41 protein-coding genes and 1 pseudogene (1 of these 42 cut by a window edge) are annotated in these 57,671 nt (G+C 72.6%); 20 read left to right on the forward strand and 22 right to left on the reverse strand.

Translation table 11 applies throughout. The features are described 5' to 3' along the window. Positions 1 to 236: 236 nt before the first annotated feature. The 4 genes from ACF07V_RS22810 (at position 237) to ACF07V_RS22825 (ending at position 4,441) form a co-directional block, all read left to right on the forward strand. Complete coding sequence (locus ACF07V_RS22810) at positions 237 to 1,202, forward strand: tetratricopeptide repeat protein (RefSeq protein WP_392156660.1); 966 nt, start codon at positions 237 to 239, stop codon at positions 1,200 to 1,202. 593 nt (positions 1,203 to 1,795) lie between these two features. Further along, on the forward strand, positions 1,796 to 2,461 hold the full coding sequence (locus ACF07V_RS22815) for a DUF6230 family protein (RefSeq protein WP_392156662.1): 666 nt from the start codon (positions 1,796 to 1,798) through the stop codon (positions 2,459 to 2,461). A 116-nt stretch (positions 2,462 to 2,577) separates the two neighbouring features. After that, positions 2,578 to 3,162, forward strand: coding sequence for a DUF6114 domain-containing protein (locus ACF07V_RS22820; protein WP_392156664.1), 585 nt, complete (start codon positions 2,578 to 2,580; stop codon positions 3,160 to 3,162). Next, on the forward strand, positions 3,152 to 4,441 hold the full coding sequence (locus tag ACF07V_RS22825) for a hypothetical protein (RefSeq protein ID WP_392156665.1): 1,290 nt from the start codon (positions 3,152 to 3,154) through the stop codon (positions 4,439 to 4,441). Before ACF07V_RS22820 ends, ACF07V_RS22825 begins: the two co-directional genes overlap by 11 nt. A gap of 78 nt (positions 4,442 to 4,519) precedes the next feature. On the opposite strand, the gene pyk is transcribed toward ACF07V_RS22825, so the two are convergent. The 3 genes from pyk to pta all read right to left on the reverse strand — a co-directional run bounded on the left by pyk (position 4,520) and on the right by pta (position 9,340). Further along, entirely contained in the window at positions 4,520 to 5,950 is a 1,431-nt protein-coding gene (pyk, locus tag ACF07V_RS22830) for a pyruvate kinase (RefSeq protein WP_392156667.1), read from the reverse strand. A gap of 82 nt (positions 5,951 to 6,032) precedes the next feature. Continuing rightward, positions 6,033 to 7,262, reverse strand: a complete 1,230-nt coding sequence (locus ACF07V_RS22835; protein ID WP_392156669.1) for an acetate kinase — start codon at positions 7,260 to 7,262, stop codon at positions 6,033 to 6,035. After that, complete coding sequence (gene pta, locus ACF07V_RS22840; RefSeq protein ID WP_392156671.1) at positions 7,259 to 9,340, reverse strand: phosphate acetyltransferase; 2,082 nt, start codon at positions 9,338 to 9,340, stop codon at positions 7,259 to 7,261. The genes ACF07V_RS22835 and pta overlap by 4 nt, the downstream gene beginning before the upstream one ends. A 338-nt stretch (positions 9,341 to 9,678) precedes the next feature. On the opposite strand from pta, the gene ACF07V_RS22845 reads away from it, so the two are divergent. Together ACF07V_RS22845 and ACF07V_RS22850 are read left to right on the forward strand one after the other, a co-directional pair. Continuing rightward, entirely contained in the window at positions 9,679 to 10,704 is a 1,026-nt protein-coding gene (locus ACF07V_RS22845; RefSeq protein ID WP_392156672.1) for an ATP-dependent 6-phosphofructokinase, read from the forward strand. A 342-nt stretch (positions 10,705 to 11,046) separates the two neighbouring features. Beyond that, the gene (locus ACF07V_RS22850; protein WP_392156674.1) at positions 11,047 to 12,027 is read left to right on the forward strand and encodes a helix-turn-helix domain-containing protein; all 981 of its coding nucleotides are present in this window, start codon (positions 11,047 to 11,049) and stop codon (positions 12,025 to 12,027) included. 40 nt (positions 12,028 to 12,067) lie between these two features. Here the strand turns inward: ACF07V_RS22850 and ACF07V_RS22855 are convergent, their stop codons facing one another. The 4 genes and pseudogenes from ACF07V_RS22855 to ACF07V_RS22870 all read right to left on the reverse strand — a co-directional run. Continuing rightward, a complete protein-coding gene (locus tag ACF07V_RS22855; RefSeq protein WP_392156676.1) occupies positions 12,068 to 12,808 on the reverse strand; it encodes a tyrosine-protein phosphatase in 741 nt (246 codons plus the stop codon). Between the two features lie 267 nt (positions 12,809 to 13,075). Next, a complete protein-coding gene (locus tag ACF07V_RS22860; protein WP_392157053.1) occupies positions 13,076 to 13,684 on the reverse strand; it encodes a helix-turn-helix domain-containing protein in 609 nt (202 codons plus the stop codon). A 164-nt stretch (positions 13,685 to 13,848) separates the two neighbouring features. Beyond that, the gene (locus ACF07V_RS22865; protein ID WP_392156677.1) at positions 13,849 to 14,538 is read right to left on the reverse strand and encodes a response regulator; all 690 of its coding nucleotides are present in this window, start codon (positions 14,536 to 14,538) and stop codon (positions 13,849 to 13,851) included. A 545-nt stretch (positions 14,539 to 15,083) separates the two neighbouring features. Then, positions 15,084 to 16,667, reverse strand: a pseudogene (locus ACF07V_RS22870) (ATP-binding protein); the annotation flags it as partial. A gap of 187 nt (positions 16,668 to 16,854) precedes the next feature. On the opposite strand from ACF07V_RS22870, the gene ACF07V_RS22875 reads away from it, so the two are divergent. Next, entirely contained in the window at positions 16,855 to 18,207 is a 1,353-nt protein-coding gene (locus tag ACF07V_RS22875) for a cation:dicarboxylate symporter family transporter (protein WP_392156678.1), read from the forward strand. Between the two features lie 379 nt (positions 18,208 to 18,586). On the opposite strand, the gene ACF07V_RS22880 is transcribed toward ACF07V_RS22875, so the two are convergent. Beyond that, positions 18,587 to 19,465 (reverse strand): aldo/keto reductase, encoded by an 879-nt coding sequence (locus tag ACF07V_RS22880; protein WP_392156679.1) that lies wholly within the window; start codon positions 19,463 to 19,465, stop codon positions 18,587 to 18,589. Continuing rightward, entirely contained in the window at positions 19,465 to 20,385 is a 921-nt protein-coding gene (locus ACF07V_RS22885; RefSeq protein WP_392156680.1) for an NAD-dependent epimerase/dehydratase family protein, read from the reverse strand. Before ACF07V_RS22885 ends, ACF07V_RS22880 begins: the two co-directional genes overlap by 1 nt. Before the next feature lie 83 nt (positions 20,386 to 20,468). On the opposite strand from ACF07V_RS22885, the gene ACF07V_RS22890 reads away from it, so the two are divergent. The 4 genes from ACF07V_RS22890 to ACF07V_RS22905 all read left to right on the forward strand — a co-directional run bounded on the left by ACF07V_RS22890 (position 20,469) and on the right by ACF07V_RS22905 (position 24,212). After that, positions 20,469 to 20,993, forward strand: a complete 525-nt coding sequence (locus tag ACF07V_RS22890; protein ID WP_392156682.1) for an Lrp/AsnC family transcriptional regulator — start codon at positions 20,469 to 20,471, stop codon at positions 20,991 to 20,993. A gap of 42 nt (positions 20,994 to 21,035) precedes the next feature. Beyond that, on the forward strand, positions 21,036 to 21,452 hold the full coding sequence (locus ACF07V_RS22895) for a MerR family transcriptional regulator (RefSeq protein WP_392156684.1): 417 nt from the start codon (positions 21,036 to 21,038) through the stop codon (positions 21,450 to 21,452). Positions 21,453 to 21,457: 5 nt separating this feature from the next. After that, positions 21,458 to 21,796, forward strand: a complete 339-nt coding sequence (locus ACF07V_RS22900) for a thioredoxin family protein (RefSeq protein ID WP_392157055.1) — start codon at positions 21,458 to 21,460, stop codon at positions 21,794 to 21,796. Positions 21,797 to 21,977: 181 nt separating this feature from the next. Then, positions 21,978 to 24,212, forward strand: coding sequence for a HelD family protein (locus tag ACF07V_RS22905; protein WP_392156686.1), 2,235 nt, complete (start codon positions 21,978 to 21,980; stop codon positions 24,210 to 24,212). Here ACF07V_RS22905 and glgB read toward each other — a convergent pair. From glgB to ACF07V_RS22930, 5 genes are all read right to left on the reverse strand, one after another. After that, complete coding sequence (gene glgB, locus ACF07V_RS22910) at positions 24,199 to 26,430, reverse strand: 1,4-alpha-glucan branching enzyme (RefSeq protein ID WP_392156687.1); 2,232 nt, start codon at positions 26,428 to 26,430, stop codon at positions 24,199 to 24,201. The two genes, ACF07V_RS22905 and glgB, sit on opposite strands and share 14 nt — an antisense overlap. A gap of 467 nt (positions 26,431 to 26,897) precedes the next feature. Continuing rightward, on the reverse strand, positions 26,898 to 28,235 hold the full coding sequence (locus tag ACF07V_RS22915; protein WP_392156689.1) for a maltokinase: 1,338 nt from the start codon (positions 28,233 to 28,235) through the stop codon (positions 26,898 to 26,900). A 223-nt stretch (positions 28,236 to 28,458) separates the two neighbouring features. Continuing rightward, positions 28,459 to 30,153 (reverse strand): maltose alpha-D-glucosyltransferase, encoded by a 1,695-nt coding sequence (gene treS / locus ACF07V_RS22920; protein WP_392156690.1) that lies wholly within the window; start codon positions 30,151 to 30,153, stop codon positions 28,459 to 28,461. Beyond that, positions 30,150 to 32,135: an alpha-1,4-glucan--maltose-1-phosphate maltosyltransferase gene (locus tag ACF07V_RS22925; RefSeq protein WP_392156692.1), complete on the reverse strand. Its 1,986-nt coding sequence runs from the start codon at positions 32,133 to 32,135 to the stop codon at positions 30,150 to 30,152. Before ACF07V_RS22925 ends, treS begins: the two co-directional genes overlap by 4 nt. 328 nt (positions 32,136 to 32,463) lie before the next feature. Beyond that, the gene (locus ACF07V_RS22930) at positions 32,464 to 33,405 is read right to left on the reverse strand and encodes an SDR family oxidoreductase (RefSeq protein WP_392156694.1); all 942 of its coding nucleotides are present in this window, start codon (positions 33,403 to 33,405) and stop codon (positions 32,464 to 32,466) included. A gap of 118 nt (positions 33,406 to 33,523) precedes the next feature. Between ACF07V_RS22930 and ACF07V_RS22935 the strand changes: the two genes are divergently transcribed. From ACF07V_RS22935 to glgP, 6 genes are all read left to right on the forward strand, one after another. Next, a complete protein-coding gene (locus tag ACF07V_RS22935; protein ID WP_392156696.1) occupies positions 33,524 to 34,507 on the forward strand; it encodes an AraC family transcriptional regulator in 984 nt (327 codons plus the stop codon). A gap of 140 nt (positions 34,508 to 34,647) precedes the next feature. Beyond that, on the forward strand, positions 34,648 to 36,078 hold the full coding sequence (locus ACF07V_RS22940) for a 4-hydroxyphenylacetate 3-hydroxylase family protein (RefSeq protein WP_392156698.1): 1,431 nt from the start codon (positions 34,648 to 34,650) through the stop codon (positions 36,076 to 36,078). Next, a complete protein-coding gene (locus ACF07V_RS22945; RefSeq protein WP_392156700.1) occupies positions 36,075 to 37,559 on the forward strand; it encodes an MFS transporter in 1,485 nt (494 codons plus the stop codon). Before ACF07V_RS22940 ends, ACF07V_RS22945 begins: the two co-directional genes overlap by 4 nt. Before the next feature lie 25 nt (positions 37,560 to 37,584). Next, positions 37,585 to 38,721: a monodechloroaminopyrrolnitrin synthase PrnB family protein gene (locus tag ACF07V_RS22950; protein WP_392157057.1), complete on the forward strand. Its 1,137-nt coding sequence runs from the start codon at positions 37,585 to 37,587 to the stop codon at positions 38,719 to 38,721. Between the two features lie 33 nt (positions 38,722 to 38,754). Continuing rightward, a complete protein-coding gene (locus tag ACF07V_RS22955; protein ID WP_392156701.1) occupies positions 38,755 to 40,092 on the forward strand; it encodes an FAD-dependent monooxygenase in 1,338 nt (445 codons plus the stop codon). Positions 40,093 to 40,229: 137 nt separating this feature from the next. After that, positions 40,230 to 42,779 carry an alpha-glucan family phosphorylase gene (gene glgP, locus ACF07V_RS22960; RefSeq protein ID WP_392156703.1) on the forward strand — a complete coding sequence of 850 codons (2,550 nt, stop codon included), beginning with the start codon at positions 40,230 to 40,232 and terminating at the stop codon, positions 42,777 to 42,779. A 6-nt stretch (positions 42,780 to 42,785) separates the two neighbouring features. Here the strand turns inward: glgP and ACF07V_RS22965 are convergent, their stop codons facing one another. The 5 genes from ACF07V_RS22965 to ACF07V_RS22985 all read right to left on the reverse strand — a co-directional run bounded on the left by ACF07V_RS22965 (position 42,786) and on the right by ACF07V_RS22985 (position 48,188). Continuing rightward, positions 42,786 to 43,748 carry a sensor histidine kinase gene (locus ACF07V_RS22965; protein WP_392156704.1) on the reverse strand — a complete coding sequence of 321 codons (963 nt, stop codon included), beginning with the start codon at positions 43,746 to 43,748 and terminating at the stop codon, positions 42,786 to 42,788. Positions 43,749 to 43,811: 63 nt separating this feature from the next. Continuing rightward, positions 43,812 to 44,288, reverse strand: a complete 477-nt coding sequence (locus ACF07V_RS22970; protein WP_392156706.1) for a hypothetical protein — start codon at positions 44,286 to 44,288, stop codon at positions 43,812 to 43,814. Then, positions 44,281 to 44,937 carry a response regulator gene (locus tag ACF07V_RS22975; RefSeq protein WP_392156707.1) on the reverse strand — a complete coding sequence of 219 codons (657 nt, stop codon included), beginning with the start codon at positions 44,935 to 44,937 and terminating at the stop codon, positions 44,281 to 44,283. Before ACF07V_RS22975 ends, ACF07V_RS22970 begins: the two co-directional genes overlap by 8 nt. A 99-nt stretch (positions 44,938 to 45,036) precedes the next feature. Beyond that, the gene (locus tag ACF07V_RS22980) at positions 45,037 to 47,061 is read right to left on the reverse strand and encodes a M4 family metallopeptidase (protein WP_392156709.1); all 2,025 of its coding nucleotides are present in this window, start codon (positions 47,059 to 47,061) and stop codon (positions 45,037 to 45,039) included. Positions 47,062 to 47,285: 224 nt separating this feature from the next. Then, on the reverse strand, positions 47,286 to 48,188 hold the full coding sequence (locus tag ACF07V_RS22985) for a TetR/AcrR family transcriptional regulator C-terminal domain-containing protein (RefSeq protein ID WP_392156711.1): 903 nt from the start codon (positions 48,186 to 48,188) through the stop codon (positions 47,286 to 47,288). 124 nt (positions 48,189 to 48,312) lie between these two features. Between ACF07V_RS22985 and ACF07V_RS22990 the strand changes: the two genes are divergently transcribed. Beyond that, complete coding sequence (locus ACF07V_RS22990; RefSeq protein WP_392156712.1) at positions 48,313 to 49,800, forward strand: MFS transporter; 1,488 nt, start codon at positions 48,313 to 48,315, stop codon at positions 49,798 to 49,800. A 137-nt stretch (positions 49,801 to 49,937) separates the two neighbouring features. Here ACF07V_RS22990 and ACF07V_RS22995 read toward each other — a convergent pair whose 3' ends face one another. The 3 genes from ACF07V_RS22995 to glgX form a co-directional block, all read right to left on the reverse strand. After that, positions 49,938 to 51,737 carry an ABC transporter ATP-binding protein gene (locus tag ACF07V_RS22995; protein ID WP_392156714.1) on the reverse strand — a complete coding sequence of 600 codons (1,800 nt, stop codon included), beginning with the start codon at positions 51,735 to 51,737 and terminating at the stop codon, positions 49,938 to 49,940. Further along, positions 51,734 to 53,512, reverse strand: coding sequence for an ABC transporter ATP-binding protein (locus ACF07V_RS23000; RefSeq protein ID WP_392156716.1), 1,779 nt, complete (start codon positions 53,510 to 53,512; stop codon positions 51,734 to 51,736). Before ACF07V_RS23000 ends, ACF07V_RS22995 begins: the two co-directional genes overlap by 4 nt. An 87-nt stretch (positions 53,513 to 53,599) precedes the next feature. Further along, positions 53,600 to 55,801, reverse strand: a complete 2,202-nt coding sequence (gene glgX, locus ACF07V_RS23005; RefSeq protein ID WP_392156718.1) for a glycogen debranching protein GlgX — start codon at positions 55,799 to 55,801, stop codon at positions 53,600 to 53,602. Between the two features lie 164 nt (positions 55,802 to 55,965). Between glgX and ACF07V_RS23010 the strand changes: the two genes are divergently transcribed. Both ACF07V_RS23010 and ACF07V_RS23015 read left to right on the forward strand, forming a co-directional pair. Then, positions 55,966 to 57,183: an Ig-like domain-containing protein gene (locus tag ACF07V_RS23010; RefSeq protein ID WP_392156720.1), complete on the forward strand. Its 1,218-nt coding sequence runs from the start codon at positions 55,966 to 55,968 to the stop codon at positions 57,181 to 57,183. Between the two features lie 159 nt (positions 57,184 to 57,342). Next, on the forward strand, positions 57,343 to 57,671 hold the 5' portion of the coding sequence (locus ACF07V_RS23015) for an Ig-like domain-containing protein (protein ID WP_392156722.1). It continues 931 nt past the right edge of the window; 329 of the gene's 1,260 nt are visible here — the first part of the coding sequence; it begins with the start codon at positions 57,343 to 57,345; the stop codon falls past the right edge of the window.

The raw sequence follows: 57,671 nt of genomic DNA on the forward strand, positions 1-57,671 counted from the left end.
TCCTTCCCCGGAGTTACGCTACGACCTGTAGCGAAAGGCATTGAGCGGCCTGAGCGACAACCACAGAGTGCCGGGTGGGGACCCGGCGCGAAAGTAGGCACCGGGTGGGGACCCGGCGCCGTCGAAGACGAGGAACCGTGTCGTCCCCGCGTCTCGCACACCGGCGGGAGACGCCCGGACGGCACGGTTCAGCCATGGCTTACCGGTTACGCGCGCGGAAGGGGGAGGATGTATCCATGCAGCCCCGAAACATGTCCATGAGCGGCGTCGTCGACCTCGCCGCGGTGAAGGCGGCCGGAGAGGCCAAGGCGAAGGCGGAGCAGGTGCGCGCCGAAGCCGCCCGGCAGGGTGGTTCCGCCGCCGTGCCCCCGTCGGCCCTGGTGATCGACGTCGACGAGGCCGGCTTCGAGCGCGATGTGCTCCAGCGCTCGGCCGAGGTCCCGGTCGTCCTCGACTTCTGGGCCGAGTGGTGCGAGCCGTGCAAGCAGCTCGGCCCCCTCCTGGAGCGGCTGGCCGTCGAGTACAGCGGCCGCTTCCTGCTCGCGAAGATCGACGTCGACGCCAACCAGATGCTGATGCAGCAGTTCGGCATCCAGGGAATTCCGGCCGTTTTCGCGGTGGTAGCCGGTCAGGCCCTGCCGCTGTTCCAGGGTGCGGTGCCCGAGGCGCAGATCCGGGAGACCCTCGACCAGCTGATCCAGGTCGGCGAGGAGCGCTTCGGTCTCACCGGCATCGCCGTGGACGCGGACGCCGACGCCTCGGCCCCCGCCGCGCGGCAGGCCGGCCCGTACGACGCCCTCCTCGAAGCGGCCATGTCCGCGCTCGACGCGGGTGACCTGGCGGGTGCCGTCCAGGCGTACAAGAACGTGCTCGCCGACGACCCGGCCCACCCGGAGGCGAAGCTCGGCCTGGCGCAGGCCGAACTCCTCCAGCGGGTGCAGGACCTGGACCCCGGCGCCGTCCGCAGGAACGCGGCGGACGATCCGGCCGATGTCGCCGCGCAGATCGCCGCCGCCGACCTCGATCTGGTGGGCGGTCATGTGCAGGACGCCTTCGGGCGTCTCGTGGAGACCGTGCGCCGCACGGCGGGCGACGACCGGAACGCGGCGCGGCTGCGCCTTCTGGAGCTGTTCGAGGTGATCGGTGCCGACGACCCGCGCGTGACGGCGGCCCGGCAGGCCCTCGCCCGGGTGCTGTTCTAGCTCTCCGGAGGTGCCGGATCGTCTGACGATTTGGCAGCAGGGTGACAAATCGCGGCCGCGCTTTACCAAAACTTGGTAATCGCGGCCGCTGTTACTTGCAGTAAATCGAACCCGGCGTTCTGTCCGCATTCATCCGATGATCTCCTGACATTCCCTGTCGCTCGAACGTACCCAGCGTGCCCGTTCGGCCCCGCCCCGCCATGGCGTGGTTATCCACCCGTTACTAGCCAGTAACGAACCCCCTTGTGCGGGGGCCCGGAATGGACCACGATCGGCGACGCTCGGTCCGAACCGCACGACCCCGGCAACCAACCGGGATCACGGCGAGGGTCCCCACCGAGTGGACCGGTGTTCCGGCACCGGTCGTGGACAGGGGGGTTCCCGCTCTCACCGAACGGGGCCTGTCCAATCAGGCCGTGCCCGATGGCACGGCCCATGGTTGTCGCTCGGGGGTGATCGCCGGTGATTCGGACGCGCATCGCGCCGCCTGATGCCTCGGCGCTCTCCTTCCCGAGGACGTAGCTCTTCTCCCATCCCAGGGTGGCCCCCCGGGGGTCCCTCCGGAGATGTACGTCCGAGAAGGAGGAATTCTCATGAAGTCCCAGGTTCGTGGCGGGACCAGATGGAAGCGGTTCGCCGTCGTCATGGTCCCGAGCGTGGCCGCGACGGCCGCGATCGGTGTCGGCCTCGCCCAGGGCGCCCTCGCCGCGTCCTTCAGCATCTCCGGCCAGGAATTCAAGGTTAAGGCCAACAGCCTCGTCGGTACGGACTTCGTCCAGTACGGCAGCGTGGACGCGGGCAAGGACCTCGAGGGCAAGGACTTCGCCGCCCCGGTGGCCGTGTCCGGCTTCTCCGAGGCCTGGATCACCAACATGTGCCAGTCGGTCGTCACGCCGAAGGTGCCGTTCATCGGTGACGTCACCCTCCGCCTGGAGGCCGGCACCGAGGCCGCCAAGACCGGCAAGGACGAGGACAAGGTCTACGCGAAGGGCATCTACCTCGATGTCTCCGAGCTCAAGGCCGACGCCGAGTTCAGCAACATCGACATCGGCGTCGCGGCCGGTGCCCTTCCGAAGTCGCCGGGCAAGCCGGGCATCCAGCCCAACACCAAGGCCAACCCGTACGGCTTCGGCCAGCGCGCCGAGCAGGCCACGCTGAACAACGTGCAGCAGAAGGCCTGGGCCACCACGGCCGGCACCTTCAAGCTCCCCGACCTGCACCTGTCGCTGAGCCGGGGCACGGACGCCGAGTGCTACTAGGACCGGCCGGTCCCTGAGGACCGATCCGTCCGGAGGGTGGGGCCGTCGCGTGCGGTCCCACCCGCCAGGTTCCTTCTCTTCATCTTTCAGCAACACCGCTTCCAGGGAGCTGTTCCATGAGCGCCGAGATCCCCGCCTCCCGCGAAGTCCCCCAAAAGGAGAACCGGTTCAAGGTCTGGCGGCAGACCCGGCCCTTCTGGGCGGGACTGTTCACCATGATCGGCGGCGTACCGATCGCCTACCTCCCGTACGGGGACATGCGGCTCGGCAACGTCACGCTCGCCATGCAGACGACCGCCGGAGCCGGCGCGCTGATCATCGGCGTCCTGCTGATCACGCTCGGACTGACGATGTGGTTCCAGCCCGTCGTCCGGGTCTTCGCGGGCGTCGCGGCGATCGTCCTGGCACTCGTCTCCATCCCGGTGTCGAACTTCGGCGGCCTCGTCATCGGATTCCTCTGCGCCCTCATCGGAGGCGGCCTCTCCGCCGCCTGGGCGCCCGCGCCCCCGGTCGAGGAGATCGAGCGCGCAGCAGAGCACAACGGTCGGCCGGAGGCCTCGGAGGAGGCCGGTGCGGAGCCCGCCACGGACCCCGAGACGGAGGTCGTGCCGGCGGCCGCGGTCCCGGAGCAGCGCGAGGCGGAGCACCAGGCGACCGAAACGACGATCGACGCCAACGGCGGGAGGAACAGTGCGGGGTGACGAGAATCAGTCGGCGCTCGCGAAGGAGGGCCCGCGGCACGCGGCCCCGCGCAAGTCGCTGCTGAACAGGATCCAGGGCCCCGCCGGGAAGGCGATGGCGCTCGCGGCCATGCCGACCGCGGTCTTCGTGGGCATGGGCCTGACGCCCAGACTCGCCCTCGCGGACGACAAGGACATCCCCTTCGCCCCCGGCCCCTGTGTGACGCGCTCCGACGAGCCGACCGAGGAGGCCTCGGACACGCCGAAGACCGGCGAGACCGCCAAGCCCACCGCCACCGCGACGGTCCGGCCGACGGACACCCCCTCGGCCACCGCCACGCCGTCCGCCACCGCGACGCCGTCCGCGACCCCGACGCCCACCGCGACGGCGACCGGACAGACCGCCGCGCCGCAGACGCAGACCCAGGCGACGAGCGCCCCCGCGCCCACCGCCACCCCCTCGCCGACGGCGTCCAAGAACCCGCTGGACCCGCTGGGCCTGGGCGACGCCCTGAAGGACCTCTTCGACGGCCCGGACAAGGCGACGGCCACGCCGACGCCCACGACGGCGCCGACCACGGCCGCGCCCACCCCGACGCAGGCGCCCGCCGACGACGCGCCGGCCACCGGCACGCCCTCCACGGCCCCCACCACGGCCCCGAAGCGGCAGGTGGACACGGCCACGGAGAAGACGAAGGCGGCGATCGAGGACGCCGCGCAGAAGGCCGGCGCCGAGGTCGAGGAGCTCCCGGAGAGCGCCAAGGGCCTCGACGCCAAGAAGGACACGGACATACCCGACGGGGCCAAGCCCCGCTTCCCGTGCCCCGAGTACGACGCACAGGCGCTCGCGGACGCCGACCTGGAGCCCGGCATCCCCCTCCTGCCGGACGAGCCGTGGCGCCTGGAGAGCTCGCTGCTCACCCTGAACGGGCTGAAGTACCACGGCATCGTCGAGGTGAAGACCGGCAGCGGCAAGATCAAGAAGGTGCTGAAGTTCACCGCGTCCTCGGTGGACATCAAGGACCTGCACCAGCTGACGGAGCACTCCGAGGGCCGCACCGGCCACGTCCGCTCCGACAAGGGCTCGACCTCGACCATCCGCAACGGCACGGTGACGATGTACACGGAGGAGCTGAAGGGCAACCTCTTCGGCCTCATCCCGATCACCTTCGGCCCCGAGTCCCCGCCCCCGCTGGACGTGCCCTTCGCCTTCTTCACCAGCGTGAAGCTCAAGCAGGCGGGCCAGTTCGGCGGCACCCTCAAGGTCCCGGGCCTCCGCAACACGATCGAGCCCAGCTGACCCCCGTACCGCTCCGGGAGCCGCACGACGACGAGGGCCCCCGTCCGATCATCCGGACGGGGGCCCTCGTCATGTGCGTCAGGCGCTCTCGGTGCCGCCCAGGTGGTGGACGCGGACCATGTTGGTCGTGCCCGGGACGCCGGGGGGCGAGCCGGCGGTGATCACCATGGTGTCGCCCGCGTTGTAGCGCTGGAGCTTGAGGAGCTCGGCGTCCACGATGTCGACCATCGCGTCGGTGTTGTCCACGAACGGGACGAGGAAGGACTCCACGCCCCAGCTCAGGGTGAGCTGGTTGCGGGTGCCCTCGTCGGTCGTGAAGGCGAGGATCGGCTGCTGCGTGCGGTAGCGGGAGAGACGGCGGGCCGTGTCGCCGGACTGCGTGAAGGCGATCAGCGCCTTGCCGTCCAGGAAGTCCGCGATCTCGCAGGCCGCGCGGGCGACCGAGCCGCCCTGGGTGCGCGGCTTCTTGCCCGGGACCAGCGGCTGCAGGCCCTTGGAGAGCAGCTCCTCCTCGGCCGCGGCGACGATCTTCGACATCGTCTTCACGGTCTCGATCGGGTAGGCGCCGACCGAGGACTCGGCCGACAGCATGACCGCGTCCGCACCGTCCAGGATCGCGTTGGCGACATCGCTCGCCTCGGCGCGGGTCGGCCGCGAGTTGGTGATCATCGACTCCATCATCTGGGTGGCGACGATGACCGGCTTCGCGTTGCGGCGGCACATCTCCACGAGGCGCTTCTGCACCATCGGGACCTTCTCCAGCGGGTACTCCACGGCGAGGTCGCCACGGGCCACCATGACCGCGTCGAAGGCGGCGACGACATCGGCCATGTTCTCCACGGCCTGCGGCTTCTCGACCTTGGCGATGACGGGGACCCGGCGGCCCTCCTCGTCCATCACCTTGTGGACGTCCTTGACGTCGTTGGCGTCGCGGACGAAGGACAGGGCGACCATGTCGCAGCCCATCCGCAGGGCGAAGCGGAGGTCGTCGACGTCCTTCTCCGACAGGGCGGGGACGTTGACCGCCGCGCCGGGCAGGTTGATGCCCTTGTGGTCGGAGATGACACCGCCCTCGACCACGATGGTCTTGACCCGGGGACCGTCGACCTCGACGACCCGCAGCTCGACGTTGCCGTCGTTGATGAGGACCTGGTCGCCCTTGGAGACGTCGCCGGGCAGACCCTTGTACGTGGTGCCGCAGATCGACTTGTCGCCCGGGACGTCCTCGGTGGTGATGGTGAACTCGTCACCGCGCACCAGCTCGACCGGTCCCTCGGCGAAGGTCTCCAGACGGATCTTCGGGCCCTGGAGGTCGGCGAGGACGCCGACGGCGCGCCCGGTGTCCGCGGAGACCTGCCGGACGCGGTCGTACCGCTCCTGGTGCTCTGCCTGGGACCCGTGGCTGAAGTTGAATCGGGCCACGTTCATACCGGCCTCGATGAGAGCCTTCAGCTGCTCATACGAGTCGACGGCGGGGCCCAGCGTGCAGACGATTTTGGAACGGCGCATGAGGCGGATCCTATCGGTTTGTTTCACTGCGGAATATTCCGTCTGGCGGAAAGTACAAATGGGCGCGGGCCCGCTCAAGCGTTCACTCGTTCGAGCTCGCCCCGTCCAGAACGAGCGCGTAGCTCTGGCGTGCGATCTCCAGCTCCTCGTCCGTCGGCACCACCGCGACCGCCACCCGCGCGTACACCGGCGAGATGATCCGGGCCTCGTCCGAACGCACCGCGTTGAGGTCCGCGTCCACCGCGAGCCCCAGCTCCTCCAGGCCCGCGATCGCAGCCTCCCGCACCGGCGCCGCGTTCTCGCCGACCCCCGCCGTGAACGCCACCGCGTCCACCCGGCCGAGCACCGCGTAGTACGCCCCGATGTACTTCTTCAGGCGGTGGACGTAGATGTCGAAGGCGAGCGCCGCCCGCTCGTCGCCCTCGTCGATCCGCCGGCGGATCTCCCGCATGTCGTTGTCGCCGCAGAGCCCCACCAGACCGGACTTCTTGTTCAGCAGCACGTCGACGTCCTCCGCCGACATGTCCGCGTTCCGCATCAGATGGAAGGTCACCGCCGGGTCGATGTCGCCCGAGCGGGTGCCCATGACCAGCCCCTCCAGGGGCGTCAGACCCATCGAGGTGTCCACGCACCGGCCGCCCCGCACCGCGGAGGCCGAGGCGCCGTTCCCCAGGTGCAGCACGATCACGTTCACCTCCTCCGGCTCCTTCCCGAGCAGCCGCGCCGCCTCCCGCGAGACATAGGCGTGCGAGGTGCCGTGGAAGCCGTACCGGCGGATGCGGTGCGCGTCGGCGGTCTCCACGTCGATCGCGTACCGCGCCGCCGACTCCGGCATCGTCGTGTGGAAGGCGGTGTCGAAGACGGCCACCTGCGGCAGGTCGGGGCGCAGCGCCATCGCCGTACGGATGCCGACGAGGTTCGCCGGGTTGTGCAGCGGCGCCACCGGCACGAGCCGCTCGACCTCCGCGAGGACCTCCTCGTCGATGACCGTCGGCCGGGTGAACCGCAGCCCGCCGTGCACCACCCGGTGGCCGATCGCCGCGAGTTCGGGGGAGTCCAGGCCGAGACCGTCCGCCGCCAGCTCCTCGGCGACCGCCTTCAGCGCGGCCGCGTGGTCGGCGATCGGCCCGTTCTTCTCGCGCTTCCCGGCGCCCCCGCCCTGGAGCGGGGTGTGGACGACACGGGAGGTCTCCTCGCCGATCCGCTCCACGAGCCCCTGCGCCAGACGGCTGTCGTCACGCATGTCGAGGAGCTGGTACTTCACGGAGGAGGAACCGGAGTTGAGGACCAGTACGCGCGTGGGGTGGGTCATGCCGGGAGCTCCTGGGCCTGGGACTGGATCGCCGTGATGGCGACCGTGTTGACGATGTCGCTGACGAGCGCGCCGCGCGAGAGGTCGTTCACGGGCTTGCGCAGACCCTGGAGCACCGGGCCGACGGCCACGGCGCCGGCCGAACGCTGCACGGCCTTGTAGGTGTTGTTGCCGGTGTTGAGGTCCGGGAAGATCAGCACGGTCGCCTGGCCCGCCACCTCCGAACCCGGCAGCTTCGTCGCCGCGACGGAGGGCTCGACGGCCGCGTCGTACTGGATCGGGCCCTCGATCCGCAGCTCCGGATGCGCCTCGCGGACCAGCTTCGTCGCCTCCCGGACCTTGTCGACGTCCGCGCCCGAGCCCGAGGTGCCCGTGGAGTACGAGAGCATCGCGATCCGCGGCTCCACGCCGAAGCGGGCCGCGGTCGCCGCCGACTGGGCGGCGATGTCGGCGAGCTGCTCGGCGTTCGGGTCCGGGTTGACCGCGCAGTCGCCGTACACGAGGACCTTGTCGGCGAGGCACATGAAGAAGACCGACGAGACGATCGACGCGTCCGGCTTCGTCTTGATGATCTCGAACGCGGGCCGGATGGTCGCCGCCGTGGAGTGCACGGAACCCGAGACCATGCCGTCGGCCAGACCTTCCTGGACCATCAGGGTGCCGAAGTAGTTCACGTCCGAGACGACGTCGTACGCGAGCTCGACGGTGACGCCCTTGTGGGCCCGCAGCGCCGCGTACTGCTCGGCGAAGGCGTCGCGCAGCTCCGAGGTCTGCGGGTCGATCAGCTGCGTGTCGCCCAGGTTCACGCTCAGGTCGACGGCCTTCTTGCGGATGGCCTCGACGTCGCCGAGCAGCGTCAGGTCGCAGACGTCACGGCGGATCAGCACGTCGGCGGCGCGCAGCACCCGCTCCTCGACGCCCTCCGGGAGCACCACCCGGCGCCGGTCGGCCCTGGCCTGTTCGAGCAGCTCGTGCTCGAACATCATCGGGGTGACCCGTCCGCTGCGCGCGACCGAGACCCGCTTGAGGAGGTCGGCGGTGTCCACGTGCCGCTCGAAGAGACCGAGGGCGGTCTCGGCCTTGCGCGGGGTGGCGGCGTTCAGCTTGCCTTCGAGCGCGAACAGCTCGGCGGCGGTCGGGAAGCTGTTGCCGGGCACGGAGATGACCGGGGTGCCGGGCGCGAGGCGGGCCGCCAGGGTGAGGATCGCCGCGGGCGGCCGCTCGTCGAGGGTCAGCAGCACGCCCGCGATCGGCGGGGTGCCGGCCGAGTGCGCGGCGAGCGCGCCGATGACCAGATCGGCCCGGTCCCCGGGGGTGACGACCAGACAGCCCGGGGTCAGCGCGTTCAGGAAGTTCGGCAGCATCGCGCCGCCGAAGACGAAGTCCAGCGCGTCCCGCGCGAGGCCCGCGTCGTCACCGAGGACGACGGAGGCGCCGAGCGCGTGGGTGATCTGCGCGACGGTCGGCGCGGCGAGCGCCGGCTCGTCGGGCAGGACGTAGCAGGGCACGGGGAGCCGGGCCGCGAGCCGCTCGGCGATGGCCTCCCGGTCCTCGCCGGCCACCCGGTTGACGACCATCGCGAGCACGTCGCAGCCGAGCCCGTCGTACGCCCGGAAGGCGTTGCGGGCCTCGGCCCGTACGGACTCGGCGGGCTGGCCCTTGCCGCCGACCACCGGGATGACGGAGGCGCCGAACTCGTTGGCCAGGCGCGCGTTCAGCGCGAGCTCGTCGGGGAGCTGGGTGGCGGCGAAGTCGGTGCCGAGGACGAGGACGACCTCGTAGTCGCGGGCCACGGCGTGGAAGCGGTCGACGAGCCGGGACACCAGCTCGTCGGTGCCGCGCTCGGCCTGGAGCGCGGAGGCCTCGTGATAGTCCATGCCGTAGACCGTCGACGGGTCCTGGGTGAGCCGGTAGCGGGCGCGCAGCAGATCGAAGAGCCGGTCGGGACGGTGATGCACGAGTGGCCGGAACACCCCCACCCGGTCCACCTGGCGGGTGAGGAGCTCCATGACTCCCAGCTCGACGACCTGGCGGCCGTCACCGCGGTCGATCCCGGTCACGTACACGCTGCGCGTCACGCCGTGGTCTCCTGTCCAGTCCTGCGGAAGGGGCCGAGCGGTGCCCTCGCGGCACCTTTGCGCGGCCCGTGCGTCAATCGACAGTGCTCAGAAAGCCCCGATAGGGCGGCATTACCCCCTTGACAATACCCCCGCCAGTGGTTAGGTCGCCCGCCGGACGAAGGGCCCCGGGAACCGGGACGAAAGGCCTCCGCCGGGCCTCCGCCGGGCCTCCGCCGGGCCTCCGCCGGGCCTCCGGCAGGGACGCGCTGACGGGCGACGAGCGCGCCCGTCAGGCGGAGCGTGTGAGAATTGCGGTGGCTCATAACGGACCGCGACCGAGCAGGAGACACAGCACGATGCGCATCGGAGTTCTCACCGCAGGCGGCGACTGCCCCGGCCTGAACGCAGTGATCCGGTCGGTCGTGCACCGGGCGGTCACCCACTACGGCGACGAGGTCATCGGCTTCGAGGACGGCTACGCGGGCCTGCTCGACGGCCGCTACCGCGCCCTCGACCTCAATGCCGTCAGCGGCATCCTCGCCCGCGGCGGCACCATCCTCGGCTCCTCCCGCCTGGAGCGCGACCGCTTCCGCGCGGCCTGCGACAACGCCAAGGAGCTCATCGAGAAGAGCGGCTTCGACGCGCTCGTCCCGATCGGCGGCGAGGGCACCCTCACCGCGGCCCGCATGCTCCACGAGGCCGGCGTGCCCGTCGTCGGCGTCCCCAAGACCATCGACAACGACATCTCCTCCACCGACCGCACCTTCGGCTTCGACACCGCCGTCGGCGTCGCCACCGAGGCCATGGACCGGCTCAAGACCACCGCCGAGTCCCACCAGCGCGTCATGGTCGTCGAGGTGATGGGCCGCCACGCCGGCTGGATCGCCCTGGAATCCGGCATGGCCGGCGGCGCCCACGGCATCTGCCTCCCCGAGCGCCCCTTCGACCCGGCCGACCTGGTCAAGATGGTCGAGGAGCGCTTCTCCCGCGGCAAGAAGTTCGCCGTCATCTGCGTCGCCGAGGGGGCGCACCCCGCCGAGGGCACGATGGACTACGGCAAGGGCGAGATCGACCAGTTCGGCCACGAGCGCTTCCAGGGCATCGGCACGGCCCTCGCGTACGAACTGGAGCGCCGCCTCGGCAAGGAGGCCCGCCCCGTCATCCTCGGCCACGTCCAGCGCGGTGGCACGCCGACCGCGTACGACCGGGTGCTCGCCACCCGCTTCGGCTGGCACGCGGTGGAGGCCGTGCACCGCGGCGACTTCGGCCGGATGACGGCGCTGCGCGGCACGAACGTCGAGATGGTGCCGCTGGCGGAGGCCGTGACCCAGCTGAAGACGGTCCCGGAGCACCGCATGCGCGAGGCGGAGTCGGTCTTCTAGGAGACGTGGCGGGGGCCGGGTCCTCCGGTCCCTCCCTCGGGACTTCCGGTCCCTCCCTCGGGACTTCCGGTCCCTCCCTCGGGACTTTCGGTCCCTCCCTCGGGACTTCCGGTCCCTCCCTCGGGACCTCCGCCCCGAACTTTCCCGGATCCCCTCCGGGACCCCGCACGGCCCGAGTGGCCCCGACCGTCCCCCCGTGGAACGGTCGGGGCCACTCCGCCGTGCCCGGCACCACCCCCGGAAATGCCGGATTCCACTCTTGAGCCCCGGCGCGCGATCAACAAGGCTTGGGGCCTGTCCCGGACATGTCCCAACCCTGTCCGGCCGAGGGGGGAGACGCGGATGAGGCCCGGGGAGCACGCTCCTGAACCACGGGAGGCACGGAGCCCCGCCGAGTTCCTCGGGCGCCTCCAGGCCCTCAAGGACTGGTCGGGACTGACCTACCGCGAGCTGTCGGCGCGCGCCGAGGCACACGGCGACGTCCTGCCCCGCTCCACGGTGGCGAACATGCTGTCCCGCCCGACCCTGCCCCGCGAGGAGCTCCTCGCGGCCTTCGTCCGTGCCTGCGGGCTCGCGCCGGAAGCGGCGGAGGACTGGCGGACGGTACGGAACGCACTCGCGGCCCGCGGGGTGTACGAGCCGGACCCCGGCGCCGTGGAAACGGCCGTGCCCGCCTGGCCGGGCGCCGCCGAGACCCCCGAAGGCCCCGACGGCGGCGAAGGCGGGGACCGGCCCGGACCCCGGTCCCGGATGCGACGCGGCCTCGTCGCGGCGGTCGCGCTCGCCGGGCTCGTGCTCGCCGGCGTCAGCGTCGTCGCCTTCCTGAAGGACGGTCACGCCGGGCACCCGCCCCGTACCCCCACCGCCCCCGCCGCCGGCGACGTCCGCATCCGGGTGACCGGCACCGAGTTCTGCCTCGGCGAGCGGCGCGGCACCCGGAGCGGCCAGGTCCACCAGCTGCCGTGCGCCGCCGCGGGTGTCCCCGGCTACGCGCTGAAGGAGCTGGGCGGCGGCCGCTGGAGGATCGTTTCGGACCACCCCGACTTCGGCCCCGGATGCTCCGGCATACCCTCCGGCGGCCGGATCCCCGACGCCGCGTACGAGGACTCCGAGTGCGGCGACCCGACCCGGGTCGAGTCCTTCACCCTGGAGGCGTACGGCACCCCCGTCGAGGGCTACCGGATCCTCCCGGTGGACTCCGCGACCCCCGGCAGCTGCGTCACCGTCGTCGGCGACCGCTCTGCGGCCTGGGCCCGGCTCGCCCAGGCGCCGTGCGCGCCGGACGCGGCGGGCCAGCTCTTCGACTTCGACCGGGCGGACTGAGCCGGGGGCGGCGGCTGGAGGAGGTGGCCGGGGGAGGCGGCTAGGGGATCTCCACCAGACGGGCCCTGAGCGCCGTCACCACCTCCGGGTCGAGACCGACATGGCCGGTGACGTACCCGTACACCGAGCCGTACCGCTCCCGCAGGTCCTCGAGGAACAGCCGGATGATGTCGGCGGGCGCCCGGCCGTAGCCCGGCCAGCGCGGTTCCCGGCCCGGATGCGCCGCCCGCCAGTCCTCGATCAGCCGCTCCGTGGCCAGTTCGGTCAGCGCGAAGTCCGCGAGGATCTCCTCGTCGGGGACGTCCAGGAGGCCGAGGACGACGGCCGCGAGCAGACCCGTACGGTCCTTCCCCGACGCGCAGTGGAAGACGAGCGGGCCCTCGGCGGCGGCGATCACCTCGAGCGCCGTGCGCAGCTCCGCCGCCCCGTCCTCGGCGACCTCGGCGAAGCGGTCGGCGAGATGGCGCCAGGGATCGAGCGCGGGATCGATCGCCTCCTGGTCGTAGGGGCGGTGCTCGATGGAGAGGTTGTGCCAGGAGACCTCCTCGGCCTCCGGCAGACGGCCCTTGCCGGCGATCTCCCACGGGTAGCGCAGGTCGATCACCGTGCCCACGCCCAGCGCGCGGAAGCGCTCCAGGTCGGCCGGGCCGGCGTCCGCGAGCTTGCCTAGGGAGTCGGAGCGGTAGAGGGTCTCCCACCGCACGGTCCCGCCGTCGGCGGTCCGATAGCCGCCCAGATCACGGAAGTTGTGGAGTCGGTCGAAGGATATGTGTCGTCTCACGGCGCCAATGTACGGGCCGGCTCCCGTCCACGGGCCGGCTCCCCGTCTACGGGCGGCTCTCGTCCACGGGCCGACTCCCCGTCCACGGGCCGGCTCCCGTCCACGGGCCGGCTCCCGTCCACGGGCCGGCTCCCCGTCCACGGGCCGGCTCCCCGTCTACGGGCGGCTCTCGTCCATGGGCCGACTCCCCGTCCACGGTCCGGCTCCCCGTCCACGGGCCGGCTCTCGTCCACGGGCCGACTCCCCGTCCACGGGCCGGCTCCCCGTCTACGGGCCGACCGCCGCCCAGAAGTGGCCGGTGATCTCGTCCAGGAAGGCGCGCCCCTCGTCGCCGGTCGCCCCGGAGGCGCCCCAGCTGCTGGTCGCCGCCATCCGCGCGTGGTACTCCGCGTGGAGCTCCCGGAGCGCCGACTCCACGACCGGCCTGGGCAGCGGCACCAGCTTCACCGCCGGCTTCACATACGCCTGCCAGCGGGTCGTCGCCGCGTCGCGCAACAGCTCGGCGAGGGGCTCGTCGCCGCCGGTCGCCGTGATCAGGGAGCGCGGGCCGAGACCGAGCGCCTCGGCGAGGGCGACCGTCTGGCGTTCGTTGCCGCGCCAGCGCCCCTCGTTCTCCATCCGCTGGTACGCGGCGGGCGCCACGCCGGTCCGCCGGGCGAGCTCCTCGACGGAGAGCCCACGCGCCACCCGGTGCTCGCGCAGGGTGGTGGGGGCGGCGATCAGCTCCGCGGGAGAGCACCACAGGACGCCCGCGAGGGCCGTGAGCTCCTGCTCGCCCGGGACCGCAAGGCCGCGCTCCCAGGCGACCACGGTGTCGGGGTCGACGAAGAGGCCGTACTGCGCCCGCAGGCCGTACGCGACATGACCGGGGGCCATGCCGAGGGCCTCGCGGAGCCGGCGCGCGGCGCGGGCGTCGAAGGGAGGGGAGGGTTGGTGCACCCCGTCACGGTAGATACCAAAAGTGACGGCTGGCTACGGTGCGTTCCCCCAACGTGCGTCGTCGTAGGAACGTGGGAACCGGTGGGTAACCGCGGGGTCGCTCAGCGCACCCGGCCGTCGAGCCAGCGGTACTGGAGCTCGGGCCGCCCGATCTGACCGTACTGCGGGGCGCGCACGGCCCGGCCCTCCGTGACCAGGTGCTCCAGATAGCGGCGCGCGGTGATCCGGGAGATCCCCACGGCCGCACCGGCCTCGGTGGCCGTGAGCCCCGCCGGGGTGGCGCGGAGGGTGCGGGTGACCGCTTCGAGCGTCGGGGCGCTCAGCCCCTTCGGGAGCGTGGCGGGGTGCGGGGCCCGGAGCGTGGCGAGGGCCCGGTCCACCTCGTCCTGCCCTGAGGCCTCCCCGGCGGCCGCCCGGAACTCGGCGTACCGGACGAGCCGGTCCCGGAGGGTCGCGAAGGCGAAGGGCTTCAGGACGTACTGGACGACGCCGAGGGACACGCCCTCGCGGACGATCGCCAGGTCGCGGGCGGAGGTCACGGCGATGACGTCGGCGGAGTGACCGGCGGCCCGCAGGGAACGGAGCAGCTGGAGGCCGTGGCCGTCGGGCAGGTAGAGGTCGAGCAGGATCAGATCGACGGGCGCCCGGTCGAGGATCCGCACGGCGGCGGCCCGCGAGTGCGCGACCCCGACGACCTGGAAGCCCTCGACGCGGCCGGCGTAGAGCGCGTGGGCGTCGGCCGCGACGGGATCGTCCTCGACGACGAGAACGCGGAGGTTCGTCGCACTCACGCGCCCACCTCCGTCCCGGAGGAACGGGGACGGGGGGCCGCACCGGGCCGCCCGGGCGCGCCGGGGCGACCGGCGTCGCTGGAGACACCCGGAGCGCCGGGCGTACTGCCCCCGCCGGGGCCGCCGGGGCCACCGAGGTCAACCGGGCTTCCCGGGCCTCCCGGGCCTTCGGCGTCGCGGGAGGCGCCGGGGCTGCCTTGTGCCGGGCCACCCGGGACGCTCGGGCGACCAAGGACACCCGGGCCGCCTGGGCCAACGGGGCCTCCCGGGCCACCGGCATGGCCGGGGGCCGCCGGGCGGCCCTGTGCCGGGACGCCCGGGCCGTCGACGTGGCCCGGACCGGGGCCGTTCGGGCCGTCGGCCGGGTCGGGTTCGCGGTCGTTCGGGTCGTCGGCGTGGCCAGGCCCGTGGTCGTCCGGGGCGGCGGTGTGGATCAGGTCGTGGTCGTCCGGGGCGGCGGTGTGGATCAGGTCGTGGTCGTCGTTCGGGTCCTCCGTGGCGTCACGCCCGCCGTCGGGCCGGACGGGTTCCCGTGGCAGTGGTGCCGGCAGGGGGAGTCGTACCGTGAACTCCGCTCCGCCCTCCGCCGCGTCCGTCAGGTGCAGCGTGCCCGAGGCCCGGGTGACCGCCTGGCCCACCAGGGCGAGGCCCAGGCCGCGGCCCGGGCCCCGGGTGGACCAGCCGCGTCCGAGGACCGCCTCCCGGTCGGCGGGGCGGACGCCCGGGCCGCTGTCGCCGACCCGGAGCAGCAGCTCCCCGTCGCCCGCGCGGGCCGCGACGGTGACCGTCACGCGCGCGTGCGGGGTACCGCCGGCCGCCTCCACCGCGTTGTCGATGAGGTTGCCGAGGATCGTCACCAGGTCCCGGGAGGGCAGGGCCGCCGGCACCCGGCCGTCGTCGATGCGGCTGTCCTCGGTGAGGACCAGCTCCACGCCCCGCTCGTTGGCCTGCGCCGCCTTGCCGAGCAGCAGCGCCGCGAGGACCGGTTCGCCGACGGCGTCGACCACCCGGTCGGTGAGCGCCTGGGCCAGCTCCAGCTCCGCCGTCGCGAACTCCACGGCCTCGGCCACCCGGCCCAGTTCGATGAGCGACACGACCGTGTGCAGCCGGTTCGCCGCCTCGTGGGCCTGCGAGCGGAGCGCCTCCGTGAAGCCCCGCTCGGAGTCCAGCTCTCCTGACAGCGCCTGGAGTTCGGTGCGGTCACGGAGCGTGACGACGGTGCCGCGCCGCTCCCCGCCCACCACCGGGCGCGTGTTGACCACGAGGACCCGGTCGGCCGTCAGGTGCGTCTCGTCGACGCGCGGCTCCGAGGAGAGCAGCGCGCCGGTCAGCGCGGCCGGCAGGCCGAGTTCCGTGGCGGGGAGGCCGACGACCCCTTCGTCCAGGCCGAGGAGTTCCCGGGCGCCGTCGTTGATGAGGGCGATCCGCCGCCGCCCGTCGAGCATCACGAGCCCCTCCCGCACCGCGTGCAGCGCGGCCTCGTGGTAGTCGTGCATCCGGCTCAGCTCGGTGGCGTTCATGCCGTGCGTGTGGCGGCGCAGGCGCGCGTTGACGACGTACGTCCCCGCGCCGCCGAGCGCGAGCGCCGCGCCCGCCATGCCGAGGAGGGCGGTCACCTGCTCCCGTACCTGCTCGCTGATCTTGTCGATCGTGATGCCCGCGCTGACCAGGGCGACGACCCGGCCGCCGTCGAAGACGGGCGCCACCGTCCGCACGGAGGGGCCGAGGACGCCGAGGTGGGTCTCCGAGTAGAGCCGGCCCTGCCGGGCCTCCGCTATGTGACCGAGGTACGTGCGGCCGATCTGCGCCGGGTCCGGGTGCGTCCAGCGGGTGCCGTCCGGGGCCATGATCACCACGAAGGCGACGCCCGCGTGGCGGCGCAGCGACTCCGCGTACGGCTGGAGGGTGGCCGACGGGTCGGCGGAGCGGGCGGCGCGGGCCACGGACGGGGAGTCGGCGACGGCGGCGGCGGTCGCCGTGGCCTGGCGCCGCGCGGTCTCCTCGGCCTGCGCCCGGTCCGTGACGTACGCGAAGACCGCGCACCCCGCCACGACGACGGCCACGAGGACGACCTGCATCGCGAAGAGCTGGCCGGCGAGGCTGCGGGGGCGGGGGAGGGGGAAACGCATGCGGGTAAGTGTGCACGTGGGAACGTGCGCGGGGGGTGCCGCGTTCCCGAATCGTGCCCTTCCGGAGAGGGGGTCCGTCGTTTCGGTCGTGAACGAAACGTACGCAACCGTGACCCGGGTCACAGGCTGATGGATAGTCGCGGAGGTCCACCGGGACGTGGACACCCATCAGCACGAGGAGGACCCCGTGGCCGCACGCCGGGACCGCACCCACTATCTGTATCTGGCCGTCATCGGCGCCGTACTGCTCGGCATCACGGTCGGGTTCCTGGCGCCGGGCGTCGCCGTCGAGCTCAAGCCGCTCGGCACCGGCTTCGTCAACCTGATCAAGATGATGATCTCGCCGATCATCTTCTGCACGATCGTGCTCGGCGTCGGATCCGTCCGGAAGGCCGCGAAGGTCGGCGCCGTCGGCGGCCTCGCCCTCGGCTACTTCCTCGTGATGTCGACCGTCGCACTCGCGATCGGTCTGCTCGTCGGCAACCTCCTGGAGCCCGGCTCCGGCCTCCACCTCACCAAGGAGATCGCCGAGGCGGGCGCCAAGCAGGCCGAGGGCGCGAGCGAGTCGACGCCGGACTTCCTGCTCGGGATCATCCCGAAGACCCTCGTCTCCGCCTTCACCGAGGGCGAGGTCCTCCAGACCCTGCTGGTCGCGCTGCTCGCGGGCTTCGCGCTCCAGGCGATGGGTACGGCCGGGGAGCCGGTCCTCCGAGGCATCGGACACATCCAGAAGCTCGTCTTCCGCATCCTCGGAATGATCATGTGGGCCGCTCCGGTCGGCGCGTTCGGCGCGATCGCGGCCGTCGTCGGCGCGACCGGCGCCGCCGCGCTCAAGTCCCTCGCCGTCATCATGATCGGCTTCTACGTGACCTGCGGGCTCTTCGTCTTCGTGGTCCTCGGCCTGCTGCTCCGCCTCATCGCGGGGATCAACATCTGGTCGCTCCTGAAGTACCTGGGCCGCGAGTTCCTGCTGATCCTCTCCACCTCCTCCTCGGAGTCCGCGCTGCCCCGGCTCATCGCGAAGATGGAGCACCTGGGGGTCAGCAAGCCGGTCGTCGGCATCACCGTGCCGACCGGGTACTCCTTCAACCTCGACGGCACCGCGATCTACCTGACGATGGCCTCGCTGTTCACCGCCGAGGCGATGGGGAACCCGCTCTCGATCGGCGAGCAGATCTCGCTCCTCGTCTTCATGATCATCGCCTCGAAGGGTGCGGCGGGCGTCACCGGCGCGGGCCTCGCCACCCTCGCGGGCGGCCTCCAGTCGCACCGGCCCGAGCTGGTCGACGGGGTGGGCCTGATCGTCGGCATCGACCGCTTCATGAGCGAGGCGCGCGCCCTCACGAACTTCGCGGGGAACGCGGTGGCGACGGTGCTCGTCGGCACGTGGACGAAGGAGATCGACAAGGCGCGGGCGGCGGAGGTCCTCGCGGGCCGGGTCCCGTTCGACGAGAAGACCCTGGTCGACGACCACGTGTCGGCCTCCGTCCCGGACCAGCGCGCGGAGGAGGGCGACGAAAAGGCCCGAGCGGGCGTCTGACCGCTCGGGGGGCTCGCGTCCTTCCGGTTCCCGGGCCTTGAGCCGGATCCGGGCCCGGAAGGACGCGACGCACCCCCCCCCACGGGCCCGAGGGGGACGCGACGCACCCCCCCCACGGGCCCGGGAGCATGTGACACGCCCCCGCTCCGTCGGCCCCCAGGCTCCGTCAGCCCCCCCGGCTCCGTCGGCCCCCCAGCTCCTTCAGCCCCCCGGCTCCACCACCCCAGGCTCCTTCAGCCCCCAGCTCCACCAGCCCCCCCGGCTCCACCAGCCCCCAGCCCCCAGGCTCCTTCAGCCCCCAGCTCCACCAGCCCCCCAGCTCCACCAGCCCCCAGCTCCACCAGCCCCCTAGCCTCCAGCCCCCAGCCCCCAGGCTCCTTCAGCCCCCCAGCCCCGCCAGTTCCTCCTCCGAGAGCTGCAGATCCGCCGCCCCCGCCGAGTCCCGGACCGTCTCCGGGCGACTCGCGCCCGGGATCGGGAGGACCGTTTCCGAGCGGGCCAGGAGCCAGGCGAGGGCCACCCGCTGCGGGCTGACCCCCCGCGCCCGCGCCACCCGGTGGAAGGCGCCGAACTCGGGGTCCTCCTCCAGGGCCGACGCCCCGTCGAGGGAGCTGCGCGAGATCCCGCCCAGCGGGCTCCACGGCAGGAAGGCGAGCCCGAGCTCCGCGCACAGCCGCAGCTCCGCCTCGCTGTCCCGCACCGCCGGCGAGTAGCGGTTCTGTACGGAGACCAGACGGTCGCCGAGGATCTCGCGGGCCAGCAGGATCTGCCCGGTGTCCACGTTGGAGATGCCCGCCAGCCTCACCGTGCCCGCGTCCAGCAACTCCCGTACCGCTCCGAGTGATTCGGCGTACGGGACCGCAGGGTCCGGCTTGTGCAGCTGGTACAGGCCGATCGCGTCGCCGCCGAGCCGCCGCGCCGAGCCCTCCGCCGCCCGCCGCAGGTGCTCGGGCCGGCCGTCCACGCTCCAGTCGCCGTCGGCCGTCCGCCCCCGGCCGCCCTTCGTCGCCACGAGCACGCCGTCCGTGCCGCCGCCGTACGAGGCGAGGGCCCGGGCCACGAGGAGTTCGCCCTCGCCCGGTGTGCCGTTCGGCGGGTGGTAGGAGTCGGCGGTGTCGAGGAGCGTCACCCCCGCGTCCAGTGCCGCGTGCACGGTGGCCACGGCCCGCGCCTCGTCCGGCCGGCCCTCGATGGAGAGCGGCATCGTGCCGAACCCGATCGCCCCGACCCGTACGTCCCCCAGCATCCGGTACCGCATCAGCGCTCCGCCCCCTTCGTCTCGACGTTCGTCCCGGCGATCGTCTCGGCCACCGCCTTCGTCAGCCACTCGCCGGAATCCCTGAACGCGTAACCCAGGGAGACCGCCCGGGAGTTGTCCATCCCGTACGAGCGGGCGAAGGAGAACGGCGAGACCTCGCCGACCTCCACCGCCTGGAACACCGTCCGGCCGCCCACCAGCTTCTCGATCTCCGCGCAGATGTCGGCCGTGGTGAGGGGACCGTGGGAGTGCGCGTTCACCGGTCCGGTGAACTCCGCCGCGACGGCCCAGGCGAGGAACGCGGCGATCTCCTCCACGTACACATAGGTCGCCGGGTGGTTCACCACCGGCACCGCGATCGGCTCGCCCGCGCGGATCCGCCGCGCGTAGTGGTCCAGCCGGCCCGTGAAGTCGTCCGCGCCGCCCAGGACGTGCCCCACCCGCACCGAGGCCCACGCGAAGGGCGTGCCCGCCGCGAAGACGGCCTCGGCCTGCCGCTTGCCCTCCCCGTAGTGCGCGCCGAGGAACTCGGGGTCCTCCCAGGGCAGGCCGGTGTCGACGGTCACCGTGGCCGGGTCGAGGGCGGACTCGGCCACGGGCACGGCCGAGTCCTCGTACTCGTACACCTCCACCGTCGAGGTCATGACGTAGCGCCGGGTGCGGGTCGCGAACACGCGCCGGGCGATCTCCGCCTGGCGCGGGGTGTAGCAGACCTGGTCCACGACGACGTCGAAGGAGCGGCCGGCGAGCACGGATTCGAGCGCGTTCTCGTCGTCGCGGTCGGCGACCAGCTGCTCGATTCCCTCCGGGGCGGCGGAAGAACCCCGGTTGAGCACCGTGATCCGGTGTCCGGATTCCCGGAGGAGCGCGATGAGCCGCTTTCCGAAATAGCGGTTCCCGCCGATGACCAGAACGTCCATGGCTCCCAACTCCCCCAACTTCCGACCCTCTTGCTTTCGAGGACAAGTGTTACGTTGTGCGCTCGCCGATTGAAGGGGGAAACATGGGAGTGCAGGCCGTCCCGCCGAAGGAACCACGGCATTCGCGCGCCGCCGCCGACGAAACCTCGGCGGCCGCTTTCGACCCCATCGACCGGCAGATCCTGGACCTCCTCCAGACCGACGGCCGCATCAAGCTGAGCGAGCTCGGCCGCCGGGTCCGGCTCAGCCCCGCGGCCGTCACCGAGCGCGTCCGCCGTCTGGAGGCGGCCGGGGCGGTCACCGGCTACGGCGCGCACGTGGCGCCGGCCGTGCTCGGCTACGGCATCCAGGCCTTCATCCGCGTGAACCCGCACGGCGGCTACAACCTGAAGCACCCCCGCACCCTGGAGCTGACCGCGCGCCCCGAGATCCTGGAGGTCCACCACGTGGTCGGCGAGGACTGCTGGATCCTGAAGGTCGCCGTCACCGACACCATCCACCTGGAAGAGATCCTGGAGCAGACCTCGGCGCTCGGCCGGACCACGACCTCGATCGTGCTGTCCTCCCCGGTGATCCGGAAACCGCTCCTGCCGCCGGCCGCCCACTGACTCCTTGCCCTGACGTCGGCGTCAAGGCCTACCGTCGGGGACATGCGCATCGGAGAGCTGGCCGAGCGGGCCGGGACGACCACGCGGACCCTGCGGTACTACGAGTCCCGCGGTCTGCTGACCGCCCGGCGTACGGAGCAGGGGTACCGCACGTACGACGAGGGCGATCTGAGGCTCCTCCAGCAGATCAGGACCCTGCAGGACTTCGGGTTCGAGCTGGAGGAGACGCGGCCGTTCGTCGACTGCCTGCGCGCGGGGCATCCGGCGGGGGACTCCTGTCCCGCGTCGATCGCCGTCTACCGGCGGAAGGTCGCCGAGCTGGACGGGCTCATCGCACAGTTGCGGGCGGTACGCGCCCAGGTGGGCGCCCAGCTGCTGCGGGCCGAGGCGGAGCTGCCGCACGGCCCGGAGCCCCGGTGCGAACTCGGAGCGTTGACGGAGACGGAGACGGAGGGGTGACGGAGATGACGACGTACGCGGAGGGCGTGGCCGAGGTCACGGACGCGGACTTCGGCACGGAGGTCCTGGGCGCGGGGCTGCCGGTCCTGGTGAAGTTCACGGCGGAGTGGTGCGGGCCGTGCCGGCAGCTGAAGCCGGTGCTCGGCGCGATCGCCGCGGAGCAGGCGGACCGGCTGCGGATCGTGGAGGTCGACGTGGACCGCAACCCGGAGACCGCCCGGAGGTACGGAGTCCTGGCGACCCCGACCCTCCTGGTCTTCCGGGGCGGTGAGCCGGTGAAGTCGATCGTCGGCGCCCGTCCGAAGCGCCGGCTCCTGGCCGACCTGGAGGACGTACTGGTCTAGCGGCGGCACCGGCGCCGATACCGGAAGCGACGACGAGGCATACAGAAATACCCCGACTAGAATTGACAGTCGGGGTATTGCCTCGCGTATATTGATGGATTCCGTGTCCGACGTGCCCATTCGGGCGCACCGAAGACGCGGAGAAGTTCAATAAACGCACTGTATCGCGCCGGGAGTCGAATTGTCAACCGAGGAATTTCGGAATGAGCAGCAATTCATCACCGATCTCTACGCACGACTCGACGACCTCAGGGACCAGGCCGAAGCCGCCGTCGAGCAGGCGCTCCGCACCCCCGGGGTCGGCAGCAGCCAGGGGCGACTCGAACGGGACGTGATGGTCGCCGAGCAGTCGGGGCTGCTCGCCGCGCTCAACGCCGGGGAGAGCGGACTCTGCTTCGGCCGGCTCGTCTTCAAGGACGGCCGCGACCACCACATCGGCCGGCTCGGCATCCGCGAGGACGACCCGAACCGCACGCCGCTCGTCGTCGACTGGCGCGCCGAGATCGCCCGCCCCTTCTACCTCGCCACCGGCTACGAGCCGATGGGCCTCTCCCGCCGCCGCCACATCACCACCCAGGGCCGCGAGGTCGTCTCCCTCCACGACGAGGTCCTCGACCTCGCCGACGCCACCCGCACCGGCCACGAGAGCCGGAACGCCGACGAAGTGCTGCTCGCCGCGCTCGACGCCGCGCGCACCGGCCGCATGCACGACATCGTGCAGACCATCCAGGCCGAACAGGACGCCATCATCCGGTCCCCGCACCGCGGGGTCCTCGTCGTCGAGGGCGGCCCCGGCACCGGCAAGACCGCCGTCGCCCTGCACCGGGCCGCCTACCTCCTGTACGCGCACCGCGAGCAGCTCGCCAAGCGGGCCGTCCTCATCGTCGGCCCCAACCCCGCCTTCCTCGGCTACATCGGCAACGTCCTGCCCTCCCTCGGCGAGACCGGCGTCCTCCTCGCCACCCCCGCCGAGCTCTTCCCCGGCGTCCGCGCCACCGGCACCGACACCCCGCGCGCCGCCGCCGTGAAGGGCGCCTCCGCCATGGCCGACGCCCTCGCCGCAGCCGTACGGGACCGGCAGCAGGTCCCCGAGCGGGGCGAGCCGCTGATCGTCCCGCACGAGGACGGCGACCTGGTCATCGACTGGGACATGGCCCTCGAAGCCCGCCACAAGGCCCGCGAGACCGTCCTCCCGCACAACCTGGCCCGCCCCTACTTCGTCTTCCGGATCCTCGACGCGCTCGCCGAACAGCTCGCCGACCGCATCGGCGCCGACCCCTACGGCGGCCCCAACTTCCTCGGCCCCGACGACATCGCCCTGCTCGCCAAGGGCGTCGCCGCCAACCCCGAGGTCCACGCCGCGATCGACACCCTCTGGCCGGCCCTCACCCCGCAGGCCTTCCTCGCGGACTACCTCGCCGAACCCACCCACCTCACCGAGGACGACGCCGCCGCGATCCGGCGCGACGGCGGACCCTGGACCCCCGCCGACGTACCGCTGCTCGACGAGGCCGCCGAACTCCTCGGCGAGGACGACTCCGCCCTCCGCGCCGCCGAGGAGGCCGAACGCCAGAAGCAGATCCAGTACGCGCAGGGCGTCCTCGACGTCTCCTTCGCCTCCCGCACCTACGAGTTCGAGGACAAGGAGGAACTCGACAAGGACGCCTCCGAGGTCCTCTCCGCCCACGACATCATCGACGCCGAACGCTTCGCCGAACGCCACGAGGAGGCCGACCACCGCACCGCCGCCGAGCGGGCCGCCGCCGACCGCACCTGGGCCTTCGGCCACATCATCGTCGACGAGGCCCAGGAACTCTCCGCCATGGCCTGGCGGCTCCTCATGCGCCGCAGCCCCAGCCGCTCCATGACCCTCGTCGGCGACCCCGCCCAGACCGGCGACCCGGCCGGAGTCGGCGCCTGGCGGAGCATCCTCGGCCCGTACGTCGAGGACCGCTGGGACCACGTCCGCCTCGGCGTCAACTACCGCACCCCCGCCGAGATCATGGCCGTCGCCGCCGAGACCCGGCGGGCCGCCGAACCCGGCTTCGAACCGCCCCGCTCGGTGCGCTCCACCGGCGTCGAGCCCTGGGACCGGACCGTCGACGACCCGGTCAAGGAGGCCGCCGACGCGGTCGCCGCCGCACTCCGCGAGGAGGGCCGGATCGCCGTCATCGCCCCGTCCGGGTTCCACCCCGGCCTGATCGCGGCGCTCCCCGAGGCCTCGTACGGACCGAAGCCCGACCTCACACGGCCGGTCGTCCTCCTCGACCCCCGGCAGGCGAAGGGCCTCGAATTCGACACGGTGCTCGTCGTCGACCCCGACGGCATCCGGGAGGGCGCCACGCACGGGATCAACGACCTGTACGTGGCGCTCACCCGGGCCACTCAGCGGATGGGCGTGATCAGGCCGGCCTGAGCCAGACAGTCGCGAGCGGCGGCAGGGTCATCCGTACGCTCGCCTCACGGCCGTGCCACGGCACCGACTCGGTCTTCACCGGGTCGGTGCCGACCACGTCCGAGCCCCCGTACCGGGAGGCGTCCGTGTTCAGGACCTCCGCCCAGGCCGCGAACGTGTCCGGCACCCCGAGCCGGTAGTCGTGCCGCACCACCGGCGAGAAGTTGCAGACCGCGAGCAGCGGCGAGCCGAAGCCGTCGAACCGCAGGAACGCGAAGACGTTGTCCTCGGCCGCGTCCCCCACCACCCACTGGAACCCCTCGGGGACGGTGTCCCGCTCCCAGAGCGCGGGCGTCCCCGCGTACACCGTGTTCAGGTCCCGGACGAGATCCCGCACCCCCCGGTGGTCCGCCTCCGCCCCGTACGCCGGATCGAGCAGCCACCAGTCCGGGCCGTGGTCCACCGACCACTCCGCCCCCTGCGCGAACTCCTGCCCCATGTACAGCAGCTGCTTGCCGGGGTGCGCCCACATGAAGCCGAGATAGGCGCGGTGGTTCGCCCGCTGCTGCCACCAGTCGCCCGGCATCTTCGACACCAGCGACCGCTTCCCGTGCACCACCTCGTCGTGCGAGATCGGCAGGATGTAGTTCTCGCTGTACGCGTACACCATCGAGAACGTCATCTCGTGGTGGTGGTACTTGCGGTGCACCGGCTCCTTCTGCACGTACTCCAGCGAGTCGTGCATCCAGCCCATGTTCCACTTCATGCCGAAGCCCAGACCGCCGAAGCCGCCCGGACCCACCTGGTCCGTCGCCCGCGTCACGCCGTCCCAGGCGGTCGACTCCTCGGCGAAGGTGACGACACCGGGGCAGCGACGGTAGACGGTGGCGTTCATCTCCTGGAGGAAGCGGACCGCGTCCAGGTTCTCCCGGCCCCCGAACTCGTTCGGCAGCCACTCGCCGTGCTCCCGCGAGTAGTCCAGGTAGAGCATCGACGCCACCGCGTCGACCCGCAGCCCGTCGATGTGGAACTCCTGGCACCAGTACACGGCGTTCGCGACGAGGAAGTTCCGCACCTCCTTGCGGCCGTAGTCGAACTCCAGGGTCCCCCAGTCGGGATGGTGCGAACGGCGCGGGTCCTCGTGCTCGTACAGCGGACGCCCGTCGAACTCCGCGAGCGCCCAGTCGTCCTTCGGGAAGTGCGCCGGTACCCAGTCCATCAGCACGCCGATCCCGGCCCGGTGCAGGGCGTCGACGAGGAGCCGGAAGTCGTCGGGGGTGCCCATGCGGGCCGTCGGCGCGTAGAACCCGGTGACCTGGTAGCCCCAGGAACCGCCGAAGGGGTGCTCGGTGACCGGCATCAACTCCACGTGCGTGAAGCCGAGATCACGGACGTAGGCGGGCAGCTGCTCGGCCAGCTGCCGGTACGTGAGCCCCGGCCGCCAGGACGGCAGATGCACCTCGTAGACGGAGATCGGCGCCTCGTGCGGCGGGCGGGACCCGCGCCGCTCCATCCACTCCGCGTCGTCCCACGCGTAGTGCGAGTCCGTGACGATCGACGCGGTGTTCGGCGGGCACTCCGTACGGCGGGCCATCGGGTCCGCGCGGACCGTGTGCGAACCGTCGGGCCGCGTGATGTCGTACTTGTAGACGGCGCCCTCGCCGATCCCCGGCACGAACAGCTCCCACACGCCCGTCGAACCGAGCGACCGCATCGGCAGCGCCGTGCCGTCCCAGTGCGTGAAGTCACCCGTCACCCGCACCCCGCGCGCGTTCGGCGCCCACACGGCGAAACGGGTGCCGGTGACGCCCTCGTGCGTCATGGGGTGCGCGCCGAGCGCCGTCCACAGCTCCTCGTGCCGGCCCTCGCCGATGAGATGCAGGTCGAGCTCGCCGAGGGAGGGGAGGAAGCGGTACGGGTCGTGGACGGGCAACTCGTCCCCGTCGTACCGGACCCGGAGCTCGTACGCCGGCACCTTCCGCAGCAGCGGGACGAACACCGAGAAGAGCCCGTCGCCGTCGTCGTCCATCGGGAGCCGCTTGCCCTTCGTCAGGACGGCGACCTCCTTGGCCCAGGGGCGGAGCGCCCTGATGACGACCCCGCCCTTGACCGGATGCGCACCGAGCACGCCGTGCGGGTCGTGGTGCTCCCCGGCGAGCAGCCGGGCCCGGTCGCCGGGATCGAGCGCCGGCGCCTTCCGCACGGAGCGGGACGTCTTGCCTGCGGGACGGGGGGTCACGGGGGTGCCTCCTGAGGCCAGGGGAAGGGGGTACGGGTACGGAACGGTGGTGCGGTGCGGCGGGACACTCGGCCGAACGGGGCGCGTCGGGCTTGCGCAGGCGGGACGCGGTGCGACCGCCCCCCGCGACTGCGCCGAACGGGTCGGCGCCCCCGCCGGGACGGTCGCCAGAGGCTTCCGTGCCCTGACCCGCACCACGATGGGCGCTGCCCTGGGGGTGCGGGTCGAGGCTCGGAACGCGGAGGCGCCGCTGAAGGGCGCCGTCCCGTGTGCCCACCCGTCCCGCCCCAGCGGGACGATTGCCCACACGGGGCGTGGGTGGGGTGCGGGGCGGTTGCCCACGCGGGGGTGGGTGGGGTGCGGACGGTTGTCCGCGCGGGGGTGGGGTGCGGGCGGTTGTCCGCGCGGGGGTGGGCGCGGGGCGTCGCCCCGGTCGGGCGCGGGCGCACACGGGCGGGGGTGCGGGCTCATGGCGCGGCGAGGCGTTCGATCGCGGACATCGGGACCGGGAGCCAGTCCGGCCGGTGCCGGGCCTCGTAGACGACCTCGTACACCGCCTTGTCCGTCTCGTAGGCACGGAGGAGCGCCGGGTCCGCCCGGGGATCGACCCCCGCCGCCTCCGCGTAGCCCGTGCAGTAGGCGGCCCGGCACCGCGCCGCCCAGTCCGCGTTCCAGGGCCGGTGCGTGCGGGCCGCGTAGTCGAAGGAGCGGAGCATGCCGGCGACGTCGCGGACGGTCGGCTGCGGGCTGCGCCGTTCGTCCAGCGGCTTCGCCGGTTCGCCTTCGAAGTCGATGACGGCCCAGCCGCCGTCGGAACCCCTCAGGGTCTGCCCGAGGTGCAGGTCGCCGTGGATGCGCTGGACCTGGCCGCCGCCGCTCGCCGCCGCGAAGACGGACCGGAGGCCGGGGACGTACGGCAGCAGGGCCGGTACCGCCTGGGCCGCCGCGTGGAGGCGGCGGTCCATCGCGGCGGCCAGCTGTTCGGTCTCCGCGCGGGCGAGGCGCCGGGTCGGCAGGGCCGCGGCGAGGGCCAGGTGCACTTCCGCCGTGGCCCGGCCGAGTGCCCGCGCCTCCGTCGTGAACTCCCGCCCGTCGGCCAGGGAGTCGAGGGCGAGCCGCCAGCCGTCCCGGGAGTCCCGCAGATAGGGCTGGAGGACGCCGAGGGTGGAGGCTCCGGATTCGAACCAGGCGACCGGGGCCGGTACGCGTGCGCAGCCGGCCCGGCTCAGGGCCAGCGGCAGTTCCAGGTCCGGGTTGGCGCCCGGGCTGACCCTCCGGAAGATCTTCAGGATGAACGAATCTCCGTAGACGAGGGACGAGTTGGACTGTTCCGCGTCCAGCATGCGGGGGGCCAGGGCCGGGGGCAGGGCCGTCGTGGCGTGGAAGCGCAGCGGGCCGGTCCGGCCCGGGGTGCGCAGCCGCTCGTACAGGAGCCCGGCGAGGCGCGGGTCGCGCAGGCCCTCGTACACCGCCCGTCCGGCGAGCGGGCCCTGCCGGATCCGGCCGATCAGGGCGGGGCCGAGGCGGGGCGGGAGCTGGGTCCGTACGCCCAGGAGGAGTTGGTAGCAGTCGGCGGGTGTTCCGGCCGGGCGGCCCGGCTGTTCGACCCGTACGAGGAGATGGAGGAGGCCGGGTCCCGCGCCGTCCAGGGGCAGCAGCTCGGTGGCCGCGTCCAGCGTGAATCCGGTGACCCGGCGGCCCTTGCCCGCGAACCAGCGCTGCCGTGGCAGCCAGTCGTGGAGCAGGGGGGCGAGGGACGGAAGGAGGGCGTCCGGGGCCCGGGTGGTGGATGCGGTCTCCGGCATGGCATCGCGTCCTTTCCCCGGGGCGCGCAAGTGGCTTTCGTATGCGTTCAAATGCGCAGAGTGTCCCGGATGGCGGCTGTGACTGTCCGGATGTGCGGGACGTGTCGGAAAGGGAAGATCCGTATGGGCCCGGCAAGAAGGCCCGGATGGACCTGAATCGTGTGTGGTTCACAGTGCCCAGGGTGGGACGGGGGAAACCGCCCCACCCGGAACTGGCGGCCGCTCAGGCCTTCTTGAGACGGAACCAGTAGAAGCCGTGTCCCGCAAGGGTCAGGAGGTAGGGCAGCTGTCCGATGGCCGGGAACTTCACCCCGCCGATCAGCTCCACCGGCTGGATGCCGTCGAAGCGCCGCAGGTCGAGCTCGGTCGGCTGCGCGAACCGCGAGAAGTTGTTCACGCAGAGCACGAGATCGTCGCCGTCCTCCCGCAGGAAGGCGAGCACCGCCGGGTTGGACGCCGGGAGTTCCGTGTACGTCCCGGTCCCGAAGGCCCGGTTCTGCTTACGGATCTCGATCATCCGCTTCGTCCAGTGGAGGAGCGAGGACGGCGAGGCCATGCCCGCCTCGACGTTGGTCACCTGGTAGCCGTGGACCGGGTCCATGATGGCCGGCAGGTAGAGCCGTCCCGGGTCGCAGGAGGAGAAGCCCGCGTTCCGGTCGGGGGTCCACTGCATCGGGGTCCTGACCCCGTCGCGGTCGCCGAGCCAGATGTTGTCGCCCATGCCGATCTCGTCGCCGTAGTACAGCACCGGCGAACCGGGCAGCGAGAACAGCAGGGCGGTGAACAGCTCCATCTGCTTGCGGTCGTTGTCGAGGAGCGGGGCGAGCCGGCGCCGGATGCCGATGTTGGCCCGCATCCGCGGGTCCTTGGCGTACTCGGCGTACATGTAGTCGCGCTCTTCGTCCGTGACCATTTCGAGGGTGAGCTCGTCGTGGTTGCGCAGGAAGATGCCCCACTGGCAGCCGGAGGGGATCTCCGGGGTCTTCGCGAGGATTTCCGAGACCGGGTAGCGGGACTCGCGCCGGACGGCCATGAAGATGCGCGGCATGACCGGGAAGTGGAAGGCCATGTGGCACTCGTCGCCGCCCGAGCGGAAGTCGCCGAAGTAGTCGACGACGTCCTCCGGCCACTGGTTGGCCTCGGCGAGCAGCACCGTGTCCGGGTAGTGGTCGTCGATCTCCTTGCGGACCTGCTTGAGGAAGCCGTGGGTGGCGGGGAGGTTCTCGCAGTTGGTGCCCTCCTGCTGGTACAGGTACGGCACCGCGTCGAGGCGGAAGCCGTCGATGCCCAGGTCCAGCCAGAACTTCAGCGCGGAGAGGATCTCCTCCTGCACCGCCGGGTTCTCGTAGTTGAGGTCCGGCTGGTGCGAGAAGAAGCGGTGCCAGTAGTACTGCTTGCGGACCGGGTCGAAGGTCCAGTTCGAGGACTCGGTGTCGACGAAGATGATCCGGGCGTCCGCGTACTGCTTGTCGTCGTCCGCCCAGACGTAGTAGTCCCCGTAGGGGCCGTCCGGGTCGCGCCGCGACTCCTGGAACCACGGGTGCTGGTCGCTGGTGTGGTTCATGACGAAGTCGATGACCACGCGCATGCCGCGCTGGTGGGCCGCGTCGACGAACTCCACGAAGTCGGCGAGGTCCCCGAACTCGGGGAGCACCGAGGTGTAGTCGGCGACGTCGTAGCCCCCGTCCCGCAGCGGGGACTTGAAGAACGGCGGCAGCCAGAGGCAGTCGACGCCCAGCCACTGGAGGTAGTCCAGCTTGGACGTGATGCCCTTCAGGTCGCCGACGCCGTCGCCGTTGCTGTCCTGGAAGGAGCGGACGAGGACCTCGTAGAACACCGCCCGCTTGAACCAGTCGGGATCGCGGTCCTTGGCGGGGGTGTCCTCGAAGGTGTCGGGGACGGGCTCGTTGACAGTCATGAGGTGGGTGACCCTCCGGTCTGCGGGGACGGTCGCAGGGCGAGTACGTGCGCGGGCGTGACGCCCGGTTCCAGGCGCACGTAAGCGGCCCTGCCCCAGTGATAGGTCTCGCCGGTGAGCTCGTCGCGCACCGGCACGGTCTCGTGCCAGTCGAGGCCGAGTTCCGGCATGTTCAACGAGAGTGAAGCCTCCTGGGTGTGGTGCGGGTCGAGGTTGACGACCACCAGAACGATGTTCGAACCCGAGCGCTTCGAGTACGCGATCACCTGCGGGTTGTCGGTGTCGTGGAAGGTCAGGTTCCGCAGCCGGCGGAGGGCCGGGTGACGGCGCCTGATCCGGTTCAGGGCGGTGATGAGCGGGCTGATCGTCGTCCCCGCCCGCTCCGCCGACTCCCAGTCGCGCGGCCTGAGTTCGTACTTCTCCGAGTCGAGGTACTCCTCACTGCCGTCCCGCAGCGGGGTGTTCTCGCACAGCTCGTACCCGGCGTACATGCCCCAGGACGGCGAGAGCGTGGCCGCGAGCACAGCCCGCGCCTCGAACGCGGGCCGGCCGCCCTCCTGGAGGTAGGCGTGCAGGATGTCGGGGGTGTTCACGAAGAAGTTCGGCCGCATCTGCGCGGCCGTCTCCCCGGACAGCTCGGTGAGGTACTCCGTCAGCTCCTCCTTGGTGTTCCGCCAGGTGAAGTACGTGTACGACTGCTGGAAGCCGATCGCGCCGAGCGTCCGCATCATCGCCGGCCGGGTGAACGCCTCGGCCAGGAAGATCACGTCCGGGTCGGCCCCGTTGATCTCGCCGATCACCCGCTCCCAGAACACCACCGGCTTGGTGTGCGGATTGTCGACGCGGAAGATCCGGATGCCGTGGTCCATCCAGAACCGCAGCACCCGCACGGTCTCCGCGACGATCCCGTCCATGTCCCGGTCGAACGCGATGGGGTAGATGTCCTGGTACTTCTTCGGCGGGTTCTCCGCGTACGCGATCGAACCGTCCGGCCGGTGGTGGAACCACTCCGGGTGCTTCTCCACCCACGGGTGGTCCGGGGAGCACTGCAGCGCGAAGTCCAGGGCGATCTCCAGGCGCAGCTCCCGGGCCCGCGCCACGAACGCGTCGAAGTCCTCGAAGGTCCCCAGGTCCGGGTGGAGCGCGTCGTGACCGCCCTCCGGCGAACCGATCGCCCACGGCACCCCGACGTCGCTCGGCGACGCCGACAGGGAGTTGTTGGGGCCCTTGCGGTGGGTCTCGCCGATCGGGTGCACCGGCGGCAGGTACACCACGTCGAAGCCCATCGCGGCGACCGCCGGGAGCCGTTCGGCCGCGGTGCGGAAGTTCCCCGGGACCGTACGCCCCTTCACCTTCCGCACGCCCTCCGAGCGCGGGAAGAACTCGTACCAGGAGCCGAACAGGGCCCGCTCCCGCTCCACCTGGAGCGGCAACGCGGGGGAGGCGGAGAGCAGTTCGCGCAGCGGGTGGCGGTCCAGGGCGTCGACGACCCGCGGGGCGAGCGCCGCCGCGAGCCGCACGGCCGCCGGACGGTTCCCGTCCCGCAGCGTGTCCGCCGCCGCGAGCACGGCCTCCCGGCCGCCGCCCTTCTTCGGGACGCCCTTCGCGGCCCGCTCGTGCAGCTCGGCGCCCTCGGCGAGGACCAGTTCGGAGTCGATCCCGGCCGGGATCTTGATCCTCGCCGTGTGGCGCCAGGTGGCGACCGGGTCGCTCCAGGCCTCCACGGTGTACGTCCAGAGGCCCTCGACGTCCGGGGTGACCTCGGCACCCCAACGATCGGTGCCCGGGGCCAGTTCACGCATCGGGGTCCAGGGGCCGGGGCGGCCCGACGGGCCGCGCAGCACGACATTGGCGGCGACCGCGTCGTGGCCCTCGCGGAAGACGGTCGCCGTCACCTCGAAGGACTCTCCGGCCACCGCCTTCGCGGGGCGCCGGCCGCATTCGACCAGCGGGCGGACGTCCAGTACGGGAATGCGTCCCATGAGCGGATTCACAGCATCACCTGACGGGTTACGGGGGTGCGGGTGGTGGTGCGCTCTTTCTAGCTCCGTCGACGGCCGGCGGGTTGCGGGCATGACGGCTCCTGTCCGCGTTCACTCGGATGGCGGGTCCACAGGGATGAAACAGGGGAGGAACGAAGGGCTCGGGGAGACGGGTTCGGGGGTGTACCGGAGGAGCCTTCCCACGGTTCTCGGGTGGGCAATCCGGCGCTTTGTTAACTACTCGGGCGTAGCCCCACTGGCAAGCACACGACCCGGACAACAAACGAGCCCCGCCTTTGTGGGGCGGGGCTCGATCCGTGGTCCGGCGTCAGGGGCGCGGCGAGGTGTCCGGGGTCTCCGCGTCCGTCGACCACACCTGCCAGGGCTGGCGGGCCACCCACTCCTCCACCGGGGCCGGTTCGAGACCGAGGACCTCCGACGACACCCCGTCGTCGTCCGTCATCAGCAGCGGATCCGCGCCGCTCGCCATGTAGTGGTAGATCCCCGCCACCCCGGCCGCCGTCCCCGGGCCGAGCAGCTGCGCCAGGCCCCGCTCGAACACGGCCGGATCCAGCTCCTCGTACCGCACCGTCCTGCCGAGCCCCCGGCCGAAGGCCGCCGCCAGCTCGCGGCCCGTCATCGCGCGGTCGCCGCCGATGTCGAAGGTCCGGCCCTCCAGGTCCTCCCGGGTGAGCGCCGCGAGCGCCGCCTCCGCCAGGCCCCGGTGCGACAGCCACGCCGTCCGCGCCGACTCCGGCAGGGGGTAGGCGAGGACGCCGTCGTCGACCAGCGCCGGCCCGTTCCACGGCGAGAACAGGTTGTCCAGGTACACCGGCGGCCGGACCACCACGAGCGGCACCCCGCTGTCCCGCAGCACCCGCTCCGCGAGCCGCCGCGTCTCGAAGGCGGCGACGTCCGTCGGGCCCAGCGGGAGCCGGGTGTTGGCGTTGAACACCAGACGCTCCGTGCCCGCCGCCAGGGCGGCCTCCGCGATGTTCCGCGCGTACGCCTCCACCCGCGTCTCGTCGTACACCAGCGGCATCGTGACGAACGCGTGCGTCGTCCCCGCGAACAGCCGCCGCACATCGCCCGGGACCCCCAGGTCCCCGGAGAGGAAGAAGGCCCCGGGGAGCGGCGGCCGGTCCGCCTCGGCGCGCCGGGTCAGGCTCCGCACCCGGTGGTGGCGCTCGGCGAGGAGGCGGGCCACCGCGCCGCCCTGGAAGCCGGTCGCGCCCACGACCGCCACCCGCATCGGAATCTCACTGTCCATGTGTGCCCAAGGCCCTTCGATAGGCTGTCGCCGCTGCCGTGTCGGCGTCCCTCCAGGCTCCCCGCGGCGGCTTCGGCCGTTCAATTAACAAACCGGGGCGGAAGTTGAAGGATCGTCCATGGAAACCGTGGGAACCGACCGTCACGACCAGCGCGACCCCCTCGATCCTCCCGGCGAGGGCGAGCACGAAGACCTGCTGAGCGAACTCCTCAAACCCCTCCGGCTCACCGGGGTCTTCGACAGCCGCTGGCACGTCCGCGCCCCCTGGGCCATCGAGGGCGACGCCGAACGCAGCTGCGCCGTCCTCCACTACGTCGTCGAGGGCGGCTGCTGGATCACCGCCGGCGACGAGACCCCCGTCGAACTCCACGCCGGCGACCTCGTCGTCTTCCCCACCGGCGCCGCCCACCGCCTCTCCGACCGGCCCGAACGCCAGGGCGTCCCGCTCAAGGCCGTCCTGCCCGAACGGCAGCCCGGCACCTCCGGCGAGATCGTCATCGAGGGCAGCGGCCCCGAGAGCCGCCTCCTGTGCGCCGGACTCCACTACGACGCCAGCGCCGCCACCGGCCTCTACACCTCCCTGCCCTGGGCCCTCGTCCTCGACGGCCGCCAGGTCGACCGCGAGCCCCTGCTCCGCGACACCCTCCGGCTGCTCGCCGCGCCCGACCGGCCCGTCGGCCCCGGCGACCGGCTCATCACCCTGCGCGCCTTCGAGATGGCGCTCGTCCTCGCGCTCCGCCCGCTGCTCCGCGAGCTCGCGGGGAACCCGGCCTCGCTGCCGCTGCTCCGCCACCCCGGCATCAGCCGGGCCGTCGTCATGATGGCGACCCGGTTCGCCGAACCGTGGACCATCGACTCCCTCGCCCGCGAGGTCGGCATGTCCCGCTCCTCGTTCACCGCCGCCTTCCGGGACCTCGTGGGCGACTCCCCGGCCCGGTACCTCGCCGGCCGCCGCATGCAGGAGGCGGGACGGCTCCTCACCGAGACCTCCCTGCCGCAGTCGGCGCTGCCCGCCCGCGTCGGCTACCGCAGCGCCGTCGGTTTCCACCTCGCCTTCCGCAAGTGGTTCGGGGTGACCCCGGGCGAGTACCGGGCGGCCTGACGAGCTCCGACCTGACATCTTCGGGAGTCCCTGGACGGTTCTTAAGGACCCCTGGACGGACGTTCATTGTCCGTCCGGGGCACCCCCGGACAGGCTCGGGACCGGCAGAGCCGTGACACCCGAGGAGAGGCGAGACACCGGTGACGAGGTCCGGGCAGGAGTATCTGGAGGGACTGCGCGACGGGCGCGAGATCTGGCTCGACGGGGAGCGGGTCAAGGACGTCACCGCCCACCCCGCCTTCCGGTCCACCGCCGCCTCCTTCGCCCGTCTCTACGACCTCGCCGACGACCCCGTGCACCACCCCGTCCTCGTCCAGGGCGGAGTCCGCCGCGCCTGCGCCGTGCCCCGCTCGTACGAGGACCTCGTCGCCCGCCGGCGCGCCTTCCGCACCACGGCCGAGGCGAGCTACGGCTTCCTCGGCCGCACCCCCGACCACATGGCCGCCGGCGCCGCCGGATTCGCCGCCGCGCCCGCCGTCTTCACCGGCGAGACCTTCGACGGCGCCGAGCACGCCCTCGCCTTCCACCGGCGGCTCGCCGAGGGCGACCTGCACACCGCGTTCACCCTCACCAACCCGGCCCCGGGCCCCGGCGCGGACGACCTCACCCTACGGGTCGTCGGGGAACGCGACGGCGGGATCGTCGTCCGCGGCGCCAAGACGATCGGCACCGGCGCCGTCTTCGCCGACGAGCTCCTCGTCGGCACCATCGAGCCGCTCGCCGCCGACGACACCGAGCACGCCGTCACCTTCTCCGTACCGCTCGACACCCCCGGCCTCAAGCTGATCTCCCGCACCTCCTACGAGGAACGCTCCCGGTCCGTCTTCGACCACCCGCTCTCCTCCCGGTACGACGAGAACGACGCCATGCTCGTCTGCGAGGACGTCCTCGTGCCCTGGGACCGCGTCCTCACCTACCGGGACCCGGCCACCACCGGCGCGATCTGGTGGCAGACCCCCGCCTACCTGAACTTCGTCCACCAGTCCGCCACCCGCTTCTGGACCAAGCTGGAGTTCCTCACCGGCCTCGCGATCCTGCTCACCCGCTCGAACGGCACCGAGAAACTGCCGCCCGTCACCCAGGCGATCGGCCGGCTCCTCGGCATGGTCGCCCAGGCCAAGGCCTTCGTCCTCGCCGCCGAGGCCTCGTACGAGGAGGTCGACGGCGGGCGCGGCGGCGTCCGCCCCGGGCAGGAGATCTCCTTCGCCCAGCGGATCATGGCCGGCGAGCTCTACCCGCGCGCCGTCCAGGACATCAAACTCCTCGCCGGCGGCGCCCTCGTCCAGCTCCCCGCCAGCGGCCGCGACCTCCTCCACCCCGAACTCGGCCCGCTGGTCCGCCGCTGCTTCGAGACGCCCGGCCACCCCGCCGAGGACCGCGTCAAACTCCTCAAACTCGCCTGGGACGCCCTCGGATCGGAGTTCGCCGGCCGCCACGAGCAGTACGAGCGCTTCTACCAGGGCGCCCCGCACGTCTACCTGACGATGCAGACCTGGGCCGGCGCGGCGGGGGAGTGCGAGGGCCTCGCCCAGGCCTGCCTCGACGGCTACGGCCTGGGGACCACCCGGTGACGACACCACCACCGGGCCCCCGGCGCGGGGCGCTCGCCCTGCTCGCCTCCACCCAGCTGCTGCTCATCATGGACACCGCGATCGTCAACGTCGCGCTGCCCTCCGTCGGCGAGGACCTCGGCTCCGGCTCCTCCGGCCTGTCCTGGGTCGCCAACGCCTACCTCATCACCTTCGGCGGACTCCTCCTCCTCGGCGGACGCGTCGCCGACCTCCTCGGCCACCGGCGGGTCTTCCTCGGCGGCCTCGGCCTGCTCGCCGTCGCCTCCGCCGCCGGTGGTCTCGCCCCCGGTGCCGACGCCCTCGTCGCGGCCCGCGCCGCCCAGGGCGTCGGCGCCGCCCTCGCCGCGGCCGCCGCCTTCGCCCTGCTGCTCCTGCTCTTCCCCGACGGGCCCGCCCGGCACAGGGCCCTCGGCGCGTTCGCCGCCATGGGCGGTCTCGGCGGCGTCCTCGGCACGGTCCTCGGCGGCGTCCTCACCGATCTGCTCGGCTGGCGCGCCACGTTCTGGCTGAACGTCCTCCTCGCCGCCGTCCTCGCCGCCGGCGCCGTCCGGATCCTCGCTCCGCGCACGGGAGCGGTCCTCCGCGGCGGCTTCGACCTCGCCGGGGCGCTCACCGCCACCGCCGGACTCGGCCTCGTCGCCCACGCCCTCGTCGGCGGCGCCGAAGCGGGATGGCTCTCCGCCCGCACCCTCGGCGCCGCAGGAGCCGGACTCGCGCTGCTGCTCGCCTTCGCCGCCGTCGAGACCCGGGCCGCCGCCCCGCTCGTGCCGCCCGCCGTCCTCGCCCGGCCCGCGCTCCGTCCGGCCAACGTCCTCGCGGCGCTCGCCCAGACCACGCTGTTCCCGATGTTCTTCCTGGTCAGCCTCTACCTCCAGAGCGTCCTCGGGTACGCGCCCCTCGGCGGCGGCCTCGGACTCCTGCCGCTCTCCCTCGTCGTCGTCGCGGTCGCCCCGCAGACCGGCCGGATCATCTTCCGCCTCGGCCTGCACCGGACCATGACCCTCGGCTTCGTCCTGCTGTGCGCCGGGACGGCGTGGCTGGCGCTCGCTCTCACCCCGGACGGCGACTTCGCGAGCACCGTCCTCGCCCCCAGCCTCCTCCTCGGCGCCGCCCTGCCGCTCGTCGTGGTCACCACCAACGTGGCCGCCACCGCCGAGGCCACGCCCGAGGAGACCGGACTCGCCTCCGGACTCGTCAACACCAGCCAGCAGTTCGGCTCCGTCCTCGGCCTCGCCGTCCTCGTCGCCGTCGCCACCACCCGTACGGGAGACACCGGTCGTACGGGAGACACCAGCGGTACGGGACACACCGCCCGCACCGGGGCCACCGACGCGGCCCGCGCCGCCGCCGAGACCGCCGGCTTCCGCGCCGCGCTGCTCACCGGCGCCGCCTTCGCCGCCCTCGCCGCCCTGCTCTCCGTACGCCTCCACCTCCCGCGGCGGGCCACGGCGGCCGAGGACCGGGTGCCGGACCCGTACTGACCGGACCACGACGCCCATGACGCCCATGACCCGCCCCTGGAAGAAGGAGCCCGTTTTGCTCGGCGACCCGCGTCACACCACCGAGGACATACGCGCCGCCGACCCGCTGGGCGCCGACGCCCTGCTCGCCGCGGTGCCCGGGATGAACGCACGGGCCGACACGGCCGCCCTGACCGTCGCCCTCCGCGCCCTGGTCCCCGACCTCGACGAGGCGGCGCAGTGGAGCGCCGGCGGCGCGCTCGCCGCGATGCGGGACCTCGGCATCCTCCTCGGCTCCCTCAAACGGCACGGCGTACAGCCGCTGGCCGCCGTGCCCGAGGCGCTGCCCGTACTCGAACTCCTCGGCCGCCGCACCGACATGATCCCCCGGGACACCGTCCACCACTACACGACCTGGAACCCGACGGGCGCCCGCCGCCGCACCTACACCGGCCACCCCACCGAGGCCCGCCTCCAGGACGCCGTACGGATGGTCTTCCCCGGACTCGTCGCGGCCCTCGACGACTGCGCCCGGCTCGCCCGCCTCGAACCGTACGACCCCGGATTCCCCGCCGCCCTCGACCGCATCGCCGGACTCGTCCGCACCATGGTGGAGTCCATCGACCTCACCGTCGCCCAGGTCCCGCCCGCGTACTTCGCGCTCACCCTCCGCCCGTACTTCGAGGAGGTCGAGATCGCCGGCCGCGACTACCTCGGCCCCGCCGCCGCACAGGTCCCGCTCTGGCTGGTCGACCTGACGCTGTGGCAGTGCGACCGCTCCGACGCCGCCTACGACGCCTTCCTCGCCGAGTCCCTGCCGTACGCCCTGCCGTCCTGGCGCGCCTTCCACGCCCGGCACCGGGGCGGCGTCTCCGCCGTCAGCAAACTCTCGGCGGCCGTCAGCTGGGAGGGCGCCGACCGGCTGCCGCCCGCGCTCACCGCCTCCGCGGAGGCACTCGGCCGCGTCCTGCGGATCCTGAAGACCTTCCGGGCCCGGCACATCGGCATCGCCCGCAAGGCGTACAGCGACGACATCCGCCTGTACGAGGAGGGCAGCGGCGGGGCCCCCGTCGCGCTGCTGCGCTCGATCCTGGACCTCACCAGGGAGAACGAGACCATGGTGCGCCGCGCGACCGTGCGGCGCAGTCCCGCCGGGGCCCCCGTCGGCCCGTCGGCCGCGTAGGACACGCCCCAACGGCGCGAAGGAGCAGTCGAGATGTCCCCCCACACCCCGTACTACGGGCCGCAGTACGGTCAGAGCCCCCACATCGTGATCGCCGGCGGCGGCATCGCCGGACTCACCACCGCCCTCGCCCTGCACAGCGCCGGCTTCGAGCGGGTCACGGTCGTCGAGGCCTCGGCGGCCATCCGCCCCGTCGGCGCCGGACTCAACCTGATGCCCAACGCCGTCCGCGAACTCGACGCGCTCGGCCTCCTCGACGCCCTGGAGCCCGGCGCCCTGCGCACCCGCGAACTGCGCTACTACCACCGCTCCGGCGGCCTCATATCCCGCGAACCGCGCGGCCTCCACGCCGGCTACCGCTGGCCCCAGCTGTCCGTCCACCGCGGCCACCTCCAGCAGGTCCTCGCCGGCGCCGTCCGCGCCCGGCTCGGCACCGCCGCCCTCGTCACGGGCGTCAAGGTGACCGGCGTCGAACTCCTCCCGGGCGGCCGGCCCCGGCTGCGCCTGGAGCACCGCGACGGACCCGTCAAGGGCCGGGCCTCCCTCGAACCGGACGTCCTCGTCGGCGCCGACGGCATCCGCTCCGCCGTCCGCGCGGCCCTCAACCCGGCCGAGGGCGGGCCCCCGTGGAACGGGATGCTCGTGTGGCGCGGGGTGTCCCGGATGCCCGCGCGGGCCGTCGGCTCCTTCATGTTCATCGCCGGCGACGACCGGCAGAAGGCCGTCGTCTACCCGATGAGCCGCCCGACCGGACCCGGCCGGGAGGTCCTCGTGAACTGGGCGCTCGCCCGACCCGCCGACGCCCCCGGCGAAGCAGGCGAGGAGCGCCTCCGCGGCGACTGGAACAGGCCCGTCCCCGTCGACGCCTTCCTCCCGTACTACGAGGGCTGGGAGTTCGACGGCGTCAGCGTCCCCGCCGTCCTGCGCGCCGCCGACACCGCCCACGTGTACCCGATGGTCGACCGCGACCCCCTCGACCGGTGGACCCACGGCCGCACCACCCTCATCGGCGACGCCGCCCACGCCATGTACCCCATCGGCTCCAACGGGGCGACCCAGTCGATCGTCGACGCCCGCGCCCTCGCCCACGCCCTCGCCCTCCACCCCGACCCCGCCGAAGGCCTCGCCGCCTACGAGCGCGAACGCCGCCCCGCCATGACCGCGCTCCAGCACGCCAACCGGGAACTCGGCCCCGAGGTCGTCATCAACCTCGCCCACGCGCGCGCCCCGCACGGCTTCACCGACATCCACCAGGTCATCCCGGCCGAGGAACTCGCCGCCATCGCGGCCCGGTACGCCACCACCGGAGCCTTCGACCCGGCCACCGTCAACCAGGGCTCCCCGTACGAGCCGGCGGTGCCCACCCCCTGACCCCGTGCGCCGTGGCGGGACGGGAACACACTCTCAGGGCCTGGCCGGCGGATCAGGCCCTACCCTCGGAGCGGTACGCCGGACGCACAGCGTGGTGCGCCCGCTCCGCTCCGTACTCGCCTGCGAAGGTGGACAACGTGAAGGCAATCCGTCGATTCACCGTGCGTCCCGTCCTCCCCGACACCCTTCGACCCCTCGCCGACCTCGCGCACAACCTGCGCTGGTCCTGGCACGAGCCCACCCGGGCGCTCTTCGCGTCCCTGGCCCCCGCGAGCCCGACCGGTGCCGACCCCGTCCGGGTCCTCGGCGCCCTCGAAGCACCCCGGCTCGCCGCGCTCGCCGCCGACCAGGAGTTCCTGGCCCGGCTGCGCGCCGCCGCCGAGGACCTCGACCGCTATCTGCACGCCCCCCGCTGGTACCAGGGCCGCCCCGGCGACGCCCCGGCCGCCGTGGCCTACTTCTCGCCCGAGTTCGGCGTCGCCGCCGCCCTGCCCCAGTACTCCGGCGGCCTCGGCATCCTCGCCGGCGACCACCTCAAGTCCGCCAGCGACCTCGGCGTCCCCCTGATCGGCGTCGGCCTCCTCTACCGGCACGGCTACTTCCGGCAGTCCCTCGGCCGCGACGGCTGGCAGCAGGAGCAGTACCCCGTCCTCGACCCCGACGAGCTGCCCGTCAGCCTGCTCCGCGAGGCCGACGGCGCCCCCGCCCGGATCACCCTCGCCCTGCCCGGCGGCCGCAGCCTCCACGCCCACCTGTGGATCGCCCGCGTCGGCCGCGTCCCGCTCCTCATGCTCGACTCCGACGTCGAGGAGAACGCCCCCGGCGAACGGAACGTCACCGACCGGCTGTACGGCGGCGGCAGCGAGCACCGGCTCCTCCAGGAGATGCTCCTCGGCATCGGCGGAGTCCGCGCCGTACGCACCTACACCCGGCTCACCGGCCACCCCGCACCCGAGGTCTTCCACACCAACGAAGGCCACGCCGGCTTCCTCGGACTCGAACGCGTCCGCGAACTCCAGGGCGAGGGCCTCGACTTCGACAGCGCCCTGCAGACCGTCCGGGCCGGCACCGTCTTCACCACCCACACCCCCGTCCCGGCCGGCATCGACCGCTTCGACCGGTCCCTCGTCGCCCGCCACCTCGGCGAGGACGGCGCCCTCCCCGGCGTCGACCTCGGCCGGATCCTCGCCCTCGGCGACGAGACCCCCCTCGGCGGCGAACCCGGCGTCTTCAACATGGCCGCCATGGGCCTGCGCCTCGCCCAGCGCGCCAACGGCGTCTCCACCCTGCACGGCGCCGTCAGCCGCTCCATGTTCGCCGGACTCTGGCCGGGCTTCGACGCCGACGAGGTGCCGATCACCTCCATCACCAACGGCGTCCACGCCCCCACCTGGGTCGCCCCCGAGGCCGCCCGGATCGGGCCGGACACGAGCGACCGCGCGCTGTGGGAGCTGCGCCGCACCCTCCGCGAACGGCTCGTCGCCGACGTGCGCGACCGGCTGCGGGCCTCCTGGCGGCAGCGCGGCGCCGCCGACGCCGAACTCGGCTGGACCGAGACCGTCCTCGACCCCGACGTCCTCACCATCGGCTTCGCCCGCCGCGTCCCCTCGTACAAGCGGCTCACCCTCATGCTCCGGGACAAGGACCGGCTCAGGTCGCTCCTGCTCCATCCCGAGCGGCCCGTGCAACTCGTCGTCGCCGGCAAGGCCCACCCCGCCGACGACGGCGGGAAGCGGCTCGTGCAGGAACTCGTCCGCTTCGCCGACGACCCCCGGGTCCGGCACCGCATCGTCTTCCTGCCCGACTACGGAATGGAGATGGCCCGCGGCCTCTACCCCGGCTGCGACGTCTGGCTCAACAACCCCCTGCGCCCCCTGGAGGCCTGCGGCACCAGCGGCATGAAGGCCGCCCTCAACGGCTGCCTCAACCTCTCCGTCCTCGACGGCTGGTGGGACGAGTGGTTCGAGCCCGACTTCGGCTGGGCCATCCCCACCGCCGACGGCGCGGCCGCCGCCGACGAGGACCGCCGCGACGACCTGGAGGCCGCCGCCCTCTACGAGCTCGTCGAGCGCCGGGTCGCCCCCCGCTTCTACGACCGCGGCCCCGACGGCGTGCCGGGCGGCTGGACCGCCATGGTCCGGCGCACCCTCGCCGACCTCGGTCCGAAGGTGCTCGCCGACCGGATGGTCCGCGAGTACGTCGAGAAGCTGTACGTGCCCGCCGCCGCCGCCCGCCGCGCCCTCACCCCCGACCGGGCGCGGGACCTCGCCGCCTGGAAGGCCCGGGTCCGGGAGGCCTGGCCGGCGGTGGCCGTGGACCACGTGGAGATCGGCGACGACCTCGCCGAGGCGGACGCGGAACTCGGCGCGACGCCCGTCGTCCGCGTCCGGGTCGCGCTCGGCGGGCTGGAGTCCGGCGACGTCGAGGTGCAGGCCGTCACCGGCCGCGTCGACGCCGACGACACCCTCACCGCCACCCGCACCGTCACCCTCAAGCCGGCGGGCGGCCCCGACCTGGAGGGACGGCTGCCCTACGCGGGTACCCTGGAGCTCGACCGGACCGGCTCCTTCGGCTGCACCGTCCGCGTCCTGCCCGCCCACCCGCTGCTCGCCCACCCGGCCGAACTCGGCCTCGCGGCCCTGCCGGAGGGGACGACGGGGGAGGGCGCCGGGGTGCTGCTCAGGTAGCCGGCCCTAAGGGACCCGTGCCTTGTCGGCGAGGTGCCCGTCGACGAAGCAGAGCCGGTACACCGGGATCGCGGCCAGCATCGCGGACCGGTAGTACCGGCACTCGTCCATGCCGCGCGGCTCCGCCGGGGCACGGGCCGGCGGGCCGTCCAGCGGACGGTCGGGCCACTCGGTGTGCTCGGCGATCTCCGTGAGCGACTGCCCGACCCGCAGCCGGGCGTAGTCGTCCGGCTCCAGGTACGACTGGGCCTGCGTCCACACCGCGACCCCGGCCATCAGCAGGCCGAGCGCGGCGAGGAGCGCGAGCGGGATCCAGATCACCCGCACGAGGCCCTTGCGGACCTCGCGGCGGGCCCGGTCCAGTTCCCTCGCCGAGGTCGGCGCCGCCGGCAGCGGCGCCGGGGGGTTCCGGGGCAGGACGGCCTCCAGGACGAACCCGCCGTCCCCGGTGACCCGGTGCGCGAGCGAACCGCCCGCAAGACGCACCCGCTCCCCGAGCCCGACGAGCCCGGTCCCGCCGGAGGGAAGCGTCGCCTCCGCCGCACCGGGGCCGGTGACCACCCGGACCGTCACGTGCGCCGGGTCCTGGGTGACCGCGACCGAGACCGACGCGCCCGGCGCGTGCTTCGCCGCGTTCGTCAGGCCCTCCTGGACGACCCGGTGCAGGGCGAGGCCCGACATGCCCGGCAGCGTCGGCACCGGCGTCGTGGTGAGGGCGACCGCGAGACCCGACGCGCCGGCCCGGGCCACGAGCTCCTCCACCGTCTCCCCGAGCGGGGTCGTCGGCGCCCCGGCGTCCTCCTCCCGCAGCACCCCGATGATGTCCCGCAGCCGGGCCGTCGCGTCCGCCGCCGCCCGCCGCAGCTCACCGGCCGCCTGCTGCTGCGCGGCCCCCAGACCCGGATCGACCTCGAGGGCGCCCGCCCGGACGGCGATCAGGGCCAGGTCGTGGCCCAGGGAGTCGTGCATGTCGCCCGCGATCCTGGACCGCTCCCGCAGCCGCTCCCGGTCGGCGACGGCGGCCTGCTCCCGCTACATCCGGTCGGCCAGCTCCCAGCCGCTGCGCACGAGCCGGTCGTACTGCCGCACGTAACGGCCGATCAGCCAGGGCGCCACGACCGCCAGGGCGAGCGTGAGCAGCAGCGTGAACCACTGGCCCGGCGAGGTGTGCGTGACCGTCGTCAGGAGCAGCCCCGCGGCCGCGACCGCGCCGAACAGCCACAGCGCCGCCCACGTCTGCTCCTCCCGCCGTCCGGCGAGATAGCCGAAGGCGATCAGGGCCAGGCTGTACGAGGCGGTGAACAGCTCCAGGGAGGAGGACAGGCTCACCGCGACCACGACCGCGATCGGCACCGGCGGCCACCGCCGGCTGACCGCCACGCAGCCGCCGAGGAGCGCCACGCCGACGACCACCTCGGGCCAGCTCCCGCCGTCGTTCGGGTCCGACTTGAGGAGGACGGGCACGCAGAGCAGGAGCCAGAGCCCCAGGTCGAACAGGCGCTCACGCATCGGGGAGCAGGCCCGCCTCGTACGCCAGGACCGCGAGCTGCACCCGGTTGCGCAGGCCGAGCCGGCCGAGGACGGCGCTCACATGCGCCTTGACGGTGCCCTCGACCACGTACATGCGGTCCGCGATCTCCTGGTTGGAGAGCCCGGCGCCGAGGAGCGCGACGACCTCCCGCTCCCGGCCCGTGAGCGGTTCCAGGCGGGTCCGTGCCTCGGCCGCGCGGGTGAACCGCTCCCCGCCGAGGGTGTCGATGACCCGCCGGGCGACCGTGGGGGAGAGCGCGGCGCCGCCCCCGGCCACGGCCCGGACCCCGGCGATCAGCTCGCGCGGATCCCCGGACTTCAGGAGGAAGCCGCTCACCCCGCTGCCGAGGGCCCGCGCGATGTAGGCGTCCTCGGAGAAGGTCGTGAGCATGACGACGGCCGCGCCCGGCACCGTCGTGCGCAGTTCCTCCGCCGCGCCGAGCCCGTCGAGCCGGGGCATCCGGATGTCCAGGAGGATCACGTCGGGGCGGTGTTCGCGGGCCAGTTCGACGGCCTCGTGCCCGTCGCCGGCCTCGGCCACCACCTCGATCCCGGGGTCGGTGGTGAGGATGGCCCGCACCCCGGCCCTGATCATCGTCTCGTCGTCGGCAAGGAGGACCCTGATCATGTGGTCCAGGGTATGCACGGGGCGCGGACGCGCGGACGCCCGGAGGGAGGTTCCCTCCGGGCGTCCGTCATGTCACTTCAGGCGGTGCGGCCGTCCCGCTTACGGGAAGGTCAGCTTGAAGCTGTTGATGTAGCCGGTGTCGATCGCAGCCTTGTCCTGGACGCGGAGCTTCCAGGCACCGTTGGCGACCTCGGAGGAGGCGTTCACGGTGTAGGTCTGCTGGATGTTGTCGGCGCTGCCGCCGGCCCGGTTGCTCAGGTTGTAGACCGAGCCGTCGGGGGCGATGAGGTCGACGACGAGGTCACCGATGTAGGTGTGGACGATGTCCACGCCGACGGCCAGGTTGCTCGGCGCGTTGCCGGTGACGCCGGTGACGTTCACCGTCGAGGTGACCGCGGCACCGGGGGAGTCCGGGATGGCGACGTCGGTGTCGTTGGTGAAGACCGTGCCACCGGGGGTGCCGCCGCCGGAGCGCGGACCCACGTTGATGGCGGCGAAGGAGTCCTCGACGGCCTTGACCTCGGGGCTGCCGGCACCGTAGAGCTCGGTGGCCGCCGCGACGGCGCCCGTGCGGGCCCCGGCGTAGTTGGTGTTCGAGCTGAACTTGGTGGTGAGCGCCTTGAACCAGATCAGGCGGGCCTTGTCGATGCCTATGCCGGTGACCGGCAGGCCGTCGGAGGTCGGCGAGTCGTAGCTCACGCCGTTGACGGTCTTGGCGCCGCTGCCCTCGGAGAGCAGGTAGAAGAAGTGGTTCGCCGGGCCCGAGGAGTAGTGGACGTCGATGGAGCCGATGCCCGAGTACCACGCGTCCTTGGACGAGCCGTCCTTGCTCGGCTTGTCCATGTAGCGCAGCGGGCTGCCGTCGCCGCGGATGTCGATCTTCTCGCCGACGAGGTAGTCGCCCTTGTCGTTGGCGTTGTTCGCGTAGAACTCGACCGCCGCCGCGAAGATGTCCGAGGTGGCCTCGTTGAGGCCGCCGGACTCGCCGCTGTAGACCAGGCCGGCGGTGTTCGAGGTGACGCCGTGCGTCATCTCGTGCGCGGCCACGTCGATGGAGGTGAGCGGCTTGGAGTTGCCCGAGCCGTCGCCGTAGGTCATGCAGAAGCAGGAGTCGGACCAGAACGCGTTCACGTAGGCGTTGCCGTAGTGGACGCGGGAGTACGCGCCGACGCCGTCACCGCGGATGCCCGAGCGGCCGTGCACGTTCTTGTAGTAGTCCCACGTGAGGGCGGCACCGTAGTGCGCGTCCGCGCCCGCGGTCTCCTTGTTGGACGGAAGGCCGTTGCCCCACGTGTCCGTGGTGTTGGTGAACAGCGTCCCGGTGCCCGACGTACCGCCGTTGAGGTTGTACGTCTTGTGGTTGCCGCGGCCGGTGTCGGTCAGCGTGTACGAGGGCGCGGTGCCGAGGGTCACCTGGCCGCTGTACTGCGTGTTGCCGATGCCGGTCTCGATGGCCTGCCACTCGTAGAGCTTCGCGCCGGTGTTCGCGTCCGTCACGACGTGCAGCTCGTTCGGGGTGCCGTCGTGCTGGAGGCCGCCGACGACGGTCTCGTACGCGAGGACGGGCGCGCCCTGGGCCATCCACACGACCTTGCGCGGGGCGCGGTCGGCGGCGGCCTTCTTCGAGCCCTCCGCGGCGGCGCGGCCGAGGGCCTGCTTCTCGGCGGCGGCCGGGGCGACGTCGGCGGCGAGGTCGACGTTCTTGAGCTCGGCGCGGTTCGACTTGATGACGCCGGTGGTGGCGCCGGCCTTCGTCTCGGCGACGATCAGGTCACCGCCGAGGACCGGGAGTCCGGCGTACGTGCGCTCGTAGCGCGTGTGCGTCGTGCCGTCGCGGTCCTGGACGACGTCCTTGACGACCAGCTTCTCCTGGGCGCCGAGGCCGAGGGACTTGGCCGTGGCGGCCTTGTCGGCGTCCGCGGCCTTGATGAGCGCGGTGCGCTCGGCGGGGGAGAGGTCGGCCGGGAGCTTGCCCGGGTTGACCTTGCCGAGGGACTGCGCCGCGGGGGCGGCACCGAAGGTGCCGGCCGAGGCGGTGCCGGCCTGCACGCCGATGGTGAGCATGGCGGCGGCAGCGATCAGAGCGCCGGTCGCGGTGGCGCGACGGCTGGGCGTGGATCTCACGCAGACTCCTTATGCGAGGGGGGTACCGGCGGGCTTGGGTGAGTCCGTCCGGGCGGAGCAAGGAGAGCTGTGGAGCAGGTACTTGTGACGCTTCACTTGTTCGGGTGAAGCGGTGAACCTTGGTGCGAACAACCGGGGAGAGAGTGGCAGGAATGACGGGGACCTGTCAGGACCGCGTCAGGAAGTTGGCCGGAAATCGTCCGCTGCTCGTACGGCCGTGTTCGTTAACCGGACGTTTCGTCGATCATGGCCGCGATGCCGTCCAACGTTCGGCGGAGCCCGAATTCGAAGAGCGCCTCCAGGTCCAGACCGAAGCTCCCGCCAAGGGTCAGCGACATCAGTTCCGGGTACGAGCCGGCTGCCTGGATCGCGTCGTAGCGTGGCTCGTTCTGTTCCATCCACTCGCCGTTGGAGATGCCCGAATCCTGGAGTGCCTGCTCCTCCAGATCGTCCGCCATCGACAGGCCCTGGACGTAGGCGAAGATCGCCAGGTGCGTGTGGAGCTTGTCGATGGGTGTCAGCGGTGTTCCTCGCAGCGCCCGCAGCACCCACTCCGTGTACGCCATCGCGTTCGGCGTCGCCACCGGCCGCGTGAACGACGCCATCGCGTGCGCCATCCACCGGTGCCGGGTGTACACCCCGCGCAGCCAGCGCGCCGCCCGCTCCAGGCCCGTCCGCCAGTCCGCCGGCACCGGGCCCAGCGGCACCTCGCCGCAGGCCGCGTCCGCGATCAGCCGCACCAGCTCCGCCTTGCCCGGGACATGCCGGTACAGCGCCATCGTCGAGGTGTTCAGCAGGGTCGCCACCCGGCGCATCGTCAGCGCGTTCAGGCCCTCGGCGTCCGCCAGTTCCAGCGCCGCCCGGACGATCCGCTCCCGCGTGAGCGTCGCCGCGCCCGACGTCCGCCGCGCCGCGTCCACGACCACCGTGCCCACTCCCGACTCCACCCGCACCAGGCCCTCCTGGCGCAGCGCCGCCAGCGCCTTCGTGGCCGTCGCCATCGCCACGCCCCACTCGCGCGTGATCGCCCGCGTCGACGGGACCCGGTCGCCCGGGGCCAACTCCCCGGCGCGGACGCGGCGTCGGATCTCGGCGGCGATCCTCAGGTAGGGCGGTTCCGTGGTCATGGAGGGGACTGTACTAGTGCACCTGTGCGGTGTACGCGTGACTGGCCTCGGGCTCCGCCGGAAGCGTCAAGGGTGCACTAGGGCGTGCGTGGCCTTGTACCCCGTGTGTTGCTTCGCTGCCCCCATGACACTCACCGCAGGGCCCTCCACGGCCGCAGAACCCGCCCGTGCCGGACGGCGTGAATGGACCGCCCTCGGCGTCCTCATGCTCCCGCTCCTCCTCGTCTCCATGGACGTCTCCGTCCTCTACTTCGCCATCCCCTCCATCGCCGCCGACCTCCGGCCCGGTGCCACCCAGCAGCTGTGGATCCTCGACATGTACGGCTTCGTGCTCGCCGGGCTCCTCGTCACCATGGGCGCCCTCGGTGACCGCGTCGGGCGCCGCAAGCTCCTCCTCCTCGGCGCCGGCCTCTTCGGCGCCGCGTCCGTCGCCGCCGCCTACGCCCACAGCCCCGGCGCCCTCATCGGCGCCCGCGCCCTCCTCGGCGTCGCCGGCGCCTGCCTCATGCCGTCCACCCTCGCCCTGATCCGCACCCTCTTCCAGGACCCGGCCCAGCGCACCAAGGCCGTCACCCTCTGGACCACCGTCATGGCCAGCGGCATCTCCCTCGGGCCCGTCGTCAGCGGCGCGCTCCTCGAACACTTCTGGTGGGGGTCCGTCTTCCTCATCAACCTGCCCGCGATGGCGCTGCTGCTGGTGCTTGCGCCGGTGCTCGTCTCCGAGTCCAAGGGGGTCGTGGGCGGTGCGCGGTTCGACGTCGCCAGCGCGTTGCTCTCGCTCGCCGCTCTGCTGCCCGTCATCTACGGGATCAAGGAGCTCGCCAAGGACGGGTGGGCGCCCCTGCCCGCGCTCGGGGTGACCTTCGGGGTTCTTGTCGGGCTCCTTTTCGTTCGCCGTCAGGCACGGCTCGCCGAGCCCATGATCGACCTGCGGCTCGTCCGGACCCCCGCGTACGGCGGATCCCTGCTCGTCAACCTGCTCGCCATGGCCGCGACCGTGGGGTTCGCCGTCTTCCTCACCCAGTACCTTCAGTCCGTGCTGGGTCAGAGCCCCCTTGAGGCGGCCCTCTGGAGCCTTGTCCCCACCGGGGGCGTCATGCTTGCCGCGCCCGTCGCCGCGGTGCTCGCTCAGCGGGTGGACCACGCGTACGTCATGGGTGGCGGGTTCCTCGTGTCCGCCTGCGGGTTCGGGTGGCTCGCCTTTGTCGACCGCGCCACGCCCTTCTGGGTCGTCCTCGTCGGCAGCGCCGTCTACGCCGCCGGGCTCGTCTCCGCGATGACCCTCGCCAACGAACTCGCCCTCGGCGCCGCGCCGCCCGAGCGCGCGGGTGCTGCTGCCGCCGTGCTCGAATCCGGATCCGAGTTGGGCGGAGCGCTGGGGATGGCCGTGCTGGGAGCGGTCGGTGCCGCGGTGTACAGCGGGGCCATGCCTTCTTCGGCGCCCGCTGCCGCTCGGGAGACGCTCGGGGGTGCGCGCGGCGGTGCGCCGGGTGTGGTCGAGGCCGCGCGGAGCGCCTTCGTCGAGGCCATGTCCGGTGCCGCTGTGGGGGCCGCGTTTTTGATGCTCTTGGCGGCCTTGATGTCGCTGGTGCTCCTGCGGCGGCGGGTCTGAGTCCGGTCGTCGGGGACGGGCAGGGGGTCGTGTTCGGGACTGCGTGATGTGTGGCGCCGGGGCGCCACACATCACGCTTTGCGTCCCGAACACGACCCCCTGCCCGTCCCCCGCTTCCGTCCGTCGGCCGCTTTCCCTCAGCCCACCAGGCTGTCCCGCCATGCCTGGTGCAGGCCCGCGTAGTGGCCGTCGCCCTTCACCAGGGTCGAGGGGTGGCCGTCCTCGACGATCCTGCCCTGCTCCATCACCAGGACCCGGTCCGCCACTTCGACTGTGGACAGGCGGTGGGCGATGACCACGGCTGTGCGGCCTGCCAGGACCGTGTCCATCGCCCGTTGCACCGCGCGTTCGCCCGGTACGTCCAGGGAGCTGGTGGCCTCGTCCAGGATCAGGACCGCCGGGTCCGCCAGGAGGGCTCTCGCGAAGGCCACCAGTTGGCGTTGGCCCGCGGAGATGCGGCCGCCTCTCTTGCGGACGTCCGTGTCGTAGCCGTCCGGGAGCGTCGTGATGAAGTCGTGCGCTCCGATGGACTTGGCCGCTTCTTCGATTTCCGCGCGGGTCGCCTCCGGGCGGCCGATCGCGATGTTGTCCGCGACCGTGCCCGAGAAGAGGAAGGCCTCCTGGGTGACCATCACGACGTTGCGGCGCAGGTCGGGGGTCGTCAGGTCGCGGAGGTCCACGCCGTCCAGCGTCACGTGGCCCTCGGTGGGGTCGTAGAAGCGGGCCAGGAGTTTCGCGAGGGTGGATTTGCCTGCGCCCGTCGCGCCCACCACCGCCACTGTCTGGCCGGGCGGGATCGTCAGGTTGAAGGCGGGGAGGACCTCGCCGCCCGTGCGGTAGGCGAAGTTGACCTGCTCGAAGGTGATCTCGCGGCCGCCCGATCTGGCCGGCAGCTCCCGGGGTGTCGTCGTCTCCGGGACTCCCGGTTCCTGGGCCAGGAGGCCGGCGATCTTGGTGAGGGACGCCGCCGCCGACTCGTACGAGTTCAGGAACATGCCCAGGCGGTCGATCGGGTCGTACAGGCGGCGCATGTAGAGCACCGCCGCGGCCAGCACACCCAGTTCGAGTGTTCCCGCCGCGACCCTGTACGCGCCCCAGAGGCACATGCCCGCCACCGCCGTGTTCGCCACCAGGCGCGAGCCGACCACGTAGCGGGCCATTTCCAGGAGGGCGTCGCCGTTGCTGCGTTCGTGGCGGTGGTTGAGCGTGTTGAATTCGGCGTCGTTCGCGCGTTCGCGGCGGAACGCGCGGACCGGGCGGATGCCGTTCATCGTCTCCGCGAACTTCACGATCACGCCCGCGATGGCCGTGGAGCGTTCCGCGTACACCCTGCCCGCCCGGGTCCGGTACAGGCGGATGAGGAGGTGGAGCGGTGCGAAGGAGGCCACCGCCACCGCTCCGATGCCCCAGTCCAGCCAGAGGAGGATCAGGGAGATCGAGACGAAGGAGAGCACGACGCCGATCAGTTCCTGGAGGCCCTCCGAGAGCAGTTCGCGCAGTGATTCGACGTCCGTCGTCGAGCGGGAGATGAGGCGCCCCGAGGTGTACCGCTCGTGGAAGTCGACGCTCAGCAGTTGTGCGTGCCGGAAGATGCGGCCGCGCAGGTCGAGCAGGACGTCCTGGTTGATCCTCGCCGCGCCCCGTACGAAGGTGTACTGGAGGACGCCCGCGAGGCTCGCGCAGAGCAAGTAGCCGAGCGCCACGGCGATGAGCGGGCCGTGGTCTCCCGCGCGGAAGGCCGGGACGCCCCGGTCGATGGCGTACGCGACGATCAGCGGGCCCGCCTGGAGCGTCGCCTCCCTGACCAGGAGGATCAGGGCCACCATCACGAGGCGGGCGCGGTGGGTGGCCAGGAGCCCCCGCAGGAGGGTCTTCGTCGCTCCCGCGGGGGCCGGGAGGTCGTCCTGGTCGAAGGGGTCGTCCGGGGTCGTCGTCATCGGTTCTCGGTCCCTTCCCCGGACATCAGCCAGGCGTACTCGGCGTTGCCGCGCAGCAACTCCTGATGGGTGCCCACGGCCGCGATCCTGCCCCGCGAGAGCAGCGCGACCCGGTCGGCGAGCATCACCGTCGACGGGCGGTGCGCCACGACCAGGGCCGTCGTCTCCCTGAGGACCTCCCGCAGGGCCGCCTCCACCCGGGCCTCCGTGTGGACGTCGAGCGCCGACAGCGGGTCGTCCAGGACCAGGAACCGGGGTTTGCCCACGACCGCGCGGGCCAGGGCCAGGCGCTGCCGCTGGCCGCCCGACAGGCTGAGGCCCTGCTCGCCGACCTGGGTCGCCGTGCCCTCCGGGAGCCGGTCGACGAAACCGTCCGCCTGGGCGATGCCCAGGGCGCGCCGCAGTTCCGGGTCGCCCGCTGCCTCCGCGCCCATCAGGACGTTCTCGCCGACGCTCGCCGAGAACAGCGTCGGCTCCTCGAACGCCATCGACACCAGGGAGCGGAGCTTCCGCCGTTCCATGAGGGCGATGTCCTCGCCGTCGAGCAGGATCCGGCCCGTCGTCGCCTCGTGCAGGCGCGGTACGAGGGCGGTGAGGGTCGTCTTGCCGGAGCCCGTGCCGCCCACCAGGGCCATCGTCTCGCCCGGGCGGATGTGGAGGTCGATGCCGTCCAGGACGGGCGGCACCTCGTCGGGAGCGTCCGGGTAGCGGAAGGTGACGTTCTCGAAGCGGACCCCGTCCGGGGTGCCCTTGGTGGTGGTGGCTCGGGTCGACTCCGGCTCTTCCGGTGCGTCCATCACCTCGAAGTACCGTTCCGTCGCGGTCGCCGCCTCCTTGGTCATCGCGAGCAGGAAGGCGATCGACTCCACCGGCCAGCGCAGCGCCAGGGCCGTCGACAGGAACGCGACCAGGGTGCCGGCGGACAGGTTCCCGTCCGCGACCTGCACCGTGCCCAGGACGAGGGCCGTCCCGATGGCCAGTTCGGGCAGGGTGGTGATGACCGCCCAGATCATGGCGAGCAGCCGCGCCTTGGCCAGTTCCGTGCCGCGGAGGTGTCCGGCGAGTTCGCGGAACGCCCTCGCCTGGCTGCGGTGCCGGCCGAAGCCCTTCACGATCCGGATGCCGAGGACGCTCTCCTCCACGACCGTCGTCAGGTCGCCGACCTGGTCCTGGGCCGTGCGCGCCACCGTTCCGTACCGGCGCTCGAAGAGGCTGGAGACCAGGACGAGGGGGAGTACGGGCGTCAGCAGCACCAGGCCGAGGGACCAGTCCTGGGTGAGGAGGAGGACGTAACCGGCCAGGATCGTCACGCCGTTGACCAGGAGGAAGGTCAGCGGGAAGGCCAGGAACATCCGGACCAGCATCAGGTCCGTCGTCCCGCGCGAGAGGAGCTGTCCCGAGGGCCAGCGGTCGTGGAAAGCGATCGGCAGGCGCTGGAGCCGGCCGTAGAGGTCGGCGCGCATGCGGGCCTCGACGTGGGACAGCGGGCGGGCCACCAGCCAGCGGCGGAAGCCGAACAGGACGGCCTCGGTGATGCCGAGGAGGAGCAGGTACAGCGCTCCCAGCCAGACACCCCCGGGGTCCCGGTCGGTGATGGGGCCGTCCACCAGCCACTTGAGGACGAGCGGGATGACGAGCGACAGACAGGACGCGACGACGGCGACGAACGCGGCCGTGAACAGCCGGCCCCGCACGGGCCTCACGTACGGCCAGAGGCGGAGCAGGACACGGACCGTCGAGCGGTCGGACGGCGGGGGCAGCGGTTTCTCGGGCATCAGGTCCGACCATACGGTTCACCACTGACACGGCTCATCCGGTTTTCGGTCGTACCCCGGCACCGGCCGATCGGCCGGTGCCGCCGCTCACTCGCGGACGCGGAGCAGGATCATCGAGCGGGCGGCCACCGTGATCGTCCCGCCGCCCGGATGCTCCGTGCCCGGTGACCCGGACTGGTCCTCCGCGGCCGTGTCCACGACCAGTTCGTACGTCGCCGCCCACGGCGGGCCCGGGAGCCGGAACTCCAGGGGGCGGGGCCCCGCGTGGAGGACGGCGAGGAAGCTGTCGTCGGTGATCTGCTCGCCCCGCGCGTCCCGGCCGGGGATGTCGCGGCCCGACAGGAAGAGCCCGAGCGTCGCCGTCGGCGCGTACCAGTCGCGTTCCGTCATCTCGGTGCCCTCGGCGGTGAACCAGGCCAGGTCCCGCAGCCCGTCCGCGCCCTGCGGCCGGCCGGAGAAGAAGGCCCGGCGGCGGAGGACCGGGTGACGGTGGCGCAGGGCGAGGAGCCGGCGGGTGAGGGTGAGGAGGCCTTCCCGGCCCGGGTCCTCCGGGAGGGTCCAGTCGAGCCAGCCGAGCGCGTTGTCCTGGCAGTAGGCGTTGTTGTTGCCGCCCTGGGTGCGGCCCATCTCGTCGCCGGCGACGAGCATCGGGACCCCGGTGGAGAGGAGGAGGGTGGTGAGCAGGTTGCGCTGCTGGCGCAGACGGAGGGCGTTGATCGGGGGGTCGTCCGTCTCCCCTTCCGTTCCGCAGTTCCACGAGCGGTTGTCGTGGGTGCCGTCCCGGTTGCCCTCGCCGTTCGCCTCGTTGTGCTTGCGTTCGTACGTCACCAGGTCGCGCAGCGTGAAGCCGTCGTGTGCCGTGACGAAGTTGACCGAGGCGTACGGGCGCCGGCCGCCCCAGGCGTACAGGTCGCTGGAGCCGGAGAGCCGGTAGCCGAGGTCCCGCACGTCGGGCAGCGCCCCGCGCCAGAAGTCCCGTACGGCGTCCCGGTAGCGGTCGTTCCACTCGGTCCACAGGGGCGGGAAGGCGCCGACCTGGTAGCCGCCGTTGCCGACGTCCCAGGGTTCGGCGATGAGCTTGACCCGGCGCAGGACCGGGTCCTGGGCGATGACCGCCAGGAAGGGGGAGAGCATGTCGACGTCGTGCATCGAGCGGGCCAGCGCCGCCGCCAGGTCGAAGCGGAAGCCGTCGACGCCCATCTCCGTCACCCAGTACCGCAGGGAGTCGGTGATGAGGCGCAGGACCTGCGGCTGCACGACGTGCAGGGTGTTGCCGCAGCCCGTGTAGTCGGCGTACCGGCGGGCGTCGGACTGGAGGCGGTAGTAGCCGCGGTTGTCGATGCCCTTGAGGGAGAGGGTGGGGCCGAGCTCGCCGGCCTCCGCGGTGTGGTTGTAGACGACGTCGAGGATGACCTCGATCCCGGCGGCGTGCAGGGCCCGCACCATCCGTTTGAACTCGCCGACCTGCTGCCCGGTCGTCCCCGAGGAGGAGTAGCCGGCGTGCGGGGCGAAGTAGCCGATCGAGTTGTAGCCCCAGTAGTTGCGCAGGCCGCGGCGCAGCAGGTGGTCCTCGTGCGCGAACTGGTGCACCGGGAGCAGTTCGACCGCCGTCACGCCCAGGCGGACCAGGTGGTCGATCGCGGCCGGGTGCGCGAGGCCCGCGTACGTGCCCCGCAGGTGTTCCGGGATGCCGGGGTGCTGTTTCGTGAAGCCCTTGACGTGCAGTTCGTAGATGACCGAGTCCTGCCAGGGCGTCTTGGGCCTGCGGTCGTCGGACCAGTCGTCGTCGTCATGGACGACGACGCCCTTGGGGACGTACGGGGCGGAGTCCCGCTCGTCGCGGACGGTGTCGGCCACGTGCTGCTGCGGCCAGTCACGGACGTGTCCGTAGACCTCGGGCGGCAGGTCGAAGTCCCCGTCGACGGCCCGCGCGTACGGGTCGAGGAGCAGCTTCGCCGGGTTCCAGCGGGCGCCCGTCCAGGGGTCCCAGCGGCCGTGCACCCGGTAGCCGTACCGCCGGCCCGGTCCGACGCCGGGCACGAAGCCGTGCCAGATCTCGTGGGTCAGCTCGGTCAGCGGGAGCCGTGTCTCGGTCCCGTCGGTGTCGAAGAGGCACAGTTCCACGGCCTCCGCCCCGCCCGCCCACAGGGCGAAGTTGGTGCCCGTCACCCCGTCGGGGCCGACCCGGCAGCGGGCCCCCAGCGGGGTCGGTGCCCCGGGCCACACCGGTGGTCCGGGGCGTTCCGGGGCATGGTTGTGTACCGCCTCCTGCTCGGCTGCGCTCGCCACTGTCCCGGCCTCCCGCGGCTCGTCGGGCCCGCACGCGGGGGAGCGGCGGCGTCCCGGCCGCCGCTCCCGCGCTTTGTTCTCCCCCTGTTCTGCCCGCACGGCCGTGCTCCCAACATGCCCCGCACGCACGTTTCCCCTGGAGGGTGGCTGTCGTTGGGCCGGGCGTGACATTCGTATGGAAGCGGGCGAGGCACGCCCTCGTGGTGGCGGGACTGATGGCGGGGCTTGCGGGCTGCACCGGAGCGGACGGCGGTGGCGGCATCGACATCAGTCTGCCGGGCAAGGCGCGGGCCCCCGGCGATGTCATCCGGGTGAGTCCGGAGGACGGCAGCCGGGCGGTGCCGGCCGACGGGCCCGTGGAGGTGAAGGTGGACAGCGGGCGGCTCGAACGGGTGACGGTCGTCCAGGTCGAGGACGGCCGGCGGGCCGCGGTCGCCGGGGAGATCTCGGCGGACGGGCTGCGCTGGCGGCCCCGGCAGGACGCCCGGCTCGCGCTGGCCGCCAAGTACACCGTGGACGCGGTCGCGCTCGACGGGCACGGGCGGCGCTCGGCCCGGCACACCACCTTCACCACCGTGGTCCCCGAGTCCCGTTTCATCGGCTACTTCAAGCCGGAGAACCGTTCCACGGTCGGCACCGGCATGATCGTCTCCTTCGGCTTCAACCGGCCGATCGAGAACCGGGCCGAGGTCGAGCGGGCCATCCGGGTCACCTCGGAGCCGCCGGTGGAGGTCGTCGGCCACTGGTTCGGCAAGGAGCGGCTCGACTTCCGGCCCGCCGCGTACTGGCGGCCCGGGACGAAGGTCACCGTCGAGCTGGGGCTGCGGGACGTCGAGGGGGCGCCCGGGGTGTACGGCATCCAGCGCAAGACGGTCGGCTTCACGGTGGGCCGCTCCCAGGTCTCCCTGGTCGACGCGGCGGAGCACACCATGGAGGTGCGGCGGAACGGCGAACTCCTCGCCACGGTGCCGGTCACGGCGGGCGCGCCGAAGACCACCACGTACAACGGGAAGATGGTCGTCACCGAGCTGTACGACGTGACGCGGATGGACGGCAGGACGGTCGGCTTCGGCGGCGAGTACGACATCAAGGACGTGCCGCACGCCATGCGCCTCACCGACTCGGGGACCTTCCTGCACGGCAACTACTGGGCCGCCGCGTCCACCTTCGGCTCCGCCAACGTCAGCCACGGCTGTGTCGGCCTCCGGGACGAGAAGGGCGGCAGCGCGGACTCGCCCGCGGGCTGGTTCTTCGACCGGACGCTCGTCGGGGACGTGGTGGAGGTGGTGAACTCCAAGGACAAGGAGGTCGACCCCGACAACGGTCTCGGCGGGTGGAACCTGGAGTGGGGCGAGTGGAAGGCCGGTTCGGCCCTGTCGTGACCGCCGATCCCCCGTACCACGCCGACTGGGACTGAACGGTGACATTCGCGAGGAACTTTCGTGTCCTGCGGTGTGATTATCTAGCGCTGTGTGCGCGAGTGGATGCGCACGGGGGTGGGGCCGTGGCATTGCCAGGCCGTGCGAGGGGAGACGACCACAGTGAACGGGCAGCCGATATCGGGGGCATCGGTAGGGGCGCGGGGACGCCGGCGCGGGGGCGTCAGGCTCCAGGCCCTGGCGGCGGGGGCGCTGCTCCTGGTCCTGACCGCCTGCGGCGGCGGTGAGACCGCCACCGGTGGCGGTGCGGGAGGACAGGGACCGGCCGCCCAGGGCGGCGGCAATCAGGAGAACGCGGCCTCCCAGGCGGTCGTGACGATCCTTCCGAAGGACGGCGCCGACTCGGTCGCCACCAGCGGGGTCCTCAAGGTCACCGCGGCGCAGGGCAAGCTGACCACGGTCACGGTCGCCGACTCCAAGGGCACCGAGGT

Origin of the sequence: Streptomyces sp. NPDC015661, assembly GCF_043077765.1 — a bacterium.
In the GTDB taxonomy this organism is placed as follows: Bacteria; Actinomycetota; Actinomycetes; order Streptomycetales; family Streptomycetaceae; genus Streptomyces.

Bases quoted from the DNA above. Each gene is read 5' to 3' on its own strand.
- ACF07V_RS22885 (WP_392156680.1), bottom strand. From the start codon at position 20,385: ATGGACGTTCTGGTCATCGGCGGGAACCGCTATTTCGGAAAGCGGCTC.
- ACF07V_RS22845 (WP_392156672.1), top strand. From the start codon at position 9,679: ATGCGCATCGGAGTTCTCACCGCAGGCGGCGACTGCCCCGGCCTGAAC.
- ACF07V_RS22935 (WP_392156696.1), top strand. From the start codon at position 33,524: ATGGAAACCGTGGGAACCGACCGTCACGACCAGCGCGACCCCCTCGAT.
- pyk (WP_392156667.1), bottom strand. From the start codon at position 5,950: ATGCGCCGTTCCAAAATCGTCTGCACGCTGGGCCCCGCCGTCGACTCG.
- ACF07V_RS23000 (WP_392156716.1), bottom strand. From the start codon at position 53,512: ATGCCCGAGAAACCGCTGCCCCCGCCGTCCGACCGCTCGACGGTCCGT.
- ACF07V_RS22810 (WP_392156660.1), top strand. From the start codon at position 237: ATGCAGCCCCGAAACATGTCCATGAGCGGCGTCGTCGACCTCGCCGCG.
- ACF07V_RS22895 (WP_392156684.1), top strand. From the start codon at position 21,036: ATGCGCATCGGAGAGCTGGCCGAGCGGGCCGGGACGACCACGCGGACC.
- ACF07V_RS22900 (WP_392157055.1), top strand. From the start codon at position 21,458: ATGACGACGTACGCGGAGGGCGTGGCCGAGGTCACGGACGCGGACTTC.
- ACF07V_RS22995 (WP_392156714.1), bottom strand. From the start codon at position 51,737: ATGACGACGACCCCGGACGACCCCTTCGACCAGGACGACCTCCCGGCC.
- ACF07V_RS22880 (WP_392156679.1), bottom strand. From the start codon at position 19,465: ATGCGGTACCGGATGCTGGGGGACGTACGGGTCGGGGCGATCGGGTTC.
- ACF07V_RS22990 (WP_392156712.1), top strand. From the start codon at position 48,313: ATGACACTCACCGCAGGGCCCTCCACGGCCGCAGAACCCGCCCGTGCC.
- ACF07V_RS22850 (WP_392156674.1), top strand. From the start codon at position 11,047: ATGAGGCCCGGGGAGCACGCTCCTGAACCACGGGAGGCACGGAGCCCC.
- ACF07V_RS22985 (WP_392156711.1), bottom strand. From the start codon at position 48,188: ATGACCACGGAACCGCCCTACCTGAGGATCGCCGCCGAGATCCGACGC.
- ACF07V_RS22890 (WP_392156682.1), top strand. From the start codon at position 20,469: ATGGGAGTGCAGGCCGTCCCGCCGAAGGAACCACGGCATTCGCGCGCC.
- ACF07V_RS22815 (WP_392156662.1), top strand. From the start codon at position 1,796: ATGAAGTCCCAGGTTCGTGGCGGGACCAGATGGAAGCGGTTCGCCGTC.
- ACF07V_RS22955 (WP_392156701.1), top strand. From the start codon at position 38,755: ATGTCCCCCCACACCCCGTACTACGGGCCGCAGTACGGTCAGAGCCCC.
- ACF07V_RS22925 (WP_392156692.1), bottom strand. From the start codon at position 32,135: ATGGGACGCATTCCCGTACTGGACGTCCGCCCGCTGGTCGAATGCGGC.
- ACF07V_RS22950 (WP_392157057.1), top strand. From the start codon at position 37,585: ATGACCCGCCCCTGGAAGAAGGAGCCCGTTTTGCTCGGCGACCCGCGT.
- ACF07V_RS22975 (WP_392156707.1), bottom strand. From the start codon at position 44,937: ATGATCAGGGTCCTCCTTGCCGACGACGAGACGATGATCAGGGCCGGG.
- treS (WP_392156690.1), bottom strand. From the start codon at position 30,153: ATGACTGTCAACGAGCCCGTCCCCGACACCTTCGAGGACACCCCCGCC.
- ACF07V_RS22860 (WP_392157053.1), bottom strand. From the start codon at position 13,684: ATGGCCCCCGGTCATGTCGCGTACGGCCTGCGGGCGCAGTACGGCCTC.
- ACF07V_RS22930 (WP_392156694.1), bottom strand. From the start codon at position 33,405: ATGGACAGTGAGATTCCGATGCGGGTGGCGGTCGTGGGCGCGACCGGC.
- ACF07V_RS22970 (WP_392156706.1), bottom strand. From the start codon at position 44,288: ATGCGTGAGCGCCTGTTCGACCTGGGGCTCTGGCTCCTGCTCTGCGTG.
- ACF07V_RS22835 (WP_392156669.1), bottom strand. From the start codon at position 7,262: ATGACCCACCCCACGCGCGTACTGGTCCTCAACTCCGGTTCCTCCTCC.
- ACF07V_RS22915 (WP_392156689.1), bottom strand. From the start codon at position 28,235: ATGCCGGAGACCGCATCCACCACCCGGGCCCCGGACGCCCTCCTTCCG.
- ACF07V_RS22820 (WP_392156664.1), top strand. From the start codon at position 2,578: ATGAGCGCCGAGATCCCCGCCTCCCGCGAAGTCCCCCAAAAGGAGAAC.
- ACF07V_RS22965 (WP_392156704.1), bottom strand. From the start codon at position 43,748: ATGCACGACTCCCTGGGCCACGACCTGGCCCTGATCGCCGTCCGGGCG.